A 55,350-nucleotide genomic window follows, 5' to 3' on the forward strand; every position below is an offset into this window, starting at 1 on the left:
ACCCGGCCGTCGCCGAGGTGCCCGGCCGGATCGTCACGACGTCGAGCGCGGACGTCCCGCTCAAGGGCCTGGTCCATCTGATCGAGGCGCTCGCCACGGTCCGTACGCGGCAGCCGGACGCCCACCTGGTCGTCGTCGGCAAGCGCGCCGAGGACGGGCCCGTGGCGGCGGCGATCCGGCGCCACGGCCTGGAGGGCGCCGTCGAGTTCGTCAAGGGCATCACGGACGAGGAGCTCGTCGACCTCGTCCGCTCGGCGCAGGTCGCGTGCGTTCCGTCCCTGTACGAGGGGTTCTCGCTGCCGGCCGCCGAGGCCATGGCCACGGGCACTCCGCTGGTGGCCACGACCGGGGGAGCGATCCCCGAGGTCGCCGGCCCCGACGGCGAGACCTGCCTCGCGGTGCCGCCCGGCGACGCGGGCGCCCTGGCCGCCGGCCTCTCCCGGCTCCTCGACGACGCGGACCTGCGGCGGCGCCTGGGGGCGGCGGGGCGGGAGCGCGTCCTGGCCAAATTCACCTGGCGCCAGGCGGCGATCGGCACGGCCGAGCACTACCGGGAGGCGATCGCGCGGGCCGGGGTGACCGCAGGCCGGCCGGGCACCGCCGGATGACGCCGGTCGGGGGCACCTCTCCCGCCGCAATGGTGCGCAACCACCGTCAACGTGCTCGGCGGTGCCTAACCCACGAGAAAGTGAACACCCCGTGCTGACCGTCGATTTCTCCCGCTTTCCGCTCGCCGCAGGCGACCGCGTCCTGGACCTCGGCTGCGGCGCCGGCCGCCACGCCTTCGAGTGCTACCGGCGCGGTGCCCGGGTCGTCGCCCTCGACCGCAACGGGGACGAGATCCGCGAGGTCAACAAGTGGTTCGCCGCCATGAAGGAGGCCGGGGAGGCTCCGGCGGGCGCCACCGCCATCGCCATGGAGGGCGACGCCCTCGCCCTGCCCTTCCCCGACGCGAGCTTCGACGTCGTCATCATCTCCGAGGTCATGGAGCACATCCCGGACGACAAGGGCGTGCTCGCCGAGATGGTGCGCGTCCTCAAGCCCGGCGGCCGGATAGCCGTCACCGTGCCCCGCTACGGCCCGGAGAAGGTCTGCTGGGCGCTCAGCGACGCGTACCACGAGGTCGAGGGCGGCCACATCCGCATCTACAAGGCCGACGAACTCCTCCGCAAGATGGCGGAGGCCGGCCTCAAGCCCTACGGCACCCACCACGCCCACGGCCTCCACAGCCCGTACTGGTGGCTCAAGTGCGCCTTCGGCGTCGACAACGACAAGGCGCTGCCCGTCCGCGCGTACCACAAGCTGCTGGTCTGGGACATCATGAAGAAGCCCGCCGCCACGCGCGTCGCCGAGCAGCTCCTCAACCCCGTCATCGGCAAGAGCTTCGTCGCCTACGCGACCAAGCCGCACCTGCCCGAGGACGCCGCCAAGTGACCGCCTTCAGCGGCCCCGGCCGCACCGAACGCCTCGTTCTGCCCGGCGTCCTCACCGTCGAGGAGGCGGCCCGCACCGTCGCCGGTATCGCCGCCGTCCAGCGCCCGGACGGCGCCATACCGTGGTTCACCGGCCACCACCTCGACCCCTGGGACCACGTCGAGGCCGCCATGGCCCTGGACGCCGCGGGCGAGCACTCCCGCGCCGAGGCCGCCTACCGCTGGCTCGCCGGCCACCAGAACCCCGACGGCTCCTGGTACGCCTCCTACGCCGACGGCGACGCCGCACGGCCCGTCGACCGCTCCCGCGAGACGAACTTCGTCGCCTACGTCGCCGTGGGCGTCTGGCACCACTACCTCTCCACCGGCGACGACGCCTTCCTCGACCGGATGTGGCCGACCGTCTTCGCCGCCGTCGAGTTCGTCCTCCGGCTCCAGCAGCCGGGCGGCCAGATCGGCTGGAAGGCCGAGGACGACGGCACGCCCGTCGCCGACGCCCTCCTCACCGGCAGCTCCTCCATCCACCAGGCGCTGCGCTGCGCGCTCGCCATCGCCGAGCACCGCGAGGAGCCGCAGCCGGACTGGGAGCTGGCCGCGGGCCTGCTGGCCCACGCCATACGCCACCACCCGGAGCGCTTCCTCGACAAGAGCCGCTACTCCATGGACTGGTACTACCCGGTCCTCGGCGGCGCCCTGACCGGCTCGGCGGCCAAGGAGCGCATCGAGGAGCGCTGGGACGAATTCGTCGTCCCCGGCCTGGGCGTCCGCTGCGTCGTCCCCAACCCCTGGGTCACCGGCGGCGAGAGCTGCGAACTGGCGCTGGCCCTGTGGGCGATGGGCGAGTCCGACCGCGCCGTCGACATCCTTCAGTGGATCCAGCACCTCCGCGCCGAGGACGGCATGTACTGGACGGGCTACGTCTTCGAGGACAAGGCGGTCTGGCCGGAGGAACGTACGACGTGGACGGCCGGCTCCCTGCTGCTCGCCGTCGCCGCCCTCGGCGGCGACGAGGCGACGACGGCGGTCTTCGGCGGCGAGCGACTGCCTTCGGGGCTGGAGCCCGACTGCTGCGACGGGTGACGGGGCGGCGGGTCCGGCACGCCCGCGCCGCCGCGACCGGCGGCGCGGCCACCCGATGCCCCGGCGGCGGACCGGCCGCCCCGGCCTCGCGACACCGCCCGCCGCGTCACGGCCGGCCCACCTCGGGTCGTCGGCTGACCACCCGTCTCCCGCGGTGCGGTGGCGGAACCGCACGCGCTGGGCGACCCTGGGGGCACTACCCCCGGGAGGTACCCGTGTCACAACGCGCCCGACGGGCGGCCGTCGCCCTGCTCCTGGCCTGCGGTCTGCTCCTCACCGGCACGGCCTGCGGCGGCGGAAAGAGCGAGAAGAGCGGGAAGAAGGCCACCGAGGAGGCCACCCCCACCGCCACCAGCTCGGCGGAACGCCAGAAGTTCGCCAAGACCCGCTTCGTCGCCAACGCGGGACTCGCCGCCGGCGCCACCTACCAGTGGATCGTCAAGCCCTTCCGGAACGGTTCCTTCAAGAAGGGCGCCGATGGTCGCACCGGCTCACTGATCAAGGCGGGCCTGGCCGGTACGTTCGCGTACAACCGCCTCAAGGCCGCCGTCAACAACGCCAAGGGCGACCCGACGCTCACCAAGGCCCTGGCCCCGGTGACCGCAGGCATCGAGTCCCTCAAGGGGATGGGGACCAAGCTCCGCAAGGGCGAGGCCGGGGACGCCGACATCAACGACTTCGACAACGTCATCAAGAGCGTCAAGGACGCGGGCAAGAGCGCGGACGCCCCGGTCACCGACAAGGTGCCGTCGTTCTCCGAGGTCCAGAAGGGCTGACGCCCAGGGGAGCGCGTGAGGCGCCCGAACGGACCGACGCACCCTGTGCGTTGTCGTACCCCCGCTCTAAGGTGACGTCATGACCCTTCTGAGCCATGACCGTTACTGTTCGGAGATCCTCGCCCAGACCGGGCTGGTGCGGGACACCCTGCGTGGCGTCGCCCTCGACACCGTCGTGCCGACGTGCCCCGACTGGACCGTCGCCCAGCTCGGGCGGCACCTCGGGAACGCCCATCGCCACGCGACGGGACTGGTGCGGGAGCGGATCGTCGACTACAAGCCGGATCTCTCCACCGACTCCACGGCCGGTGCCGAGACCCTCGACGCCGCCGGGCTCGACGCATGGCTGGCGGAGGGCGCCGAGGAGCTGGCCGCGACACTGCGGGAGGCTGGGCCCGAGACGCCGGTGTGGACGTTCGGGGTGGAGCAGAAGGCGTCGTTCTGGGCCCGTCGCATGACGCACGAGACGGTGATGCACCGGGCCGACGCCGCTTCCGCCGCCGGTGCCCCGTTCACGGTCGCCCAGGACGTCGCGGCGGACACCCTCGACGAGTGGCTGACCCTCATCTCGTCGCCGTTCGCGCAGTCCTTCAAGCCGGAGCTCAAGGAGCTGCTGGGGCAGGGCCGCACGCTGCACCTGCACGCCACGGACACCCCGTCCGAGCTGAACGCCGAATGGTTCGTCGACGCCCGCGGCGAGAGCATCGAGTGGCGCCGGGCGCACGAGAAGGCGGACGTCGCCGTGCGGGGCCCGCTGACCGAGATCCTGCGGGTCCTCTACCGGCGGATCCCGGCCGACAGCGGCCTGGTGGAGGTCGTCGGCGACCGCGCGGTGCTGGAGTACTGGCTGGAGCGGACCGCCTTCTGATGGGGCCCCGTCGATGAGTCCGAGGCGGCCATGGCGCCGCCGGGCGCTGCCCCGCGCGCGGCGCCCGCTCGCGTCGGCGAGTGCCGCGCGGCGGCCCGTCGTGTCCGCGCTGCTGGCGCTGCTGGCCGCCACCGCGTGCGTCGGCGGCGGTGGCGGCGGGCAGGGCCCCCGCCCCGGCGCGCCGGGTGTGGGCGACCCGCTCTTCCCCCGCCTCGGCAACGGCGGCTACCACGTCCGTCACTACGGACTCACCCTCGACTACGACCCCGCCGCCCACCGCCTCGCGGCCACCGCCGTCATCAACGCCCGCGCCACACAGGACCTCAGCTCCTTCAACCTCGACCTGACGGGCCTGACCGTCCGCGCCGCCCGCGTGGACGGAGAGCAGGCCCGGACGCGGCGCTCCGGCACCGAGCTGACGGTGCGCCCGTCCGCGCCACTGCGTAAGGACGCCGCCTTCGAGACGGTCGTCGAGTACGACGGCCGGCCGGAGGAGATCACGGACGCGGACGGCTCGATCGAGGGCTGGGTCCGTTCGGGGTCGGACGACGGCGTGGCCGGCCTCGGCGAGCCGGCGGGCTCGACGGCCTGGTTCCCCGGCAACCACCACCCCTCCGACAAGGCCGCCTACGACATCACCGTCACCGTCCCCGACGGCTACACGGCCGTCGCCAACGGCGAGCTCACCCGGACGGAGCGCAGGCCGGGCGCCCGGACCGCCTTCGTCTGGCACAGCGCGGAGCCCCTGGCGAGCTATCTGGCGACCGTCGCCGTCGGCCGGTTCAAGGTGACGACCGGCAGGACGCCGGGCGGGCTGCCCTACTACATCGCCGCCGCCCCCGAGGAGGCCGCGGCCGTGCCGGGCATGGTGAAACTGCTGCCCGAGGTCGTCGAGTGGGAGAGCGGGCTGTTCGGCCCGTTCCCCTTCTCCTCGACGGGCGGGGTCGTCGACCACAACGCCCGGGTGGGCTACGCCCTGGAGACCCAGACCAAGCCGTACTACCAGGGCGCCCCGAGCGACACCACGGTCGTGCACGAGCTGGCCCACCAGTGGTTCGGCGACGCGGTCACCCCGAGCACCTGGCGGGACATCTGGCTCAACGAGGGCTTCGCCACCTACGCCGAATGGCTGTGGGAGGAGAAACGGGGCGGCCGTACGACGCAGGAGATCTTCACCGACTACTACGACGGCGAGGACCCGAACAGCAAGGGGCCCGGCGGCAGGACCATCTGGGACTTCCCGCCGGACGCGCCCACCCCGCGGCACCTCACCGACCCGCCCGTCTACGGCCGGGGCGCGATGGTTCTCCAGAAGCTCCGGGAAGCGGTCGGGGACCGCGAGTTCTTCGGCATCCTCCGCGCCTGGGTCCGGGAGCACCGCTACGGGAACGCCGGCACGAAGGCCTTCGTCCGGCTCTGCGGGAGCAGGACGGGCAAGGACCTGAGCGGCCTCTTCGACACCTGGCTCCACCGGAGGGGCAAGCCCGCGCCCGACGCCGGGGAGGCCGAGGCCGCCGGTCTCAGGAGTTCAGCTCGGCGAGCAGGGTGAGGGCGTCCGGGTCCGGGGCCATGACCAGAAGGTCGGTGACCGGGCCCGTACGCCACAGCGCCAGCCGCTCGGCGATGCGTTCGCGCGGGCCGACCAGCGATATCTCGTCGGCGAAGGCGTCGGGCACGGCCCCGACCGCCTCCTCCCGCCGCCCGGCGAGGAACAGCCGCTGGACCCGGCGCGCCTCCTCCGCGTACCCCATCCGGCCCATCAGGGCGGCGTGGAAGTTGTGGGACGCGTGGCCCATGCCGCCGATGTAGAAGGCGAGCATGGTCTTCACCGGCCGCAGCCCCTCCGCGAGCTGCCCCGCCGCGCAGACGCGCACCTGGGCCATGGGGGCGACCATGAAGCCCTTCGGCGCCTCGGCGAGGGCGTCGGCGTACATCTCCACCCGGGACGGCGACCAGTACAGGGGGAGCCAGCCGTCCGCGATGCGCGCGGTCTGGGCGACGTTGCGGGGCCCCTCGGCGCCCAGCAGGACCGGCAGGTCCGGGCGGAGGGGGTGGGTGACGGACCGCAGCGGCTTGCCGAGCCCGGTCGCGCCGGGGCCCGGGTAGGGGAGAGGGTGGTAGCGCCCGTCGAGGACCACCGGCGCCTCACGGCGCAGCACCCGCCGGACGACCTCCACATACTCCCGGGTCGCGGTCAGCGGACTGTCCGGGAACGGGCGCCCGTACCAGCCCTCCACCACCTGTGGCCCCGACAGCCCCAGCCCTAGGAGCAGCCGGCCGCCGGAGAGGTGGTCGAGGGTCAGGGCGTGCATCGCGGTGGCGGCGGGGGAGCGGGCGGCCATCTGGGCGACGGCGGTGCCGAGCCGGATGCGCCGGGTATGGGCGGCGATCCACGTCAGTGGGGTGAAGGCGTCGGAGCCCCAGGATTCGGCGGTCCAGACGGAGTGGTAGCCGAGCCGCTCGGCGTGCCGGGCGAGCTCCACGTGCCGGGGGTCGGGGTGGCGGCCCCAGTAGCCGAGGGCGAGACCTAGCCGCATTCGGGTCCTCCTCTGACGCACCGTCAGGCGAAGGACTTTAGGCCCGCCCGGCCCCGGCGACAAGGCCGAACGCACAAGGCCGAACGCGCAAGCCCGAACGCGCGACGGCCCGCCGGGTGGAACCCGGCGGGCCGTGCACATCGAACTCAGGACTTCGGGAATCAGCCGCGCTGAATGCCCGTCGTGTCCTGGAGCAGGCCGCGACGGCCGTCCTGCGTCTGCGCGACGAGCGCGGGACCGCGCTGGTCGACCGCGAGGTACCAGGTGCCGGGCGCGAGCTCGCCGACCTGGTTCGAGGAGCCGTCCTCCGCGAACAGCGGGCGGTTCACCGGGACGGCGAACCAGAACGGGGCGAAGTCGGCGGCGGGCGCCGCCGGCTGCGCGGGGGCGGGCTGCGCGGCGGCCGGCTGGGCCTGCTGCGGCTGACCCTGCGCGGGCTGCCCCTGCTGCGGCTGGGCGGCCTGGCCGCCGAACGGCATGGTGGCCTGCGCGCCGTACGGGGACGGAGCGCCCTGCTGCGGCGCACCGGCCGCCGGGCCGGGGTAGCCGTAGCCCGCGTGCGGCGGCTGCGCGCCGTACGGGGCGGGCGCCGCGGCCTGCGGGGCGGGCATCAGCGGCGCCTTGAGGGCGGGGGTGCGCGGCGTCAGCACCGCGACGGCCGCGAGCAGGATGTTGGCGATCAGCGCCAGGATCTGGCCGGCACCGGGCGAGATCTGCTCCACGTCCGGGCCACCGAAGATCGTCCACAGCGAGGACCAGGCGGCGAACACGGCGAACGCGGTGCCCCACTGGTCGAGGCTGAGGCCGATGAGCTTGCGCCCCTCCGGCTGGAAGCGGGCGGCGACGATCAGAGCGGCGGCGATGATTCCGGCGAGGAAGATCGACGGCAGTACGGGGAAGAGTTCAGGCTTCCAGCCGATCGGCTCCTTGGGGCAGCCGACCGTCGCCTGCCCGCAGTCGTACGAACGGAAGCTGAGGAACGAGGCGATGAACAGCAACACCGCTGCTCCGATCACCCCGCCGTCGCCTCGAGTGAGGGAGCGGATGTTCACCTAAAATCCTTTGTCAGTGCTTGTCGGTGCTGTCGGAAATTGTTCGCTGTCGCCGGTGTCGCCGGTACGTGAGCAGCCGGGAGCGCGAGGGCGCGGGGGGTGGCGGCCACCCATCGTAAGGGGAACCTATCGCCTGGGCGGCCCGGGCGTCCTCTTCGTATCACCGTCGTGACACGCCCGTGGCCTGCTCGTACGAGCCCCGTACCGGTCCGTACCGACCCGGGCGCGCGCGGCGCGCGCCCCTCGTCCTCTTTACCCGCGCAGGAAGTCCGTAATGCCGTTCGCGATCCCCTGCGCCGCCTTTTCGCGCCAGTCCCCGTCGGTGAGCAGAGCGGCGTCCTGCGCGTCGCGCATATTGCCGCACTCGATGAACACCTTGGGAATCGTCGACAGATTGAGGCCGCCCAGATCCCCCCGGGTGTCGAGACCGGTGCCGTGGCCGATGTAATTGGACGGCGCGCTGCCGGTGACCTTGACGAAGTTCCCCGCGACGCGCGCCCCCAGCTCCTTCGACGGCTCCACGATGGGAGCGGTGTCCGCCGCGCCGCCGCGCACCTTCGCGGGCAGGATCACATGGAAGCCGCGCTGGCCGGGTTCCGCGCCGTCCGCGTGGATGGAGACGGCGGCATCCCCGTGCGCCTTGTTGCCGATCTCGGCGCGCTCGGTGACACACGGCCCGTACGGCCGGTCGCCGTCGTGCGTCAGCACGACCTTGGCGCCCCGCGACTGGAGGATCGCGCGCAGCCGGTGCGCGACGTCGAGGCTGAAGGTGGCTTCCGCGTAGCCGGAGTTGGTCTCGGTGCCGGTGGTGTCGCACTCCTTGCTGCCGGTGCCGATGTCGACCTGACGGTTGATCTCGGCGGAGTGCTCGGCGTTGTGGATGTTGTGGCCGGGGTCGACCACGACGACCTTGCCCCGCAGCGGCCCGTCGGCGGCGGGGGCGTCGGAAGGAGCGGGGGCGGGCGCGGAGCTCCTGGGCTCGACGGGCGACGCGCTCTGTGGAGCCGGCGGCGCGGCGCTCGCGGACGAGGACGGCGAGGACGGCGAGGACGACGAAGCGGCGGCCACGGGCTTCTTCCCGTCGTCACCGCCGCCCATGCCGACCGTACCGCCGCCGCACCCGGCCAGCCCGGCCGCCAGGAACACCACTGCCGGCCCGGCGGCAAAACGCCGGGCTATGGAGGAAACACTGCCGTGGGACACGCGGGCGATGCTAGCGCCGCCGCTCAGTTTCCGAGACCCGTACGGCGCAGTACGCGCAGCGAGCGCGTCACGGAGACCTCGGTGAACGCGCCGGACGCGAGCGCCCGGAGATACACGCGGTACGGGGCCTGACCGCCGTCGGCGGGGTCGGGGAACACGTCGTGGATGACGAGCAGCCCCTCGGGCGCGACATGCGGAGCCCACCCCTCGTAGTCGGCGTCGGCGTGCTCGTCCGTGTGCCCGCCGTCGATGAAGACCAGCCCGACCGGCGCCTGCCACACCTTCGCCACCTGCGGCGACCGCCCGACGACGGCGATGACGTGGTCCTCCAGGCCCGCCTTGTAGAGCGTCCTGCGGAACGTCGGCAGGGTGTCCATCCGCCCCACGCCCGGCTCGTGGTCCACGACGGACGCGTCGTGGTACTCCCAGCCGGGCTGCTGCTCCTCGCTGCCGCGATGGTGGTCGACGGTCACCGCGACGGTGCCGCCTTCGCGGGCCGCGTCGGCGAGGAGGATCGTCGAACGGCCGCAGTACGTCCCCACTTCCAGCAGCGGCAGCCCGAGCCGCGCCGCGTCCCGCGCGGCGGCGTACAGGGCGAGGCCCTCGTCCACCGGCATGAATCCCTTCGCGGCCTCGAAGGCGGCGAGTATGTCGGGCGTGGGTGGCATGGCGGGTCCTCACTGTGCGGGGCGGTTGTCCGGTGCCCCATGCTGCCGCACGGTGCTGTGCGCACCGCCGGAGCCCCCGGTCACAGCCACCCGTTCCGGCGTGCCGCCCGCACCGCCTCCATCCGGTTCCGCGTCTGTGTCTTCCCGATCGCCGCCGACAAATAGTTCCGCACCGTCGCCGGTGACAAATGCACCTTCGCCGCGATGTCCGCGACCGTCGCCCCGTCCACCGCCGCGGACAGAACGTCCCGCTCCCGCTGCGTCAGCGGATTCGGCCCCGCGCTGAGCGCGGCCGCCGCCAGGGCCGGGTCGATGACGCGCTCGCCCGCCAGCACGCGGCGGATCGCGGCCGCCAGGTCCTCCACCGGGCCGTCCTTGACCAGGAAGCCGGACGCGCCCGCCTCCATCGCCCGCCGCAGATAGCCGGGACGGCCGAACGTGGTGAGTATCAGCACCCGGCACCCCGGGAGCCGGGTGCGCAGGTCGGCGGCGGCGTCGAGGCCGCTGCGGCCGGGGAGTTCGATGTCCAGCAGCGCGATGTCGGGGCGCGCCTCAAGGGCCTTGGGGACGATGTCGTCACCGTTGCCGACCTGGGCGACGATCTCGATGTCGTCCTCCAGGCCGAGCAGCAGCGCCAGCGCGCCGCGCATCATCCCCTGGTCCTCCGCCAGAAGCACCCTGATCAGCTCGCTGCTCACGCGGCCCGCTCCTCTTCGTCTCCGTCGCTCTCGTCCACCGGAAGCTCCGCCGCCAGGCGGAAGCCACGCTTCCCGTCAGGGCCCGACGTCAGGGAGCCACCGCCGGCGGCAAGCCGCTCGGCCAGGCCCTTCAGGCCGTTGCCGCCCGACCCCGGGGCGGTCCCCGGCGACTCGCCCGGCTCCGACCCTACGCCGCGCCCGTCGTCGCTGATCTCCAGATGAACCCGGTCCTCCGCGCCCCGGACCTCGATCACGCACCGCTGCGCCCTGCTGTGCCGGACCACGTTGGTGACCCCCTCCCGGACGACCCAGCCCAGCAGCGCAGCCGTCTGCGGTGGCAGGGGCGGGCCCGACTGGCGTATGTCGGCCGTGATGCCGGAGGCGTCGAGCACCGAACGGGCGCGGTCGAGCTCGGTGGTGAGACTGCCCTCGCGGTAGCCGGTCACCGCCTCGCGGATCTCGGTGAGGGCCTGCCGGCCCACCGCCTCGATGTCGGCGGCCTGGCCCAGGGCGGCCTCCAGGTTCCGGGGGGCCAGCCGGCGCACCGCCTCCGCCTTGACCACGATCACGGACATGGTGTGGCCCAGCAGGTCGTGGAGATCGCGGGAGAAGCGCAGCCGCTCGCGCTCCACGGCCGAGCGGGCCAGCTCCTCGCGGGTCTCGCGGAGTTCGGCGACGGTCTCGAAGAGCCGCAGGACCGCCGAGGTCACCATGCCGGACATGACGGAGCCGTAGCCGGTGATCATCGCGTTCTCGGCGCCGCTGTGCCAGCCGGCGATCACCCCCGCCGAAGCGGCGATGCCCAGCACCGCGAAGGCCAGCGTCCGGTCGCCGCGCAGCACGATGCCGGCGGCCAGGGACAGCACGGGGAAGCACATCAGCCATTCGCCGCCGTATCCCAGCGACAGCGAGTAGGCGGTCACGGCCACGCCCAGGAGCAGCAGCCGGGGCGTCCGGGTGCCCAGCCGCGCCCGGTCCAGGCCGAGCACCACCGTGGTCGTGTACAGGACGGCGAACGCGGCGACGCCCAGGCCACCCAGCCAGGGATGCGGGAACGCCCCCTTGGCGAGGTCCTGCACATCACCGGAAATCATCAGCAGCCAGGGCAGAAAGGCGAACTTGCCCGGCGGTTTGTGCCGCGCCATGTCGTCGTCGAGCGGGGCCCCCGTGGTCTTTCTCATGACCGGAATCCTAGGGAAGCGCATAACGGACGGTCAGATGCGGATGTCCCCGCCCGCTCATGACATTTGCCCTCCCCCTGTCGTCGAGTGTCTTCCGGCGTCAACCGGAATCGGCTATACATGAGGGCCCGTTGAGTAGAACGCGTTCTAGTCGGTTCTGGTCGGTTCTGGTCAACGGCCCCACGCATTCCGGACGGCGAAGGAGCGCACACCTCCATGCCCATCGACCCGGTCAAGGCCACCACCGCCGCACCCCGGACCGCCTCGCTCGCCTGGGACCACAAGGACGTCCTGCTCTACCACCTCGGCATCGGCGCGGGCTCGCGCCAGGGCGGGCGGAGCCTCGCCACCGACCCCGGCGAACTGCGCTACACCCTGGAGAGCCGGCTCCACGTCCTCCCGAGCTTCGCGACGGTCGCCGGCGGCGGCCGCGCCGTGGCCGGCGCCCTCTCCATGCCCGGCATCGACGTCGACCTCGCCGCCGTCCTCCACGGCGGGCAGACCGTCACCCTCCACCGCCCCCTGCCCATCCGCGCCACCGGCGTCACCCAGACGTCACGCGTCGCCGCCGTTTACGACAAGGGCAAGGCGGCCGTCATCGTGCTGCGCTCGGACACCGAGGACGACGACGGGCCGCTGTGGACCGGCGTCAGCGAGATCTTCGTCAAGGGCGAGGGCGGCTTCGGCGGCGAACGCGGCGTCACCGAGCGCCTCCCCGCCCCCGACGCCGAGCCCGGCATCACCGTCGACCGGTACGTCCGCGAGGACCAGGCCCTCCTCTACCGCCTCTCCGGCGACTGGAACCCCCTCCACGCCGACCCCGAGTTCGCCCGGCTCGCCGGTTTCGACAGGCCGATCCTCCACGGCCTGTGCTCCTACGGCATCGTCCTCAAGGCCGTCGTGGACACCGTGCTCGGCGGCGACGTGACCCGGGTGCGCTCCTACGCCACCCGCTTCGCCGGCGTCGTCCACCCCGGCGAGACCCTGCGCGTACGGATCTGGCGCGACACCCCGGCACCCGGCCGCGTCCAGGTGACCGCCGGCGTCGTCGAGCGTGACGACGCGCCCGTGCTGACCGACACGCTCGTCGAGTACGCGTAACCGTCAACGCCCAGCAAGCGCGTCCGCACCCGCACCCGCACCGCCACCCGTGAAGGGAGCACCGCCATGCGCGCCGCCGTACAGCACAAGACCGGGCAGGAGACCCTCGACGTCCTCGACGGCGTCCAGACCGTCGGCTTCGGCCCCGGCAAGGTCAGAATCCGCGTCCGGGCCGCCGGACTGTGCCACTCCGACCTCTCCGCGATGTCCGGGGTCCTGCCCCAGCGCGCCCCCCTCGTCCCCGGCCACGAGGGCGCCGGGGACGTCGTCGAGGTGGGGGAGGGCGTCACCCACGTCCGCCCGGGCGACCGCGTCCTGATCTGCTGGCTGCCCCCCTGCGGCGACTGCGCCTCCTGCACCCGCGGTCAGACCCACCTCTGCCTCGCGGGCCTGACCAACGCCGCCGCCCCCAACTTCCGGCACCGCTCCGAGGACCTCTACGGCTTCGCCGGCACCGGCACCTTCGCAGAAGAGGTCGTCGTCGGCGCGGGCTGCGCCGTGCCCATCCCCGACGACGTGCCCTACGAGATCGCCGCCCTCCTCGGCTGCGGCGTCACCACCGGGCTCGGCGCGGTGCTCAACACCGCCAAGGTGGAGCCCGGCGCGTCCGTCGCCGTCATCGGCTGCGGCGGCGTGGGCATCTCCGCCATCCAGGGCGCGAAGGTCTGCGGCGCGGCCCGGATCGTGGCCGTCGACCCGGTGGCCTCCCGCCGCGAGGCGGCCCTGCGCTTCGGCGCCACCGAGGCCGTCGCCCCCGAGGGCCTGACCGACGCCTCGTCACGCGTCACCTCCGGCGAGGGCTTCGACTACGTCTTCGAGGTCGTCGGCACCTCCGCCACCACCCGCACCGCCTACGAGGCCACCCGGCGCGGCGGCACCCTCTGCGTCGTCGGCGCGGGCGCCCTCGACGACCACTTCCGCGTCAGCATGTTCGAGCTGTTCTTCGACGAGAAGCGGATCCTGCCCTCCCTGTACGGCGGAGGTGACGTCCGCCGCTCCTACGACCGCGCGATCGCCCTCTGGCGCGCGGGCCGCGTGGACCTCGAAGGCCTGATCACCCACCGGGTGCCGCTCGCCCGCGTCAACGACGCCATCGAGCAGATGCGCACGGGCGAGGCCCTGCGCACCTGGGTGATGCTGTGAGCGCCGGCCGGCCGCTGCGCACCCTCCGCGACCGGACGGCGATCGTCACCGGCGCCGGTCGCGGCCTCGGCCGGGCCGAGGCCCTGGAGCTCGCCCGGCACGGCGCCCGCGTCGTCGTCAACGACTACGGCCGCCCCGGCCGCGACGGCTCCGGCGAGGAGTCCGCAGGCCCGGCCGAGTCGGTCGTCGCGGAGATCCGGGCGGCGGGCGGTGAGGCCGTCGCCCACACCGGCGACGTATCCGACTTCGGGCAGGCCCGGGAACTGGTGGAGCTGGCGCTCGACACCTACGGCTCGCTGGACGTCCTGGTCAACAACGCGGGCATCCTCCGGGACCGGATGGTCTTCTCGATGACCGAGGACGAGTGGGACGCGGTCGTCCGAGTCCACCTCAAGGGCCACTTCAACACGATCCGCTTCGCGGCCGCGCACTGGCGCGACCGCTCCAAGGCGACGGGCGACGCCCCGGTCCACGGCCGGATCGTCACCACCTCCTCCGAGGCCTTCCTGGCCGGCTCGCCCGGCCAGCCGAACTACGCGGCGGCCAAGGGCGGCATCGTCGGCCTGACCCTCTCGACGGCCTCCGCCCTCCGGAAGTACGGCGTCACCGTGAACGCGATCTGTCCGCGCGCGCGGACCCGTATGACGGAGGACGTCTTCGCGGCGGTCGGCCCGTCCGGGGAGGGCGGCGTCGACCCGCTCGCCCCGGAGCACGTCGCCCCGCTGGTCTCCTACCTGGCGTCGCCGCCTGCGGCGGGCATCACGGGGCAGGTCTTCGTGGTCCACGGGGGGATGGTGGCGGTGATGGAACGGCCGAAGGTCGTGGCGCGCTTCGACACGAAGGGGGAGGTCTTCACGATCGAGGAGCTGGATCGGGTCCTGACCCCTTATTACGCGACGCGGGATGCGGGTGAGGGCTTCGCGGCGCTGCTCCCCTGACGGGCTGAATCTCAGCCCCTCCGGCGCTTGAGGAGCGGGGTCCGGGGGCGGAGCCCCGGGAAACTGGGGGCACCTCCCAGCGGTAGCCGGGGGAGAAAGGGCGGGACCGGGGCAGCGAAACGGCCGTCACCACGGCCCCCGCGAGCGCGGGCCCAGGTGACGGCCGTACGGGCCGGTCGGGCGAAACCGACGTCAGTCGGCCTCGCGCCGGTGCTTGCCGTGCGTGGCGGCACTGGCTGCCGCGTTGTCGTCCGGGGACACCGGACCACGGTGCCTGCCGGTGCCGGCGGCAGCGGCCTGTGCGGCGGACGCATCGATGAGCGGGCGCGCCTCGGTCGTGTCGGTTCGGGCATCGGGCATGAGGAAAAGTCACTCCGTCGGATGGGGAAGCGTACGCACGGGGGCCACGGCACCGCCTCACACGACGTAACACCACGTCAGACGCAACCGCCAACACGCCACCCAGCTACGGTCGTTGGAAAGACCGGCTACGGCCGCGCGACCCCCACCCGAAGTTTAACGGGGCCTTGATCACCGGGCCACCCGTCCCCTACGGTGTGTCCGCCTTGTGCCCCGTTACGGAGTACGTGCGCAGGGCACCCGCTAGAGCGGCGCCTGCTGGAGCGGCACAGGCCGGGGCGGCCGCGGCACGGGCACCGGCACCATGGACATGGCCGACGAGGCCGACGGGTCGGAGAAGTCCTCGGCCTCGTCCGACACCGACACCGGCACAGAAACCGGCACCGACGTCGGCACCGGCACCCGCGCCAGCCCGCACGGCACGCTCGTCGTCACGAACGGCAGCCGCAGCTCACCACCCGCCGTCCAGAGCCCGGCCCCCGCGAGCCAGCCCGTCGGGCCGGGGAAGCGCCGCAGCCGCTTGGTGGCCGCGCTCCACACGCCCACCCAGTCGTCGCCCGCCCCCTGGTCGACGCGGAACGCCACCGCGCACTCCTCGGGGGCCAGGCCCTGGCCCGGCCGGGCGGCGAAGGGGGTCAGCTCGGCGTCCGCCGGCAGCAGGCACTCGGGGAAGCGGACGGGCCGTGCCGAGCCCAGTACGCCCCAGCCCAGCCGGTCGACGCCGGGCGCGTCGGAGCGTACGAGCAGCAGACCGCTGTCGGGCTCGGCGAGCAGCAGCCGGTCGTTGCTCTTCTCGGTGATCTGGAGCAGCGGGCTGGTCTCGCCGCCCCGGCCCAGGTCGACGACGACGGCCTTGGTCAGCCCGTCCAGCTCCCGGTCCAGGGCGAGCAGCCGCCCGGAGCGGTCCAGCCAGGCGCCGCCCTCGCACCGTCCCGGCACCGTGGCCAGCAGCTGGGGGCCGCCGCTGCCGCCGTACACCCGCCAGAGGGTGGTCTGTTCCTCGCCGTGGACGAGGGCGTAGGCGGAGGCGCCGTCGGGCGCGGGGGGCAGCAGGCACAGATACGGGCACTCGATGGCGCCGAGCGGCAGTTCGCCGGTGCCGGGCCCGGTGGGGTAGAGGAGCGACAGCGCGTACCGCTCGGCGACGCGGCGGCGGATGACGACCCGGCCGTCGGTCAGGGGGAGCAGCTGGCTGTCCGGCTCCTCGGGCTGGGTGCCGGGCAGGGACACCGCGTAGGGCTCGGGGCCGTCGAGGGTCCAGCGCTCGGGGAACCAGCCGTCCGTGCCGCGGCCGAGAGCGAGCCAGGCCGCGTACGAGCCGTCCACCGTAACGGTGAACGCCGGGCGTCTCAGGTCCTCCGGCGGCGCGCTCCGCGGAAGGCTCTGCGGAGTGCTCTGGGGGCCGTGGGGAGCACAGACCGTCATGGGAAACGTCACCTCCGGCACAGAACGTAGTTATCCGGATTCCCGTGGAGGCCTACGACCCAGGGTGGTTCACCCGTATGGGTGGTTAGTTGTCCGGTTCGCCTGAGAAAGGGGGGTGGGTGTGCTTCCGGGAAGGCGTGGGATTAAGGTAAGGCGATCCTAAGTACCTAGCCAGGAGTCCCCATGTCCCTCCGCCGCCGCGGCACCGCAGTCGCAGCCCTGTCCATAGCCGCCGCGCTCTCCCTCACCGCCTGCGGCGGCTCGTCCGGCGGCTCCTCGGAATCGGGCAAGGACGGTGGCGCCGGTTCGAAGGCGGTGTCCGAGAAGGGCAAGGACTTCGGCAAGGCCGCCGAGCAGACCGCGAAGATGGGCACGGACGCGGCCCCCGGCCAGTTCCCGCGCACCGTCACCCACGCCCTGGGCAAGACGGAGATCAAGCAGCGCCCCCAGCGCGTCGTCGTCCTCGACGTCGGCGAGCTCGACAACGTCGTCTCGCTCGGCCTCAAGCCCGTCGGCTGGGCCCCCAGCGAGGGCAGCATGGACATCCCCGGCTACCTCAAGAAGGACGTCGGCGAGCCCAAGAGCGTCGGCACGATCAACAACCTCAACCTCGAAGCGATCAACGAGCTCAAGCCCGATCTGATCCTCGGCAGCAAGCTCCGCGCCGAGAAGCACTACAAGGACCTCTCGAAGATCGCCCCGACCGTGTTCTCCGTCCGCCCGGGCTTCACCTGGAAGGAGAACTACCTCCTCAACGCCGCCGCCCTCGACAGGACCGCCGAGGCCAAGAAGCAGCTGGCGGACTACGAGGCCAAGGCGAAGAAGCTCGGCGCCGACCTCGGCGACAAGAAGCCGACGGTCACCATGCTGCGCTACCTGCCGCAGTTCACCCGTCTGTACGCGCAGCAGTCCTTCATCGGCACCGTCCTGAAGGACGCCGGCCTGCCCCGGCCCAAGAACCAGCAGGCCGACAAGCTCGCCGTGGAGATCAGCCCCGAGAACATCGACAAGGCCGACGCCGACTGGATCTTCACCGGCGTCTACGGCGACCCGGACAAGACCAAGCGCGACACCGCCGAGGACAACCCGCTCTGGAAGAGCCTGAAGGCGGTCAAGGACGGTCGGGCGAAGAACGTCTCCGACGAGACCTGGTACCTCGGCCTCGGTGTCACGGCGGCCGACAGCGTTCTCGACGATCTCCGAGGCTTCCTGGTGAAGAAGTAGGACCCGGTGAAGAAGTAGGGAAAGAAGTAGGACGGAGCGGCGCAGCCCCACGCGTCAGCGAAGGGTGGGCACGGAGGAAGGTAGCCTTTCCTCCGTGCCCGTACTGTCTGAAGTCATCGCCGCCCTCGAAGCCCTCTGGCCTCCGGAGCGAGCCGAGCAGTGGGACGCCGTCGGTACGGTCTGCGGCGACCCCGGCGCCGAGGTCACCCGGGTCCTGTTCGCCGTCGACCCCGTCCAGGAAGTCGTCGACGAGGCCGTGGAGCTCGGCGCCGATCTGATCGTCGCCCACCACCCCCTCTATCTGCGGGGGACGACGACGGTCTCGGCCGGCACCTTCAAGGGCCGCGCCGTGCACACCCTGATCAAGAACGACATCGCGCTGCACGTCGCGCACACCAACGCCGACCGCGCCGACCCGGGTGTCTCCGACGCCCTCGCCGGCGCCCTCGACCTGCGCGTCGTCGCCCCGCTCGTGCCCGACCCGAGCGACCCCGCCGGCCGCCGCGGCCTCGGCCGGGTCTGCGAGCTCGACCCGCCGCTGACCCTGGCCGCCTTCGCCGAGCGCGCCGCCAAGCGGCTGCCCGCCACCGCCCAGGGCATCCGCGCCGCGGGCGACCCCGAGCGCCTCATCCGCACGGTCGCCGTCTGCGGCGGCTCCGGCGACTCCCTCTTCGACGAGGTGCGGGCCGCCGGCGTCGACGCCTACGTCACCGCCGACCTGCGCCACCACCCGGCGTCCGACGCGCGGGCGCAGAGCCCGCTCGCCCTGATCGACGCCGCCCACTGGGCCACCGAATGGCCCTGGACCGAGCAGGCCGCCGCCCAGCTCGACGAGATCTCCGACCGCCACGGCTGGGGCCTGCGCACCCATGTCTCCCGTACGGTCACCGACCCCTGGACCGCCCACGCGGCGTCGTCCTCCCATCACCAGTAATCAGGAGCCCCCAAATCAACGCCGCGCCCGCCGACCAGATCCGTCTCCTCGACCTCCAGGCCCTGGACGTCCGCCTCACCCAGCTCGCCCACAAGCGCAAGAGTCTCCCCGAGCACGCCGAGATCACCGCCCTCGAAGGTGACCTCGCCCAGCACCGCGACCTCCTCGTCGCCGCGCAGACCGAGGAGAGCGACTGCGCCCGCGAGCAGGCCAAGGCCGAGCAGGACGTCGACCAGGTCCGCCAGCGCGCCGCCCGCGACCAGCAGCGCCTGGACTCCGGCGCCGGCATGTCCCCCAAGGACCTGGAGAAGCTCCAGCACGAGATCGCCTCCCTCGCCAAGCGCCAGGGCGACCTGGAGGACGTCGTCCTGGAGGTCATGGAGCGCCGTGAGGCCGCCGCCGAGCGGGGCACCGAGCTGACCGGCCGCGTCGCCTCCGTCCAGGCCAAGGTCGACGACGCCGTCGCCCGCCGCGACGCCGCCACCGCGACCATCGACGCCGAGGTCGCCACCGTCACCAAGGAGCGCGAGGTCGTCGCCGGCTCCGTCCCGGCCGACCTGATCAAGCTCTACGACAAGGTCCGCGCCCGGTCCGGCGGCGTCGGCGCCGCCCGCCTCAACCAGCGCCGTTGCGAGGGCTGCCGTCTGGAGCTCGACATCACCGAGCTCAACGAGGTCCGCAAGGCCGCCGCCGACGAGATCGTCCGCTGCGAGAACTGCAGCCGCATCCTGGTCCGCACGTCCGAGTCGGGCCTGTAAGCCGGCCATGCCCAACCGCTTCATCGTCGAGGCCGACGGCGGCTCCCGGGGCAACCCGGGCCCCGCCGGCTACGGCGCGGTCGTCCTCGACGCCGTCACCGGCGAGGCGCTCGCCGAGGCCGCCGAGTACATCGGCACGGCCACGAACAACGTCGCCGAGTACAAGGGCCTGATCGCCGGCCTGGAGGCCGCCCGCGCCCTCGACCCCGACGCCGAGATCCAGGTCCGCATGGACTCCAAGCTCGTCGTCGAGCAGATGTCCGGCCGCTGGAAGATCAAGCACCCGGACATGAAGCCGCTCGCCGCCCGGGCCCAGCGCCTCTACCCGGCGGGCCAGGTCTCCTACCAGTGGATCCCGCGCGAGAAGAACAAGCACGCGGACCGGCTGGCCAACGAGGCCATGGACGCGGGCAAGGCGGGCCGCCAGTGGGAGCCGGGCCTCTCGTCGGCGGACCGGGGCGACCGGGGCACGTCCGGAGTCGCGGCCGCCCTGGAGGTCCCCGCCGCCGAACCCCTGGCCGAGCCCAAGGCCGCCCCCATCGGCTGGGCCGCCCCCGCCGACCTCGGCGCCCCCACCACGTTCGTCCTGCTCCGCCACGGCGAGACCGCCCTCACTCCGGAGAAGCGATTCTCCGGCAGCGGCGGCACCGACCCGGAGCTGTCCGCCGCCGGCCGCCGCCAGGCCGAGGCGGCCGCCGCCGCGCTCGCCGCGCGCGGCACCATCCAGGCGATCGTCAGCTCGCCGATGCGCCGGTGCCGGGAAACGGCCGGCGCCATCGCCGACCGGCTCGGCCTGGACGTCCGCGTCGAGGAGGGCCTCCGCGAGGCCGACTTCGGCAGCTGGGAGGGCCTGACCTTCGCCGAGGCCCGCGAGCGCTTCCCCGAGGACCTCGACGCCTGGCTCGCCTCGACCAAGGCCGCCCCGACGGGCGGCGGCGAGAGCTTCGCGACGGTCGCCCGCCGCGTCTCCCTCTCCCGCGACAAGCTCATCACCCGCTACGCCGGCCGCACGGTGCTGCTGGTCACGCACGTGACGCCGATCAAGACCCTGGTACGGCTCGCCCTGGGCGCCCCGCCCGAGTCCCTGTTCCGCATGGAACTCTCGGCGGCGTCGCTGTCGGCGGTGGCGTACTACGGGGACGGCAACGCGTCGCTGAGGCTGCTGAACGACACGTCGCACCTGCGGTAGGCACACCTCCGGCAGGAGGGGTGGGGTCCTACAACCACCCCTCCTCCCAAGCCAGCTCCGCCGCTTCATGACGCGTACGCGCGTTGACTTTGTGCATGGCCGAAGACAGGTAGTTGCGCACGGTCCCCGGCGACAGACTGATCCCTTCCGCGATCGTCGTCACCGCCGCCCCCCGCAGCGTGTACCGCAGCACATCGAGCTCCCGCGCGGTCAGCGGACACCCCGGCCGGGTCAGGGCCAGCACCGCGACCTGCGGATCCACATACGGCTCCCCGGCGCACACCCCCCGCAGGATCCCCGCCAGCTTCGACGCCTCGGTGCTCTTCGGCACATACCCGTGCACCCCCGCCGCGAGGGCCCGGCGCAGCGCCCCGGGCCGGGTGCACCGGGTGAGCAGGACGATCGGCACGTCCCCGGCCCGGCGGATGGTCCGTGCCGCCTCCGCCGCGTCCCGCGCGGGCGGTTCCAGGTCCAGGACGACCAGATCCGGTCGCTGTTCGGTCACCACGCCGACGGCGGTGAGGCAGTCATCGGTCTGTGCGACGACACGGAAGTCCGCTTCGAGCTCCAGCAGCGCGGCCAACGCTCCCCGGGAGAGGAGTTCGTCACCGGTGAGCACGACACGGATCACGGATGCGCGTGACATGTGTCAGTCCCTCCCCGTGCGAACTCCCGGCCAACCGGTGATTTCTCGCACTACTGAGCCAATTCCTCGACGTTCAAGCTGTGTTCGAACGAAACAGCAGCGAACGGGTTCGACAGGGAGGCATCAGTGAGGTCCATGTTCAAGGGCAAGAAGTCCGCGCTGGCCGCAGGGGCCGCTGTGATCACCGCGGCGCTCACCGCGTTCGCACCGGCCGCCGGCGCGAGCGCGTCGTCGGCGCTGGACGGCCCCTTCCAGTTCCAGAACGTGGCGACGGGCAAGTGCCTGGACACCAACGGCTCGTCGATCTACCCCCACGACTGCAACGGCGGCAACTACCAGCGCTGGACGAGAAACGCCGGCGGCAGCGGCTACCAGCTGCAGAACGTCGCGACGGGCAAGTGTCTCGACACCAACGGCTCGTCCATGTACCCGCACGACTGCAACGGCGGCAACTACCAACGCTGGACCTTCAACGGCTACCCGTACCAGCTCCAGAACGTGGCGACGGGCAAGTGCCTGGACACCAACGGCTCGTCCATGTACCCGCACGACTGCAATGGCGGCAACTACCAGCGCTGGACCATCTGACCATCAAGGCCGAGCCCGCGCCCCGCGATCGGTTTCGCGGGGCGCGGCTTTGTCATGACGAGGCGAGAGTCGATCCGACCCGGTCGCAAGTGGGGCACTCCCAGTGGTCGGGCGCGCCCATACGTGGCGGCTTCATATCGACATCGCACTCCGGACACCGCATGGTGATCGGCTCCACGTGCCCGCACGTGCCGCACACCCACAGCGGCCCCTCGGAGTCGTGCTGCCGCCAGGCCGTCCGCAGACACCGGGAACAGCCGGTCGTGACGATCCCGGCCCCCCTGCTTATCACCGGGGGCTCGGGGGTCGTATCGGCGTACTCGATGATCTGTGCCCGCATCCGGTCATCGGTCGTATTGGCCATCCGGAGCAGATGTGCGACTCGCGAGCGTGCTTCGTCAACGAAATCGTTCATGGCGGCAGCAGGTTAGCGCGCCGCCGGTCATGTGTAGGCCATATGTTGTCAGTGAACCGCCCGTTGGTGTCGCCCCATGGCCGCGGCAGCGGCGGCCGCCGTGGTCATGTCCTTGTCCCTGATCGCCTGGGCGCGTCGCTTCTTGATCGCCGCGCATTCGGCACAACGGTTGGTGAGCAGCCGCCGCAGCCCGGCGATGATCTCCTGCGCCACATCCACACGAAGCGGCGGGAACTGCACATACGCGCTGCCGCTCGCGGGTTCGCCGGCGGTGATGTGCAGGGCCCAGCCGTGATCGCGACAGACGGTCTGTAGCTCACGCGCGGTCTGCGCGGAGAGCCGGCGCAGGTCCGCGTCGGAGGGGCGTGGGGAGGTGGAGTAGCTGAGAGGAACCATCGGTTTCCTTGATTTCGGCCGTTGAAACACGCTCGTGTGGGTGACCAACTACTTGTTGTAAGGACAGAGTTGCGGATCGCTGCCTACGCTCTCAACGTTTTGCACGTGCCATGGGCAACCTGGAACAGGGGGAGGACGGTGCGGCGATGCGGCGTGACGGGAGTGGCGGAGCGGGAGCCACGACGGCGGCGGTGTTCGGGGAGGTGCTGCGGCACCACCGGGAGGTGGCGGGGCTGACGCAGGGGGATCTGGCGGTGAAGATCCCATGCGATCGGTCGCTGGTGGCGAGGGTGGAGACGGGGACGCGGGTTCCGCAGCGGCGGTTTGTGCTGGCGTGCGATCGGGAGCTGGGTACGGGGGAGATGTTCGCCAAGCTGTGGCGGAAGATCGACTGGTACCCGGAGGTCAGTCATCCGGACTGGTTCAAACGGCGAGTGGAGATGGAGGAGAAGGCGGTAGCGCTTCGCGAGTACCAGATCGACGTGGTGCCGGGCCTGTTGCAGACCGAGGAATATGCGCGAGCACTGCTCTCGCAATTCTCCTCGGGCCGCGAACTGGACGAGCGGGTGACGGCCCGAATGAGCCGACAGCAGCGCTTCCTGGAGTTCGACGGCCCGCTTCTGGTCGTGGTCCTGGACGAGAGCACCATTCGCAACGTCGTCGGGAACGCGGCGGTGATGCGCGACCAGTGCGCGCAGCTTCTGCTCGCGGGCGAGCGGACGAACATGGGGGTCCAGGTAGTGCCCTTCAACGCGCAGCTGGCCAGGCCAAAGGGCTCAATGTCGCTGATCAGCCTGCCCGACGGGCAGGACTGGGTGTACTCGGAATCCTTGGAGGCGGGCCATTTCATCAACGATCCGGCAATTATCGCGCGCTACACCAAGCTCTACGATGTGCTCAGGGCTGACTGCCTCTCAGGTCCCGACTCCGCCGCCTTGATCAGAGATGCAATGGAAGGGTATGAGCGCAATGGCAACGTGGCGCAAAAGCAGCTACAGCGGCAACGACGCCGGCAACTGCATAGAAATAGCCCCCGGTATCCCCGACTTCGTCCCCGTAAGGGACAGTAAGTTCGCTCCCCAGGGCCCCGCCCTGGTCTTCCGGCCCGCCGCGTGGGCGGCCTTCGTGGACGGGCTGAAGCGGGGCGCCGTCTAGGACACGTTCCGGAACGGCGTTCCAGGAGAGGGCATCACCGCAGGTCAGGGACTATGGAACCGTTCCAGCGTCCCTAACCGCGGCCGGACCGTAGCGCCTGGGACGGGATGCGACGCACGGTTGAGGCGTTCGAACCGATCGCATCGAAAGGCCCCACCGTGTCCATGAAGACCGCTTCCGCCCTCCTCCTCGGCGCCGTCGCGCTGACCGTTCTCCCGTCCGCGACCGCCTCCGCAGCAACCAACCCCGACAACAGCGACAGCTACGCCTACTCCCACCCGTGCTCCACGGAGCAGCTGTCGGTGCAGGTGTCCGGCTGGAACGCGGCGCCCAGCCAGCGGTTGATCGAGGTGCGCAACCTGGGCGCGAATTCCTGCGGTCTGAGCTATTTTCCGCTGGTCCACCTGGGCGACTCGCACTCCGCCGACCAGAGCCGCAATGTAAAGCCCCTCGTCCCCGGTGGGCTCGGCGGCCCGCCCGCCTACGCGCTGCACGCCGGGCAGACCGCGTACGCGGTCGTCGACCTCAACCCCACCGGTGCGACCACCGGCACCGTGCCCGGCATCGACGAGATGAACGTCCTGGCCGACGGCGACCACATGCCCAACGCCGACACGCTCAACTTCCCCCTCGAAGCCGGCACGCGCGTGCTCAACCCGAAGCTCGGCCTGTACCGGGACAACATCGGCGACGCGATCGACTCCGTGAAGGACGCGGACACGCCGCAGTCCTGACCCCGGTGACCGCCAGGCGGCGGCTAAGCGGCGGCGGCGCCCCGCAGCGCCGCCGCCTGCGCGGCGAGCTCACGCACCCGCTCCCAGTCGTGGGTGCGTACCGCGTCGGCCGGCAGCATCCACGTACCACCCACGCACCCCACATTCGGCAGGGCCAGGTACTCGCGGGCGGACTCGGGCCCGATCCCGCCCGTAGGGCAGAAACGAGCCGTCGGCAGCGGCGCGGACAACGACCGCAAGTAGTCGACCCCACCCGCTGCTTCCGCCGGGAAGAACTTCATCTCGCGCACCCCGCGTTCCAGCAGCGCCAGCACCTCCGACGCCGTGGCGACGCCCGGCAGGAACGGCATGCCGGTCGCCCGGAGGCCGTCGAGGAGCCGGTCGGTCCAGCCGGGGCTGACCAGGAAGCGGGCTCCCGCCTCGACGGCGGCCTCGGCCTGCGCGGGGCGCAGAACCGTTCCGGCGCCGACGATCGCCTCCGGTACCTCAGCGGAAATCGCGCGTATCGCGTCCAGGGCGGTGTGGGTCCGCAGGGTGACCTCGATCACCGGCAGTCCTCCCGCCACCAACGCCCGCGCGAGCGGTATCGCGTCGGCGATGTCGTGGAGGACGACGACGGGGATGACGGGCGAGAGATCAAGGAGATCGGTCACGCCCGTCATCCTGCCGAGACGGATCGCTCACCACAATGGACGTTGCACCATGTGCAACGCGAGGGTCAGAGCTCGGTCACGATCACGTCGAGCGCCTGCGGCTTGCCGCGCTTGACGGGGGCGTCGTCGCCTTCGACGACATAGCCCAGCTCCCGCAGCGTGCCGGTGAGTTCGGCGGGGTCGGCCGGGTCGAAGCCGGCGGTCAGCAGGTCGCGGACGAGACGGCCCTTCGTGGCCTTGTTGAAGTGGCTGACGACCGACCGCTTCTCCACCCCTCCCACGACCTTGGAGTGGAGCACCCGCACGGTCGCCGTCCGCTCGGCGAGCTCGCCCTTGGGCTTCCAGGCGGTGGCGTAGGCGGCGGAGCGCAGGTCCAGGACGAGGCCGTCGCCCGCCGCCTCGGGCATGACGTCGGCCATGGGGCCGCGCCAGTACGCGCCGAGGGCGCCGAGGCCCGGGAGCTTGACGCCCATCGAGCAGCGGTAGGAGGGGATGGGGTCGGTGATCCGGACCGCGCCCCAGAGGCCGGAGAAGACGAGGAGGGAACGTTCGGCGGCGCGGCGGGCGGGGCCGTCGAGGGTGGCGAGGCCGAGGGCGTCGTAGAGGACGCCGGTGTAGATCTCCCCGGCGGGGCGGGTGCCGGCTGTCCGCAGGGTGGCGTTCTTGGCGATCTCGCCGCGGAGGCCGGGGGAGAGGCCGAGGACGTCGGCGGCCTTGTCCTCGTCGCCCGCGCAGAGATCCACCAGCTCGGCGAGCACGGCCTCCCGGGCGACCGCGAGGCCGGGCAGCGAGAGCGCCCCGGCGTCCAGCGCGGGCCCGGTGCCACCCGTGGCCTTCCCCTCGGACGGCGGCAACAGCACGAGCACGGTCGATCTCCTTCGGCGAGCGTCTTGCGCATACGTATGCGTATCCGTTTGCGTATCCGTGTCGCACCCTAACGCGGCCGGGTGATCGCCCCGGCGTCAACGGGCCTGGTGGTGGGCCGGTAGCATGGGGGCACGGCGGACGAGCCGGCCGGGCGGCCGCGTGGGACCCTTCAGGGGGTCTCCCGAGGAACGTCCGGGCTCCACACGGCAGGGTGGTGGGTAACGCCCACCCGGGGTGACCCGCGGGACAGTGCCACAGAAAACAGACCGCCGGGGATCTTCGGATTCCCGGTAAGGGTGAAACGGTGGTGTAAGAGACCACCAGCGCCTGGGGTGACCCAGGCGGCTAGGTAAACCCCACCCGGAGCAAGGTCAAGAGGGGCGGTCGCTTCACGGCGGCGGCCCTGCGCGGACGATCGAGGGCAGCCTGCCCGAGTCCGCGGGTAGACCGCACGAGCCTGTCGGCAACGGCAGGCCTAGATGGATGGCCGCCGCCGCGGCTCCCGCAAGGGACCGCGCGCACAGAACCCGGCGTACAGGCCGACTCGTCCGCCTCTAACCCCCTCTGACCTGCGAAAACAGGCTCGGAGGGGGCTTCTTTTTGGGCCCTGGGGAGAATCTGGGGAGAATCCGCCGGAGCGCTCTGCATCCCGGCCTGCGTCTGCACCGCCGCGCGGACGGCGAACGCCAGCAGCGAGCCGAGGGCAGCCATGCCCCGTGCCCCGGACTTCGGCATGAAGTGCACGTAGGTCCGCAGCGTGAACGCCGGGTCGCTGTGACCGAGCCAAGCCGCGAGCTGGACGATCGTCTCGCCGGCCGCCAGGACGATCGACGCGAAGGTGTGGCGGAGACCGTGGAAGCCGTCCTCGCGCGGCATGGACCACTTCACGCGCCTCAGTGGCGGACGACCGGGCCGCGGGACGATGGTGATCTCCGGCTCCGGAATCACACCGGCCGCGACGAGGGCCGGCTTCCAGTGCTTCGCGTCGAACGTGGACCGGTTGATCGCGCCCCCGCTCTTCCCGCCGGTCCGTGTGGTGGTGACCAGCAGGCGCACCGTGACCAGCGGTCGTTTGTCCCACGGCAGGTTCGGCCGGTCCGGGTCGACCCACGGCAGCGTGACCTCCACCGTGCCGAACTCGGCGACGTGCGCGTTGACGGCCTTGGTGAGTTCGGGCGGACAGGGCGCCTCACGGGTCTTGTTGCCCTTCGGCGGGGCGAACGCGAGCTTGCCCTCGATCTTGACGATCTGCCGCGTCACTTGGATCACCTCGCCGTCCATGTCGTCCGGGGAGAAGCCGAACGCTTCGCCCTGCCGGAGCCCTGAGCCGACGGAGAGGTCCACGAGCACGCGGTACCTGCCGGCAAGGGCTTTCCGCACCGCCGTGACCGTTTCGAGCGGCCACGCCTTTGTCTTGCTCTCCGGCTCCTTCGGTGGCTTCAGGTCCGGGTCACGAAAGGGGTTCGCGCCGATGCGCTTCGCCTTGTGTGCGGCCTGCATGATGCTGGAGAAGTGGCGCCACGTCGTCCGCAGCGTGTTGACGTCGATGTCCTCCTCGGCTCGGGTCTGCCACTCCTTGACCTCGTCGAAACCAATCTGGTTCAGCATCAAGTGGCCGACGTGCGGGAGTATGTGCTTGAAGACGCGGGGCCGCATCGACTCCTTTGTCCCCGGCGGCACGCGAAGGGTCGGCCACCACTTCTCCTCGACGTACCACCGGAGCGCGACATTTCCGTCGCGCGGGTCGATGAAGGTGCCGCGGGTGCTGTCGGTCTGCGAAGTGGAAAGCCAAGTCTTGGCGTCTTCAAGGAGGTTGAAGGAGCAGTCCGCGACGCCGGGTATACCGGCCACCTTGTAACGCTTTCCTGTGCCGTAGCGGGCAGTCCGTTTGCGCTTTCCGGTGGCCGGGTCCTTCTTCTTGGTCAGCCAGCGATCCTCAATGTATCCAGGCATTCAAGTTCGTTTCTGTAAAGGCGGAGCCGCACACGAAGCATGTGCTCGGTGACTTGCAGCTCCTGCGCTGCTTCCTCATAGGAGTGCGCCCAGCGCATCGCCGCCTCAAGGGCAGCGGTAGAGATCAGCCGACGGGCCGCGGCCTCATCGGCGCGGCGCTCCTGTCGACGACCCCACGTCCGGGCGGAGGGGTGCTCAATCCCGCGACAGTCGACGTCACCGCGCTGCGCGTGCTCCAGCTCGTGAGCGAGCGCGCAACGCTCCTGGGCGGTCGTAAGGCGGTTGGCGACGATGATCAGGCGACGGGACGGCACCCACCATGCCCACGAGTCGGAAAGCTCAGCGTGCCGAATGTGCAAGCCGAGTTCTTCGGCCCGCTCCCAAGGAGAGTAGGGCTCGCCGCCGGTCTCCGGCACACGGGCACACACGGGGCCGACCAGTGAAAGCCGCGCGAAGCGGCCTTTCCGATCGAAGGCATGGGTCATCGTTCGTCCCCCATTTCAAGCGAGAAGTAGCTATCTGATCATGAATGGCTACACAGATACGTGCAAGTGGCATTCATGGTGGTAGCTGCTTGAAGCGGGGTATGTCTGGAACGGGGTTGTTACAGGTTTTCGTCGTCAAACCGGCGGATGGCTTCTTCCACCGCGTGACGGTCGCTCTCGGGTCCGCCGTCGCCCTTGGGCGAGTGGGCGACCGCTTCGAAGTGTTCTTGCGTCAACCTGGGGCGCTCCGACTGCGCCCGGATGGTGGCAGCGAACAGCCTCTGAGTGGCCGCCTCGAAATCCGCAATCGCCTGCGGCGGGGCCCCGTGCTGTTGGCACGCCATTTGGAACTTCAGTGCGCCGTACATGGCTTGGGACACCTGGTCCAGGTTCGGCTGCACCTCTACGACCGGGACGGTCGGCGCGGGGGCAGGGTTGCCCGACAGGATGTCGTCGATGCAGCTGGGCGCCCAGTCCAGGGCGCCTGCGATGGATGTCAGGGTGTACGGTCGCCGGCCTTTCGGGGCCACGCCCTTCTCGGCGTTCTTCACGCTGCCTGCGGATACGCCCGCCCGGTCGGCGAGCTGCTGCTGGCTCAGGCCCTGACGTTCCCGTTCCTGCCGCAGGGCGGTGCCGAGTCGCTGCCAGCGCTCGTTTGACTCGTTCACGATCCTTGCCCCGTCGTTGGCCCGTGGTTTCCCTGGTCATAGTCAAGGTACGTCCCCTCTATCTGGATCTGCAACGCATGGGAACGCGCTGCAACGCCATGGAACGCCAACGAGCCAACGATGTCAATCGAATGACTTTGATCGCTTGTTTCGTTGCACTTCGTTGTCTAAGTTGATGACGCGGGGAGCAACAAGGTCCCCCGCTAAACCCAGGGGGGTTTTGTGATCACTGGTGCCGTCATCGGCTCATCCGCGGCCCGGGGGGACGTCATCCGGCCCGCCGTGCTGCGCACCGCGCAGGCTGCCGCGTACCTCGGCGTTGCCGTCCCCACCCTGCGCACCTGGCGCCACCGCCGCCGCGGCCCCAAGTCCTTCCGCATGGAGGGTCACGTCGTCTACCGGCTCGCCGAGCTTGATGCCTACCTGGACGCGTGCGAGGCGGCCGACTCCCGATCCAACCCCGAGTTGAATCCGCTCAACCGGGCGCCGCGACCGAAGCGCGACCGGTCCGGTCGCAGGGCAGATGACCGGTGCGCGGCATGAGTGCCTGGATCATCATCGGATTCCTGCTCGTAGGCGGCGCGACCGTGGCATGGCTGCTCCACGTCGAAGGTGTACCGGGCCGCCGGAGGGGCCGGCACCGCGGCGGTGACGTCCGATGACCGCACCATCGGCGGCCGTTCACGTTGCAGAGTTCCGTGCCGAGCGCCGAGCGAACCGACTCTTGCAGCGCATCCGCGCCGCGGCTAGCCGTGACCAACTCCGGTTGGTGCAGGCGCTGATCCTCGACCACGGCCTGACGCAGCCAGAGTTCTCCGCGAACGACTTCCGCGACCTGCTCCCGGACCTGCAGCACGGGCTGCTCGGCGCCGCGGTGCGCGGCCTGGCCGCGTCCGGCGCGATCACCGCCACCGGCCGGACGGCGCCGAGCACGTCGCCGGCGACGCACGGCCACCGCATCAGCGTCTACCGCATCACCGCGGCGCCGGAGGAGACGGCACCCGCGGCGTGAACGCGCCCGCCCGGCGACCAGGGTCGGCGGGCCGCGTGCAGTCAGTCAGTACCAGGGGAGGGAATAGAAACATGTGGGCGCGGCTGGACGATGGCTTCCACTCACACCCGAAGATCATCAGGGCGGGCAATGCCGCCGCCGGTCTGCTCGTGCGAGTGATCTCGTATGCGGGGCAGCACCTGACGGACGGCGTCGTCCCGGGCGCGGTCGTGCGTGAGTACGGGACCGCCCCGCAGATCCGCAAGCTGTCCGCCGTCGGACTGCTGCACGTCGCCGGGCACGAGTGCGCGCGCTGCCCGCAGCCGGACCCGGGCGACTACCTCGTCCACGACTTCCTCGACACCAACCCCTCCCGGGCCCGCGTCAACGCCGACCGCGAGCGCGCCGCGGAGCGCCAACGGGAAGCACGAGCGGCGAAATCCGCCGCCGCTTCGGGCACGAAGCGCACGCGATCCACATCCGATTCACGCCCGAAGCGCACGCGAAACGACGCTGAATCGACCCCGGGTTTTCCGGCGGCGCCGCAGGTCAAGGGGGCGCGTCACACCGGACGCCTCGCGGGCGCGCACGCTGACCCGACCCGTCCCGACCCGAGTTCTATCCCTGACGGGATAGAACAGTCCCCCCTTCACCCCCCACAGCGCACAGCGACCGGGCCGGAGGCGGCCGGCGTCCCCGCCTTCGCGCAGACCCTTGCCGATCAGCTCACCGCGGCCGGATGTCACGTGGGATGGCGGACCGACAGCGGCGACCGAGATGCACTCCGCCGACACCTCGACCGCATCCCCGCCGACCGGCTCGTGGACGCCGCACGCCGCGCATGGAACCCCGCCAACCCGCCAAGGACCATCCGCTACCTGCTGAAGGTCTGGGACGCCCTGCCCGACACCCCCGCCGACGCGCCCGCCGCACCCACCCCCGGCCCCGTCGTGGAACGGCACCAAGCCGCCGCGGACGACCAGTTCGCCCGAGCCATGGAACGCGCCCGCGCCCGCATGGCCGCCGAAGACGCAGCCGAGACCGACGCACAGAAAGCCCTGATCGCGTGACCCCTGAAGAAACGGTTGCCCTGACCCGCTACGTCCGCGCCATCTGCCCCGGCCAGCGCTTCGACGAGTACACCCCCGACGCCTGGCACGACGTCCTCGCCCCCTACAGCCTCGCCGACGCCCGCGCCGCCGTCGTCGCCCTCGTGGACAGTGGCAAAGCCTTCGTGGCCGTCGGCGAGATCACGGCCAAGGTGCGCGAGCTACGCGCCGGCCGCTCCCGCCACATCCACGGACCCGGGCAGCCACCGGAGATCCCCGACGCCGACCCCGACGACATCCCCGCCTACCTCGCCGCCGTCCGGGCGCAGCGCATCCGCGCGGCCGACCCCACCGCCCGCCGCCGTCCCCTGGCCGAACTCCTCGCCGCCACCGGCCGCCACATCCCGAAGGAATCCCGCCTTGCTCCCCTTCAAAATCAGTCCACCGCCCTACGTCCCCCGCAGCGATGACTACCGCGTGCCCTGCACGACCGCCCCTGAGCTGTTCTTTTCCCCCGACCAGCAGGAACGGCCCGATGAGCACGCCGAACGCATAGCCGCGGCAAAGCGCATCTGCTCCGGCTGCACGATCCGTGCCACGTGCGGCGCTTGGGCCCTTGAGAACCGGGAGTGGGGCATCTGGGGCGGCCACACCGAGGCAGAACACGGATACCGCCCCACCACCCGCCGTCTGATCACTCACACGAAGGCCGCCGCCGCATGACACGGGACACCGCGAGCACCATCACGGACGCCCGCCTGGACGACCTGTACGACCGCCTCGCCACCGCCGCCCACATCGCCGACACCCTCCTCAGCACCACTCGTCGGCACACGGAGATCGTCGCCGCCCTCCGCGCCCTGTGCGCCGGCGAGATCACCCCCGACGACGCCATAGCCCAGGCCGCTGCCTGACGGGCCACGACAAGGAGACGCACCCCATGACGGAGACCAACCGCCCTGCGTGCACCATCTGTCACCGCCCCCTGTGGGCCGACGAATGGCACCGATATGCCTGCCGCCCCTGCGAGCGACGCATATCGGAACACCTTGACCAGCTTCCGGACCTGATGCACGACATGCACGGCCTGCTGGCCCCCGGGTCCGGCCACGCACCCGACGGGCCGCGCATCCGCTCCAGCACCGAACCCCCGGCCCCGATCCGCCTCGACATCCTCGACCGCATCACCGCCGCCACAGCCACGCTGGACAGCTGGCTCGCCGACTGGCACGACCACCTCGAATGGGCAGCCCCCACGTACCGTGCAGACCCGCTCACCGAGGCCGCCGCCGCACTGCGTGCCAACCTCCCCTGGGCCGTCGAAAAGCACGCTGCCGTGGGCGACTTCGCTCGGGACATCGCCGAGTTGCACAGCGACGCAACGGGCCTCCTCGACCCCGCCCGTCGCGCCCGTCGCATCGGCCACTGCCCCGCCCCCGCGACCGATGACCCCACGCAGGCGTGCGGTGCCGTCCTGCGCTACGTCCCCGGGGCAACCACGGTCACGTGCCGGTGGTGCGGAACGGTCTGGGACGCCATCGACCTGGGTGCCGCCCTGGCCCTAGCTGTCTGACCAGCACGGGTGTTTGGGGTTTCCCTCCGACCGTGTCACACTCAATCGCAGCACCCCCCGTATGTCCGCATACCGGTGCGAAAGCCAGAAAGCCCCTTCGGCCCCTCCCCCCGGGCCGGAGGGGCTTTCGCGTATCGAGGCGGTGGCAGACGCACGTGTCCCCAACTACCCCCGTCATCTGCGACACCGTCGCCGCCGCCGCTTACGTCAAGGTCACGCCCGCAACGGTCCGTCAGTGGATACGCCGCGGCCACGTCCAACGGACCGGATACGACACCGCCGGCCGGGCCCTGGTCGACCTTCGCGAAGTCCGCTCCTACCTAACCCAGCGGAACGCCACGGCAGCGTGAGCGCCCGGACGAAAGGTCGCGTCGTGTCCCAACTGGCCCTGATCGACGCTGCCTCCGTAATCACCGGGCGTGGCCTGCCGGGCATACAGCCCTTCTCCGTCCTCCGGACAGACCTAGGCAGTGTCCGACGGGTCTGGTGACGGAGCGGTGTCCCAGTCGTTGCGACTCCTGTGGGGCGGGGTGATCTATCCGACGCGGAGTGGGCCCGGCTGAAGCCGCACCTGCCTCGGAACGTTGGGCGGGGCGGGCGGTGGAAGAGCCACCGCAAGGTGATCAACGGCATCCTCTTCCGCCAGCGGACCGGCGTCCCGTGGCGTGATCTGCCACCACGGTTCGGGAAGTGGAAAACGGTGTACGACCGGCATCGACGCTGGTCAGCGGACGGCACCTGGGACAGGCTCCTGCGAGCCGTCCAGGCCGACGCTGACGCAGAGGGCCGGATCGACTGGACCATGGTCGGTGTTGACTCGACTGTCGTGCGTGTCCACCAGCACGCGGCCGGCGCCCGCAAGCACACCCCGAGACTCCAGGGCAAGCGAACCCACCCAGAGCGGCACCAGCCGGACGAAGCCCTGGGGCGCTCCCGGGGTGGTCTGACGACGAAGATCCACCTGGCCAGTGAGGGCGGGCGACGCCCGCTCGCCTTGCTGCTCCCCCCGAGACAGTGGGGTGACGGGCCGCAGATGACCGATGTCCTCGACCGCATCCGCGTGCCCCGCCCAGGCGGAGGCCACCCCCGCACCCGCCCCGAATGCTTGAGCGCCGACAAAGCGTATTCGTCCCGCCGCAACCGCCGCTACCTGCGCCGACGCCGGATCCGGCACGTCATTCCCGAGCGCCGCGACCAGCGGGCCCACCGCCGCAACCGCGGCAGCACGGGCGGCAGACCCACCGGCTTCAACCGGGACCAGTACGCACGCAGGAACGAAGTCGAACGCACCGTCAACGCCCTCAAAGGGAACCGGGCCGTAGCCACCAGGTTCGACAAGCGCGCCTACGTCTTCCAGGGCACGATCACGCTCGCCGCGATCCGGCTCTGGCTACGCCCCTGACCTGCCTGACGTCCCGGCTGCTCAGCACACCACGTCGGGATCAGCGGCTGCGGAGCAAGTCCTTGGAGCTGGCGCCGGCCTTTACGAGGAGGACACTGAGGCCTTCGCTGGCTTTGCTGAGGAGGCCGGTGACGCCGTCGTCTGCGGCCTGAGCGGGAGTAGCCAGCGCGATGCTGGCCAGCGCGAGAAGGGCAATTGCCGCAGTAGCGGCGACCATCCGGCGAACACGGGTCATGACATGCCTCCCAAGGACTGTGTGCGTTGGCGCATGGGCTAGTCGACTAGCAGCATTCCCCGCCCATGCCCGTGCACAGGGCATCATAGAGGCGCACGGAAGCCCCCAGGAGCGCATGAGAACCACCACGGGCCTGCATTCGACGCCGTAACAGACCCGTCAGACAGGCCCTAGGCCCGTGGCGTGACCGCCGCCGCGCCTGGGAAGACCTCGGGCTCCACAGCCGACGAGGGCGGGAGCACGTCACCACCTACAACACGGCCGACCCGTTCGGCCGGCAGATGGCCGCGGTCAACGCTGGCCTCTCTACCTTCGACCCGGTCCTCGACGAAGCCTCGTACTCGTGGTACTGCCCGGAAGGCGGGGCGATCCTCGACCCCTTCGCCGGCGGCTCCGTGCGCGGTCTCGTCGCGGCCAACGGCGGTTACCAGTACACCGGCGTCGACCTGTCCCCCGTGCAGGTCGACGCCAATGAGGAAGCCGCTGCCGACTGGCGAGCCCGTGACCTACTTGCCGCCGAACCCCGATGGATTCACGGCGATGCGCTCGAAGAACTCCCCGAACTGCCGACGGCACACGCGGACTATGTCTTCACCTGCCCGCCGTATCACGACCTGGAGCGGTACAGCGATCACCCGGCTGACCTGTCCACCATGAGATGGCACGAGTTCGCCACGGCGTACAGCGCGATCATCGCGGAGACCGTCCGCTGCCTGGCGCCAAACCGATTCGCCACCTGGGTTGTGGGTGAAGTGCGCGGCAGCACCGGACACCTGCGCGGTTTGGTCCCGCTGACCATCGCCGCCCACGAAGCCGCAGGCGCCCGCCTGCACAACGACGCCATCCTCGTCAACGCGCTCGGCACCGTCCCCATGCGGCTCGGCGCCCAGTGGCGCGCGTCCCGCAAGCACGGCCGCCACCACCAATACGTCCTGACCTTCGTCAAGGGTGACCCCCGGAAGGCCACGGCCGCACTCCCATCCCTGTGACCCCACCGTCCCGCCCGCACGCGGGGACGGTCAGGTCCCGCCACGGAGGCCCCCTGCCGGGGGTAAGCCGGTTCGACTCCGGCCGGGACCACCGGGGAGTCCGCACCGCCCACTAGTAACCGGTCCTCGCTCCCGCTGCCGAGGACGAGCCGAACGGGGTTGCAAGCCCGTGCGGACTCCCCATGCCCGCCTGACCCAAGGGAGAGGTGCGCAGCTACTGCGCTGCGGTTATGCCGCAGAGATCCCGGTTCGAACCCGGGGGCGGGCACCACCTTCACCGTTACTGACCTGCCCGGAGGTGACGCCCTCTGCCCTGGCACACCAGCAACCGGGCCGCCCGCCTGCCGGGGAACTGGTCGTTGATCCGCACCCGCGTCCTCACCCGCGACCCGGTGTGCCGCATCTGCGGCGTTCGCCCGTCGACGCAGGTCGACCACATCAAAGCCATGACCGACGACCACCGCGACCGGGCCCTACAGGGCGTATGCGGCCCCTGCCACGCCCAGAAGAGCGCGGCAGAGGGCGCCGCCGGCCGTGCCCGCCGCCCCGGCCGTCGCCGCCCCGACGACCCTCACCCCGGCAGCCTCGATCACCCTGAGTGACGGTCCCGCCGTCAGGCCCTGGGGGGTGTCCCCCTCCCCGGCTCCGACCCAGGGCGATGGGCAATGCACCTCCATTCCTGTACGGGTTTCCGAGCCCGTGAACGGTGGCCCTTGACCACGTTGCCCGTGCATCACGCATCCTGCCGCTACTCAGGGTGGCCTGCCGAGGTCGTGAGGCAACGTGCGGGAACCGCCTGCCACGACGAGTAGCCCGTCCTCCCTGGACGGCCGACCGGGGAGTCAGCAGGCGGTCTCCCGCCCCCTTCTTTGTCCGAGCACACGAGTAGCCGGAGGTGATCGCGTGGGCGCCCGAGGGCCCGTACCGAAACGGTCGACCGAACGACGTCGCCGCAACAAGGACGGTGGCGAGCCGGTACGCGCAGCGCTGGCACCGGGCACGGCCGAGTGGCCGGAGCCGGACGCCGGTTGGCACGCCATCGCTCGTGACTGGTACTGCTCCCTGGCCGCCTCAGGACAGGCGCAGTTCTACGAGCCGTCCGACGTGGCCACGGCCCGGTACGTCGCCGAAGCCATGAGCCGCAACCTCGCCGCCGGACGGTTCTCCGCCCAGCTCTTCGCCGCCGTCTCCTCCGCCATGACGGAACTCCTCACCACCGAGGGTGCCCGCCGTCGAGTCCGTATCGAACTGGAGCGGGAGCCGGCCGGGCAGGAGGCCCCCGCCGGCGTTACCGCGATCGCCCACTACCGGGCGGCGCTCGGCGCCTGACCTCCGCGCCTTCGGGGGGTGGTCACCGCGACTGCCTCCGTTGCTGAGGAAGACCTTCCGCCGGACGTCATCGAGCCCGTGGCCCTCGGGCCGACATGGAAGCGCGACGAGTCCGGGCGGTTCGTGCTGCCGGAGCTCTCGTTGGGCTGGCACGTCCTGTCGTGGACGGCCCAGTACCTCCAGCACTCCGCAGGCCAGCCGTGGCGGTACACACCGGAGCAGGCCCGGTTCACGCTCTGGTACTACGCGATCGACCCGGTGACGGGCCGCTTCCTGTACCGGGACGCGGTCTTCCAGCGGCTGAAGGGCCACGGTAAGGACCCCCTTGCCGCGACCTACGCCGCTACCGAGTTCGTCGGGCCGTGTCGCCTGTCGGGACAGCTAGCTGGCCCCGGTCATCCGTCAGGCGTACCGGAGGGGCAGCCGCTCGGGCAGCCCCACCCGGAAGCCTGGGTGCAGCTGGCCGCGGTCACTCAGTCGCAGACGCGCAACACCATGACGATCTTCCCCTCGCTCTTCAGCCTGAGGGCCGTCGAAGAGTTCTCAATCGACCTTGGCAAAGAGGTCATTTACGCGCACAAGGGCCGGGCGCGGATCGAGGCAGTCACCTCTTCACCGCGCGCCTTGGAAGGGGCCAGGGCATCCTGGAGCTTGATCAACGAACCGCATCACTGGCTCGCCACGAACTCGGGCCATGAGATGGCGGCCGTCATCGAGCGCAACGCCACCAAATCCGCAGACGGCAGCGCCCGCACGCTTGCGATCACCAACAGCTATGAACCGGGCGAGGACAGCGTCGCCGAGCGGACGCGGGAGGCGTGGGAGGCCGCGCAGGCCGGCCGCGCCGTCGACACCGGCCTCCTCTACGACTCCCTGGAGGCACCGCCCGGCGCGAAGCTGAACGCCGCGTGGGCGCCGAAGGTGATCGAGGCCGTGCGCGGCGACGCCACCTGGTTGGACATCGACCGCATCGTGGCCTCGATCCTGGACGTCCGGAACCCGGCCAGCCGGTCCCGGCGGTTTTGGTACAACCAAGTCGTGGCCGCCGAGGACGCGTGGCTGGCCCCGTATGAATGGGACGCCTGCGCCCGCCCCGACCTGGCCCTGTCCGACGGGGACGAGATCGTCGTGTTCCTCGACTGCTCCAAGAGCGACGACGCCACCGGCCTGGTGGCCTGCCGTATGTCCGACGGCCACGTGGGCACGCTCGGAGTCTGGCAGCGCCCGCCGCAGGTCGACGTGTGGAACGTGCCGCGCGAGGAGGTCGACGGCATCGTGGACGCCACGTTCGCCCGCTTCCGGGTGCTGGCGTTCTTCGCCGACCCCGGCACCGGAGAAGACCAGGACGACGGGCGCCGCTACTGGGACCGCTTCATCGACGCGTGGGCGGAACGTTACGGCGCCCGCCTCCTGGTCCACGCCACGACGACCGGCACCCGCCGGCACGCCGTCGAATGGGACATGGGCGGCGACCGGCGCCGCCAGGAGGAATTCACCGCCGCCGTAGAGCGCACCCACGTGGACATCCTGGAACGCCAGCTGACGCACGACGGCCACAAGGTCGCACGCACCCACGTCCGCAACGCACGCCGCCGCGTGAACGCCTTCGGGGTCACGATCGGCAAGGAACACCGCGCATCCTCCCGGAAGATCGACCTCGCCGTGTGCATGGTCGGTGCCCGCATGCTCCGCCGCCTGGTCATCAACAGCCCGAAGTACGGAAAGCGCCCCCGGGCGCGCGGTAAGGGACGCGTGATCGTCCTCGGATAGAGCAAGGGAGGTCCGCCTCCCTTGTCCACGCCTGCCCTGCCCTCCCTGTCCCTCACGGAGTCCGAGGACATCACGCTCTCCCGGCTGTGCGCCGCGGTCGCCGAGGACACGTGGCGCCTCCACACGCTGGACACGTACTTCACGGGCCTGTCCCGCATGGCGAATCTCGGTATCGCCGTACCGCCGGCGCTCCAGGCCATCCGCACCGTCACGGGCTGGCCCCGCATCATCGTGGACGCCCTGGACGAGCGCCTGGACATCGACGCCGTCCGGTGCCCGCAGGACCCCGGGGCAGAGGAGATGGCGGGCGCCATCTGGGCGGCCAACGACCTGGCCGTGGAATCGCAGCTCGCGCACCAGGACGCGCTGGTCTACGGCCGCTCGTACCTCGCGGTCGGGGTGGACGACTTCGGCGATCCGCTGGTGTCGGTGGAGTCGCCGCAGCACATGACCGTGGACTACGACGCCAGGACCCGCACCATCCGCGCCGCCCTGCGCCTGATCACCGCCGGCTCGCAGCGCTCCGCCACCCTCTACCTCCCCGACCAGACCGTCTACCTGGAAGGTTCCGGGACCGGCTGGACCGTGGCTGACCGGCAGCCTCACAGCCTCGGCGTGGTCCCCGTGATCCGCCTCGCCAACCGGCAGCGCATCGCCGACCGGCGCGGTTCCTCGGAGATCACCGAGGAAGTGCGCGCCCTGACCGACGCCGCGTGCCGAACTCTCCTCGGCCAAGAGGTCGCTCGAGAATTTTTCGCTGCCCCGCAACGGTACGTACTGGGCGCGTCGGAGGGCTCGTTCCAGGGCCCGGACGGCACGCAGCGGAGCGCGTGGGAGACCTACATCGGCCGGTACCTCGCGCTGGAGCGCGACGAGGATGGCGCCGTTCCCGAAGTGGGGCAGTTCCCCGCCTACGACCCGGCCGTCTACGGCCGCATTGTCGACACTTACGCGCGGCTGGTCGCCGGCGTGACCGCCCTACCCGCCCACATGCTGGGGTACACCACCGACAACCCCGCGTCCGCCGAGGCCATCCGCAGCGCCGAGGCCCGCCTGATCAAAAAGGCCGAACGCCGTCAGCGGTCGTTCGCCGGGCCCTGGTCGCGCGCCATGCGCCTCGCCCTCCAGCTCACCGGGACTACCGGTTCCGTGCCCGTGGTCGAGATGCAGTGGCGGGATGCGGCCACCCCGACCGTGGCAGCCCAGGCCGACGCGACCACCAAGTTGGTGGCCGCCGGGGTGCTGCCCGCGGATTCGGAGGTCACCCTGGAGCGGGCCGGTATCGACCGGGCGCAGCGTGAGCGCATCGCCGTCGAGCGCCTCCGCAGCGCGGGCCGTGACGTCCTCGACAACCTCGCCGACACCCTCGGCGCGGCCCCGGAGGGCGCCAGCCTCCGGGATGCGGCATGACGTCCCTCCGGGCGCTGGCCCTGGTCCACCGGCGCCGCCAAGCCGCGCTGCTGCGGCTGATGAACGCTGAGTTCGAGTCCGGGTGGCGCCGGTACGAAGCGGGCTCCGCCGGACCTGAGACCGAAAAGGCGTGGACGGCCGTCGTCGCCCGCCTGGTCCGTAAGTACGGGACGGCGTCGGCGACGCTGGCCGCGGACTACTACGACCACGCCCGCCGCACCGCCGGCCACCACACTCCTTTCACCGTCCCGGTTGCCGAGCCCCCGCCCCTGGACCAGATCACAGCCTCCCGCCGCTGGTCGGCCAATCAGACCCGGAAGGCCGCCGACCGCGCCGCAGCCAAAGCCCTTGCCGACGGCGGGAGCGAGGCCGACGCCGAACATGCCCGCCAGGACCCCGAACTCCGGCGTCAGGCCCGGGACCGGGAAGCCGCCTCCGCCCAGCGTCTCGCCGCTCTTCCCGGCCGCCGTACCATCGAACGCGCTGCCCGGAAAGACCCGGCCGCCCTCGGCTGGGCCCGCGTCACCGAAGGACCGTGCTGCGCTTTCTGCGCGGTCCTGATCATTCGCGGGCCCGTCTACGCCGACCAGCGCACCGCCGAGACCAAGAACGGCGGCGACCCGTACCACGACCGGTGCGACTGCCACGCCGAACCCGTATTCAAGGGGCGGACGTGGGAGCCGACACCCGAGGCCGTCGAGTGGGAAGCGCTCTACAACAGCGCCACCCGCGGCACTTACAGCGAAGAGACGATGCGGGCCTTCCGGCGCGCGTTCAACGAGGCACCAGGCCCGGCCCGGCCCCGCCGCCCATAACGGCCGAAGCGAGAATACCGACCGGTGCTGGTGGGCGACGTACTGCCGCGCCAACCTCCCAGTGCGGCAACGCGCCCCGCTGACCGGGAATCGCCCTGGTGCGGGCGGGAAAATATCCGGCTCGGCTGACCGATTCCCGCAACAGAGTGCGCAGTCACCTACCAGTCTTTAGAAGTACTTCCAGGCGCCACACGACCAGATTTCACCGTTGGCGTAGTTACAGATCCGGGCCTTCTTGACGTTGGAGTCGAACCGACCCTCATTGACCCCTGGGCCCTCGACCGTGACCCACGGGTGCGAGCCGTTGTACAAGTAGATGTCGAGTGCGGCTCCTACGCCGTCCGCGCTGTCGTCCTGGACCTTTGCCCAGTTGCCATTGACCTCGCCGTAGTCGCACATGCGGTTGGAGCAGCTCTGCCATCTCTCATAGGCGCTGGCCGGGACGGCGGTCAGGACCACGGTCGCCGCGAGGACGGGTAATACCGCCCCCACCACTCGAAGTTTGATCATTTGATCCTCCTGTGGTTGCTTCTGGTGCGAGGACCCTAGCGGTCACGGCCTTTCGAAGGGCGCACGTGAATCAGTCAACTGGCATGTGACGCGTACCGATCCATGCGCTGTCGAAAACTATCCACCTTCGGCGACTTGTTTCCGCAACACGGGCCCGAATGCCATCCTGGCCACCTCCTCGTCCTGAACCGTTAACCGCCAACCCCGTCACGCACCGTGGCGGGGTTTTGTATTGTCTGGAGACACTCCGCATGTCCCACCCGGACCACATCCCCGCGCCGGACGGCACTGCCTTGCAGGACGGCGAGGCCCGGCCGTGGGAGAACGCTGCCGCCGCCCGCGCGGAGATCGAACGCCTTGCCGCCGAGCTGGCCGGCCATGCTGCCCGCGTCGCCGAGCTGGAGCCCGCCGCCGCCGAACTGCATCAGCTCCAGGAAGCCGGCAAGACCGAGGCCCAGCGGCTCACGGAGCGCGCGGAGGCCGCCGAGCGGCTGGCCGAGCAGACGCGCGCCGACCTCGTCCGCGCTCAGGTCGCCCACTCGCGCGGACTCACCGAACGGCAGGCCGCACGCCTGGTCGGCGCCACCCGGGAGGAGCTGGAGGCCGACGCAGACGAGCTGCTTGCCGACATCACCCCCTCACCGGCCGCCCACCGCCTGATGCGGCCGGACCCGTCGCAGGGCTCATCCGGCCAGGACGCCGCTGCCGACCCGGCCGCCATGTTCGCCGGTCTCCTCCACAACTCCCTCCACCGCTAAGGACGCTCCACCATCGCTACCGTCACCCCGATACAGACCCGCGGCGTCCCCTCGACACTGCTCCCGCCGGAGATCACCGGGCCGATCTTCGATCAGGCCGTGGAGTCCTCCGCCGTCATGCAGCTCGCGCGCCGTGTCCCTCTCTCCCTGACCGCCGAGACCGTTATCCCCGTATCCGGTGACGTGCCGCTGGCCGACTGGGTCGACGAGGCCGGCGCGAAGCCGCTAGGTTCCAGCTCCCTGTCCGTGCGGACGATGCGCGGTAAGAAGGTCGCCGTCCTGGTCCCCGTCAGCGCCGAGGTGGCGATGACCAACCCGGCCGGTGTGTACGCGCAGCTTCAGCGCGACCTGCCCACTGCTCTCGGCCGCGCCTTCGACTATGCGGCCATCCACGGCAAGACGATGGGCGGCACCAAGGGGCCGTTTGAAGATCACCTGACCGCCACCCCCAACACCCAGGTGCTCGGCGCGACCGCGCAGGCCAAGGGCGGTATCTACGCCGATGTGGTCACCGGTCTGAAGTTCGTTGCCGAGGCGGGATATGACACCACCGGGTTCGTTGCCGACCCGCTCCTGAAGCCCGAACTCCTTCTTTCCACTGACACCACCGGGCGCCCGATCTTCGTGCCCGACCCGGCCGGGCAGGGCACCGTCTCCCGTGGCTCCTTGATCGGCTACCCGATCGCCTACAACAGGGGCGTCGGCGGCAAGCTGAACCGGCAGTCCATCACCGCCGACACCGGCCTACGAGCGGTCGCCGGCGACTGGGACCAGGCCGTCTACGGCGTCGGCATGGACATCACGATCAAGACCACCGACGTCGGCACCTACGTCGACTCGGACGGCCACGTTCACAGTGCCTTCCAGGAGAACCTGATCTTGATGCTGTGTGAGGCCCACTACGGGTTCGCGGTCGGCGACAAGGCCGCATTCGTGACGTACACGACGCCGCCCGTCGCGCCGAAGAGCAAGCCGACGAAGGACCAGTTCACCCTGACCGCGTAACCCCTGCCCGCTGGGGCCTTGAGATCCGGGGGGTGAAATATCGCCCCCCGGATCACCGCACAGCACCTCGCCGACTTCCTCGGCCAGGACGTCCAGGAAGAGCGGGCGGCCCTGATCATCACGCAGGCCGAGGCCCTGTGCCTGGCCGTCGTGAGCCCCCTTCCCGAGGGCGCCGGCGCCGTCGTGCTCTCCGTGGCCGCCCGCGCCTACGCCAACCCGCAAGGCATCGTGGCCGAGACCGTCGGTCCGTACAGCGTCCAGCGGCCCCAGTCGCAGGCTGGCCTTTACATGACCCGCGACGAGCGCCGGTCCTTGAAGCTGATGGCTGGCCGCGGCGGCGCCTTCTCGATCAACCCCACCTCCGCAACAGCGGGACCGCCCCCGGGGCGCCCAGCGTCGTGGGATCTGCCCTGGTGGTACGGACAGTGATCAGTGCGCCCACCCCCGGGTTCGGCGAGATGGTCACCGTCCTGCGGCCCGGCACCCCCGTGCGGGACGTGTACGGCAATGACGTGCACGGGCCCGATGAAGAGCGCCCGGTGCCCGGGTGCTCTGTCGCCCCGCGGTCCGGAAGTGAAACGGTCGGTGGTCAGGACACCGTGGTCGAGCACCTGGTCGTCTTTGCCCCGCCGGCGGCGGACATCCGCCCCACCGACCGCCTCCGCATTCGCGGCCTGACCTACACCGTCCACGGACCGGTGGAGGTCTACCGGTCCCCCCTCACCGGCACCACCGCCGGTGTGCAGATCACCGCCCGCCGCGCCACGGGATAGCCCCTGCACCAGTTCCAGGAAGGGGGCCGTCGTCGTGCCACCGCAGGTGAAGATCAACCGGGCCGGGCTCCGCCAGCTCCTCAACTCCTCCATGATCACAGCGGCGTTGGTGTTGCACGCGGAGGAGATCAAGGCGGTGGCCGAAGCTACCGCCCCGGTGGACTCCGGCACCTACAAGGCGTCGTTCGAGGTGTGGGCCCGGCGCCGGATGGGCGTGCGCAAAGACCGCACGGGCGCCGTGGTACTGAACACCGCGCGTCATGCGCGGTTCGTGGAGTACGGCGGTGACGGCGCCCCGGCGCACCACACCCTTCTGCGTGCCGCGACCAGCGGCCGGGGCACGTGATGTGGCCGGACACTGAAGCGGCACTGGTCGCCTGGCTCACCCCCCGCCTGGGCGTGCGGGTGTGCACCGATGCCCCCGCCGACCTGGACCACGCCGTCCCCCTCCTGCGCCTCCAGCGGATCGGGGGCGGCGATGACGGGTTCCGCCTCGACCTGGCCGTGGTCGACATCGACGCCTTCGCCGCCACCCGGGCCCAGGCTGCCGACGTGGCCGCCCGTACCCGTGCCGCGCTCCTGGGCAACCTGCCCGGGGCCATCGTGCCGACGGCCGCCGCGGTCTTCACCGCCGCCTCTACCGTCTCCGCCCCGGCGTGGCGGCCGTGGGAGGACCCGGCCGTGACGCGGATCGGCGCCACCTACGCGATCCGCCTGCACCGGCACCCCTGAACCACCGCTGTGCCCCGCCCCCACCTTGGCGGCGGCCTGCCCTTTCGAAGGAAGCCCCTCTTGATTCAGATCACCCGTGCGGCCGACCTGGCCATGGTCGGTGCGAACGGCGGCGGTTGGGTCGCGCCGGAAGGCACCGCCGGCCCGATCGCCCTCGGCGTCCCTCCGGCTCCCTGGGCGGGCCTGGGCGCCATCTCCGACGACGGACTGAAGTACGGCATCGACGAGGAGTCGAAGGAGTTCACCCCGTGGGGTGTGACCTCCGCCTTCCGTACCCAGGTCACCAAGTCGGTGCGGACTTTCGGCATGACGATGTGGGAGACGAAGAGCCCCGTCGTCAAGAGCCTGATGTTCCGCATCCCCGCCGCCGACCTCGTCCCCGGCCCTGACGGCGTGGCCAAGTTCGCGGAGACCGCATCGCCATCGCCGGACCGCCGGTCGTTCTACTTCATCGTGGCCGACGGCGACTCGCTCGAAGGCTTCTACGTGCCGTCGGGCGAGATCACCGACAGGACGGACGTCCAGTACAAGGGCGAGGACATGGTGGGCTACGAGGTGAAGATCACCGCCTACCCGGACGCGGCGAACAACACCGTGTACCACCAGTTCACGGCGAAGGCCCCGGTCGTGCCGAAGGACCTGCCGGCCACCAAGAGCTGACCCGCCCCGGCCGTCCGCGCCCGCTCCCCTTTCTCACACCACCCCGGCTCGGCCGGCTGAACTTCTAAGGACCCATGACCGTGACCACGACCGCCCCGTCCACGACTGACCGCGCCACGGCGGGGCAGGAGACCGATGCCACCACCGGCTACGTGCCGGTGGAGCTGGCTGGCTACCCCGTGCGCGCCCTGCCCTCGCAGCGCTGGCGCGCCTCCCACCTGCGCGCCCTGAACGCCGGTGACCTCGACCGCTTCGCCGAAGGCGTGCTCCACCCCGACGACGTCGACGCCTGGTACGAGGGCGACCCGACGCAGGACGAGATCGGCGCGTGGGTCGCGCAGGTCGCCGAGGCCGGCGGCGAGGCGCTGGGAAAGTCCAGTGGACGCACCGGGTCCTCGAAGAGCACGCGGAAGCGGTAGAAGCCGACCTCCGGCGGTACTACCCCGGTACGGACCTGCTGGACCTGCACCGGGGCCGTCTCACCTGGCGGCAGGTACGCGTGATGATCGAGCACCTGCCACCCGAGGCAGCGACCATGACCGCCCTGCGCAACAACGCGCCGCCGGCCGACCTCGACGCGCAGGCCGAGGGCGCCGACCCGTCCCGGGGCCGCTGGTCACAAACTGACCTGCTCCTCGCGCAGACCATCGACGCGGTCAACCGCCTCACGCACTACTACGCCCTGGTCAACACCAGCGGCGGCAAGCGGCCGGACCCGCCCTCACCGGTCCCGCGCCCCGGCGTTCCCCGCACCCGCGACCACCGCCCGCGCATGAGCGATGCGGCGGCGCAGACGCTGTTGCAGATCATCAACGGCACCCCCGGCCCGCCCGCGTAACGCCCGCCTGATCGGCGGCCACTCCCGAACGTAAGGAGGGCCGCCGTGGCGATCGTCGTCGGCTCCGTCGAGGTCCAGGTCATCCCCAACACCCGGGGAATCGGCCAGCGTTTGCGGACCGCGCTTGCCGAACCGGCCACGAGTGCCGGGCAGGAGGCCGGGCGCCTGGCCGGGCAGGCGTTCACGCAGGCCATGACCGCAGGTGTCGGCGGCGGTGCGCAGATCGGCACCACCCTCGGCCGTGACATCGCCGTCGCCCTAGCCCCCGCGATCCGCCGCGCCATCCCCGACGCCGTCCGCGCCGGCGGCACCCGGGCCCGCCAGCAGGCCACCCGCGAGGGCGAGCAGACCGGCGGCGCCTTCGCCCGCAGCCTGAAGACCAGGCTGGAGGCCGCGTTCCGGACGCTGCCGAAGATCACCATCGGCGCGGACACGAACGATGCCGACGCCGACCTTCAGGCCCTGCGCGTGCGCATGGAGGCCCTGGCCGGCAAGACGGTCGGGGTCGACATCGACGCGGAAGCCGCCCGCGCGGAAGCAGAGGCCCTCGAAGCCGAGCTTCTGCGCCTGGGGGCCGCCCACCCGGACGTCACGATTCGCGCGGACACCGCCGCTGCCCGCGCCCACCTCGCCGCGGTCCGCGAGGAGATCGACCGCATCACCGCCCGCCCCGGCGTCATCCGCCTGGAGACCGACGGCAGTTTCGGCGGCCGTCTGCGGGCCCAGGTCCAGGCCGCGCAGGCCGCCCTGCCCGAGATCAACATCGACGCGGACACCGCCCCCGCCCGCGCTCAGCTCGCCGCGCTGCGCGCCCAGCTCACCAGCCTTGCCACCGCCCGGATCGGCATCGATGTCGACGCCGGCGCGGCCATGGCGCAGATCGACGCCGTCCAGGCCCGCCTGGCCGCCCTGGCTGCCTCGGACGCGGATATCGACGTCCGGGTGGATGCCGCGCAAGCATCCGCTGCCCTGGCCGCCGTCCGCGCACAGGCCGACGCCCTCAACGGCACGCCGGTCAATTTCGACTTTTCCCAGGCCCTGCTGGGGACCATGGGCCTCACCCTTGCCCTGGCCGGACTCGCCACCGTCCCGGGCGCCGAGGTCCTCGCCGGCCAGGTGGCCGGCCTCGCCGCCGCAACCGTCGTCGCCGCCTCCGGGTTCGCCGTCCTCGGTGCCGTCGCCGCTCCGGCGATCATCGGTATCGCCCAGGCCCTCCAGGCCAGGAAGGCCGCGGAGGACGCTGCCACGCAGGCCACCGACGACGGCGCCCGAGCCGCTATCGCGGCCACGCAGCGCGCGGCACAGCAGGAAGGCGCCGTTCGCGCACTGGCCACCGCCCAGCGCAACGCCGCCGACCAGATCGCCGCGGCCCACCGGCAGGTCACCCAGGCCGAAGACGGCGTCCGCCGCGCCGAACAGCAGCTTGCCCGCGCCCAGGACGACGAGCGGCGCGCGCAGCAGGAGCTGACCCGGGCCCGCGCGGACGCTGTCCGCCAGCTCGAAGACCTCAACAACCAGCTCGCCGACTCCGCCCTGAACGAGCGGGCGGCCACCCTGCGCCTGACGCAGGCCAAACAGGACCTCGCCAAGGTCCGAGCCGACCCGGCCGCCAGCCAGCTGGAGCGGGACCAGGCCCAGCTGACCTACGACCAGGCCGTCCAGGGCCTGAAGGAACAGTTCCTTGCGCACAAGCGCCTTGAGGCTGACACCCGACGGGCGAACGCGGCCGGCATCGACGGCGCGGAAGGGGTCCGGCGCGCGCAGGACGCCGCAGCCCAGGCCCACGAGCGGGTCGCAGACCAGGCCCGCGCCGTCGCCGACGCGCAGGCCCGGGTAGGCGACGCCGTCCGCGGTGTCGCGCGGGCGCAGGCCGCGGCGGCGGACGCCATCGCCAACGCCGAGCGGCAGGTGGCCGCCGCGCAGATGCAGACGGCCGACGCCACCTCGGCAGCCGACACCGCCGCGCAGAAGTACCAACGCGCGCTCGACGCCCTCACGCCCTCGGCCCGCGCCACCTTCGACGCCTTCGTGGCCCTCAAGGGCGCTTTCAAGGAGTGGTCCGCCTCCCTTCAGCCGGAGGTGATGCCGCTTTTCACCCGCGGCCTCGACGGCGCCAGGGCATCCCTGCCCGCGTTCACGCCACTGGTGCGCGCTGCCGCGGCCGGTACGCGGGAGCTGATGGACGCCACGTCGGCGGACTTCAAAACCCCGTTCTGGTCGCGCTTTCGCGACGACCTGACGAAGGCCATCCAGCCCGCAATCCGCAATACCGGCACAGCGGTTGGGTATTTCTTCAAGGGCTTTGCCGGCGCTCTGGACGCCGCGCTTCCCCACACGGAGGCATTCACTCAGCGCCTGGTCGATGAGGCGAAACGATTCGCCGACTGGGGTGAGCGCCTTCGGGACTCGCCCGGCTTCGCCGCCTTCCTCGCCCGCATCCGCGAAAACGGCCCGGTAGTCGGCGGAATCCTCCGCGATATCGGCACCATCCTGGGCAACCTGTGGACGGCCCTTCAGCCGATGTCCGGGGTCACCCTCCTTTTCGTCGGCGACCTCGCCCGCCTGATCGCCCTGGTTCCCCCGGGTGTCCTGGAGGCCATTGGCGTTGCGCTGATCACCATCAGCCTCGGCCTGCGGGCCGTCGCCCTGGCGGAATGGCTGGTCAACACGGCCACCGGCGCCATGGCCGTCCTCCTCCAGGCGACGCCCATCGGCTGGACGATGGACCTGGTCCTGCTGGTCATCGGCGCCCTCGTCGCCCTCGGCCTGGCCGTCGTCTACCTCTGGAACCGCTTCGACTGGTTCCGCACGGGCGTACTGGCCTGCTGGGACGCCATCAAGGCCGCCTGCCTCCTTGCGTGGCTGACGGTGATCAAGCCGGTCTTCGACTGGATCGCCGGCATCGTCATGGGGCAGGTCGTCCCGGCCTTCCTGTGGCTGTGGAACTCCACGCTCTCCCCCTTTTTTGCCTGGTTATCGGTTCAGTTTTCAACCATCTGGGCGGCGTGCGTCAAGCCCGCGTTCTCCTGGCTCGCCGACTTCATCATGACGCGGGCCGCCCCGGCGGTCCTGTGGCTCTGGCAAAACGCCTTCGCCCCGGCTTTCCAGTTCATCGCGCAGGTGGTTTCGGCCGTCTGGACCGGCGTCCTTCAGCCGGTCTTCTCGGCCCTGTGGTCGGTCATCGCGAACACGTTGTTCCCCGTCATCCGGGACTTCGCGATGACGTGCGTCCTGCCGATGTTCCAGTTCATCGGTCAGGTCATCAAGACCGTCTGGGAGACGGTGATTTGGCCGACGCTTCAGCTGTTCTGGTCCTTCATCAAGAACATCCTGTGGCCGGTCATCGTCCTTCTCTACGACAACGTGGTGAAGCCGGTCTTCGGCCTCATCGGCGCCGCGATCGCCGCCGCCTGGGCCTATGTCATCCAGCCTGCGGTCGACGCGTTCGCGTTCTTCCTGAAGAACATCCTCGGCCCCGCTGTCTCGTGGCTCTACTACAACACCGTCAAGCCGGTGTGGCGCGCGATTGCCGAGGTGATCTCGTGGGCCTGGGAGAACGGCATCAGTCCCGCGTTCGGCGCCCTGAAGGACGGCATCAACAGCGTCTCCAGCGCCTTCGCCCATGCCAAGGACGCCATTGCGATTGCCTGGAAAAAGATCGAGGGCGCCACGAAGGACCCGGTCAATTTCGTGATCGGGACCGTCTGGAATAACGGCGTCCTTGACGTCTGGAATACCCTGACGGGCTGGATTCCCGGCATCGGCGACAAGCTGAAGATGGAGAAACTTCCTCTCCTTGCTTCCGGCGGCCCGCTCCCGGTCCGTCCCGGCGTCTTCAACAGGCCCACGGCCATCGTTGGTGAGGGGAATCCCCGGTACCCGGAATACGTCATCCCGACCGACCCCAAGTACCGGGCGCGCGCCCTCGGCCTCCTCCAGGCCGCTGGCACGCAGATGCTCGCCAAGGGCGGCATCCTCGGCTCGGCCCTCGACTGGGGCAAGGAAAGCGCCGGTAAGGCGTGGGACTGGACCAGCGACAAGGCCACCAAGACGTGGCGCGGCGTCAAGGGCGCCGCGGACATGCTCGCCAACCCGGCCACGGCCATGGACGCCCTGCTGAAGCCGGTCCTCGGCGACCTGGACAGCCTGGACGCGGCCAAGTGGTCGCAGATGATCGGGCAGGTCTTCCGTGCCCCGGTCACCGGCCTGAAGGACACGGTCGTCGACTTCGTGAAGGGCTTCTTCTCCGCCGGCGGAACCCCCCAGATGGGCGGCGACACCGGCGGCAGCGGAGTCGCCCGGTGGACTCCGCAGGTCCTCCAGGCCCTCAGCATGCTCGGGCAACCGGCCTCCTGGCTCGACACCGTCCTACGCCGCATGAATGACGAATCCGGCGGAAATCCCGGCATCGTCAACACGTGGGATATCAACTGGCTCGACGGCACCCCGTCAGTCGGCCTCATGCAGGTAATCGGGCCTACCTTTGACGCCTACGCGGGCCCATTTCGAAACACGGGCCCCTTCGTCTACGGCACGTCAATTGACCCGCTATCGAATATCTATTCCGGGCTCAATTACGCGATCCATAGATACGGCTCGCTGTCCGCACTCGACAGGCCCGGCGGATACGACAGCGGCGGATACCTGCCCCCGGGGCTGAGCCTTGTCTACAACGGCCTAGGGAAGCCCGAGCCGGTTTTCACCCCGGCACAGTGGGACCTGATCGCCGGCTCCAAGGGCGTCAACTCCACTCCGCAGACCGGTGGTTCGCAGGGAAGTGCTCCGGTGATCCACCTGCACGCCGTTCCCGGTGTCCCCACCGAGCAGCAAATCGTCTCCGCGCTGCGATTCGCGGACGCCTTGTACGCCTGACCTCGGGCGTGTCCGACGAGGCGAGTGACGGATTCGCATCGTTGGCAGCACGAGGTCTTCCTGAGCGCCGAACGGCGCCCTGCGCGGGCTTCCGAACAAGCTGTCGGGGGATCGATACAGCAGCACCCACACAGGTGGCACGCAGCATGTGTGTCAGCGACTGGGGCAGGTCACCCATGCTCAAGACACCCGAGGCAGGGGGGCGCTCAGCGTCCCCTCAACTCACCGGCCGCCGGAAGGCCGACGAACAGTTGATTGTGTCGGGGTGGATGACAGGCGGAGGAGTAGATGACGCGATGAAGCGCACGAGGACGATGGCCAGGATGGGCATGGTGTTCGCCGCCGCGCTCGCCCTGCTGGTTCCCGCAGGAACGGCACACGCTGCCGCGAGAAGTGTCCAGGTCGCCTTGCGGAATGACACCGGCTGCACCTTGAACTTTCACAGCAAGTACGCCAACGGCGGCAAATGGGTGGGGAATCCGCCGGACGTCATCACCAAGGACGGCCTCGGCGACTACGTGGACTACGGGCAGGGGATCGCAACCGAGTCGAACGGGTTGTTCACCGGCACGGAGGGACGCATCGTCTACACAACCTCCAACTGCACGAAGGCAAACCTGTTCATCGCCTTCCACTGGATCAATCCCTACGCCGGCTCCAACAGCTACGACGCCAAGGGCACCTCACGCGCCTTCGGCTGCTGGCGCGACGAGGGCCGTAACGACAACGTCCAGGTCCTGGCAGTCTTCGCCCTGAATTCAAAGGCGACCGCCCAGCCCGGCACAACCACCCGTTGCACCCAATAACTGGCCCCGGACCGCGCTTTGTGCAGCACTGGCGCCACCTCGGTTCCACTCACATCCAGTAGAAGCGTAATCGCGGGTCACGGTAAATGAGCCACGGCCATCTGCTGGGCCAACCACCAAGGAGTCCATGTGAAGCTCGTACGCCGTCTCCTGATGACGTTCGCCGCAACGGGATTGCTCTGCCTGGCGGGTGCTGCCGTGGCGGTGCCCGCTCAGGCAGACCCCAACCTCGGTATTCCGCTCGGCGACCTGGTCAAAAATCCGGGCAACGCGGTAGACGTCACGGGCGTTGTGGACACCGTGGCCGACATGCTCAATAAGTGAGCACTCTCAGAGGCGCACTACCGCCCGGCACGGAGTGAGGACCTGGTTCCTCCGGCTGACGGCAGTGCCCGAAGCTCCAGGAACCAAGCGCACCGGGCAGGCCGCTAAGCCTCCCTGGCGAGTCGGCGCCGATTCGTCGCACATGCCTTAATGGCACACGCGCCAACCACCCGGCTACGAAAGGGGGTTGGTGCGTGCGCTTACTGGCCACGCTGAATTCCCCGTCGGCCGTCGTCTCGGCCGGCATCCTGCCGGAGCGGGAGTACGCGGCTCCCGACACCCCGCCCCGTGTCACCCTCACGGCCGGCGGACGGGACTTCCTGCTCACCGCGGACCTGTCCCACAAGGGGGCGTGCATCGCGATCCTCCCCGGGCCCACCGGCCTGGACGCGCCGCCGGTGCAGGCCACGGTCACGGAGTACGCGGGAATGGACGGGGGCCGCCTGGCCAAGGTCCGTGCCGCCTCCCGCCGGATCACGCTGCCGCTGCTGCTGTGGGCGCCCACCCGTCCGGAGCTGCTGGCCATGAAGCGTTCCTTCGTCGCCGCCCTCGTCGCCGGGCGCGGGCCGTGCACGCTGCGGGTGGCGGAGGCCGACGGCACCGCCCGCAGCATCCGCGTGCACTACACCGGCGGCATGGAAGGCGACGAGGGAACCGATGCCGCCGGCCTCGCCTACATCCGCTACGGACTCCAGCTCACCGCACCAGACCCCTACCTCTACGGCGACGAACGCACCGAGACCTTCCGGGTCCACGGGGCACCCGCCTTCCTCTCCCACCCCGCCGGGTCCTGGACGGCGCTGCTGTCCGACACCATGGACAACCCCTCCGCCTGGACCACGGCCGGGACGGTGCTCAACGACCGCCGGGTCACCGACGGCCAGTACACCCGCCTTGCGGCCGGGCGGACGGAGGCGACGACCGCGGTTCCTTACGACGGGACCAGCCTGTACCGCCTGACGGCCCGGGTGCGCCGCAGCGGTAAGGCACCCGCCGACGTCCCCACCTCGGCCTCCGTCGGCCTGGCAGGCGGGAGCCCCGGCGGGGCACCTCTTCCTGACGGGGCCCGCTTCATCACCGCCGCGCGGCTTCCGCTCACGGACGCCGACGGGTGGGTGGAGGTCACCGGCTACGTCCGGGGCTGGGACCGCGAAGCCGCCCCCGCGGCCGGAGACGAGGCCCACCCGGTGGAGGCCGTCCCCGGGAACATGCCCGTCGGCACGGTGACCGTGCGGCCGGTGATCCAGGCCGACGCCACCCCGCTGGACGTCGACCACCTCACGCTCTCCCGCCTCGACCCCACCACCACCGGCGAAGTGCACACCACCCCCTTCTTCCCCCTGCGGATCGCCCCGAGCGTGATCGGTGACGAGGGCCTGCCGGTGCAGGTCACCTCAGACGTGGACGCATGGCCGGTCTGGCGGATCACCGGCCCCCTCGGCCAGCAGGACGCCGGGCAACCCGTCGTCCCCCTCCACCTGGCCAACCGCACCACCGGCCAGCAGCTCACCTTGTCCTACGGCATCCCCGCCGGCCGGACGGTCGTGATCGACACCCGCCCCGGCATCAAGGCCGTCTACCTGGAGAACCCCGACGGCACCCGCGGCGAAAACCTCTGGCCCCACCTCGCCGGCCCGGCCTCCCTGTGGCAGCTCGTCCCCGGGGAGAACGTCATCTCCCTCACCGCCACCGGCGCGTCGGAAGAATCCGCAGTCACCCTGACCTATCAGCCACGACACCTCGGAGCCTGACCCTGCGGCGCTACCGCGTCGACGTCCGCGACGCGGCCCTACGCCGTGTCGGACAGATCGACTCCTACACCTCCCTGGACGTCATCGTCCGCCACCTCGACGTAGGCGCCTGGACCCTCGTCCTCCCCGCCGACCACCCCCACGCCCACCTCCTCGCCACCGGCGGCCACGGGGTGATGATCTGGTCCGACGACACCACCGAACCCCTGCTGACCGGACCCCTGACCAGCATCCGTGACAACTGGTCGGCCAACGGCGGGACACTGACCTTCTCCGGCGTCTGCGACAACGCCGCACTCGCCGCCCGCCTCGCCTTCCCCGACCCCACCCGCGCCCCCGACACCGGCAACGGCCGCTACGGCATCGACTACTGGACGTCCGCGGGCCCGGCCAGCGACATCATCACCCGACTCGTTGCCGCCAACGCCGGGCCGACCGCGTTGCCGGGCCGACGCGTCCTGGGCCTGGACCCCGGCCCGACCACTGGTCTCGGCGCCCCCACGAAGGTCTCGCTGCGCTTCGACACCCTTCTGTCCGCGACACAGACCCTCGCGTCCACGGCCGGCCTGTCCGTGCGGATCACCCAGCCCGATCCCACCACGCCCCGCCTCGCCCTCCAGACCGGCACCACCCGCGACCTGCGTGGCCTGATCCGCTTCTCACCCGAGCTCGGGAACCTGTCCTCCTACTCGTACCAGCTCACCGCGCCCCGCACGACGCGCGCCGTTGTCGCCGCCCAAGGGCAGGGCAAGGACCGGTTCTTCTGGCAATGGGCCACCCCCGACGCCGAAGCCGAGTGGGCTCGGGTGGGGGAAACGTTCGTGGACCAGCGCGACACCGCCATTCCGGGGCGACTGGACGACAGCGATGAGCAGTTCCGGTCCCTGCGCACCTCGGCCACCAACGCCCTCCAGCAGGGCGGAGCGCAAGCCGAACTGTCCCTCACGCCGATCGATACCGAGCAGTGCCAGTACGGCCGCGACTACCGCACGGGCGACACGGTCACCGTCACCACCACCGCCGGCACCGACCTCGTCCACCCCGTCCGCGAGGTGCACCTGACGGACACCGCGGACGCCAGCTCCGTACAGGCCACCGTCGGCACCGAGGCCGCCACCCAAACCCCGGCCCTCTACACCCAAGTACGGCGACTGTGGCAGGCCGTGCACCAGCTCAACACCCGCTACTGAACTGATCATGGAGTCCGCTTGGCCGAGTACTACTTCCCCTTCGACAGTGGCGCCGGCACGACCGTCACGAGCGAGCAGTGGTCACAGATGACGTCCATGTGGCAGACCGACGGCATCCGCGCACCGCGCATCAGCGACCCCGCCGACCCCCTCGCCACCACGGCCACCGGCCAGGACATGACCGTCAACATCGCCCCCGGTCACGCCACGGTCCAGGGCTTCCACTACTACTCCGACGCCGAACGCCACGTGGTTGTCGCCGCCAACACCGGCACCCAGCCGCGCGTCGACCGGATCACCATCCGCCTGACCCGCACCGGGCAGCGCATCTCCGTCGCCTACCTCCAGGGCACCCCGGCAGCCCAGCCCCAGCCCCCCGCGCTCAGCCAGGGGCAGGACGGCGTCTTCGACGTCCCCCTGTGCCGGGTGGCCGTGGCCCC

The 55,350-nt window shown here is 71.0% G+C and carries 64 protein-coding genes, 1 tRNA gene and 1 other RNA gene (2 of these 66 running past the window's edge); 50 read left to right on the forward strand and 16 right to left on the reverse strand.

Annotated features, from left to right (window positions below):
• The 6 genes from AB0E98_RS00990 to AB0E98_RS01015 all read left to right on the forward strand — a co-directional run.
• Window positions 1-608 carry the 3' end of a glycosyltransferase family 4 protein gene (locus AB0E98_RS00990; RefSeq protein ID WP_361698102.1) on the forward strand. 652 nt of this gene lie to the left of the window's left edge, so only the last 608 of its 1,260 coding nucleotides appear in the window; its start codon lies off the left edge, out of view; the stop codon is at window positions 606-608.
• Between the two features lie 91 nt (window positions 609-699).
• Complete coding sequence (locus AB0E98_RS00995; RefSeq protein ID WP_361697180.1) at window positions 700-1,434, forward strand: class I SAM-dependent methyltransferase; 735 nt, start codon at window positions 700-702, stop codon at window positions 1,432-1,434.
• Window positions 1,431-2,513, forward strand: a complete 1,083-nt coding sequence (locus AB0E98_RS01000) for a prenyltransferase (protein WP_361697182.1) — start codon at window positions 1,431-1,433, stop codon at window positions 2,511-2,513. Before AB0E98_RS00995 ends, AB0E98_RS01000 begins: the two co-directional genes overlap by 4 nt.
• 215 nt (window positions 2,514-2,728) lie before the next feature.
• Window positions 2,729-3,289, forward strand: coding sequence for a hypothetical protein (locus AB0E98_RS01005; RefSeq protein WP_361697184.1), 561 nt, complete (start codon window positions 2,729-2,731; stop codon window positions 3,287-3,289).
• A 79-nt stretch (window positions 3,290-3,368) separates the two neighbouring features.
• Complete coding sequence (locus AB0E98_RS01010; RefSeq protein WP_361697186.1) at window positions 3,369-4,157, forward strand: maleylpyruvate isomerase family mycothiol-dependent enzyme; 789 nt, start codon at window positions 3,369-3,371, stop codon at window positions 4,155-4,157.
• Window positions 4,158-4,170: 13 nt separating this feature from the next.
• Complete coding sequence (locus tag AB0E98_RS01015) at window positions 4,171-5,706, forward strand: M1 family metallopeptidase (protein ID WP_361697188.1); 1,536 nt, start codon at window positions 4,171-4,173, stop codon at window positions 5,704-5,706.
• On the opposite strand, the gene AB0E98_RS01020 is transcribed toward AB0E98_RS01015, so the two are convergent.
• The 6 genes from AB0E98_RS01020 to AB0E98_RS01045 all read right to left on the reverse strand — a co-directional run bounded on the left by AB0E98_RS01020 (window position 5,678) and on the right by AB0E98_RS01045 (window position 11,496).
• A complete protein-coding gene (locus AB0E98_RS01020; RefSeq protein ID WP_361697190.1) occupies window positions 5,678-6,694 on the reverse strand; it encodes an LLM class F420-dependent oxidoreductase in 1,017 nt (338 codons plus the stop codon). The genes AB0E98_RS01015 and AB0E98_RS01020 overlap by 29 nt on opposite strands.
• A gap of 161 nt (window positions 6,695-6,855) precedes the next feature.
• The gene (locus tag AB0E98_RS01025) at window positions 6,856-7,746 is read right to left on the reverse strand and encodes a hypothetical protein (protein WP_361697192.1); all 891 of its coding nucleotides are present in this window, start codon (window positions 7,744-7,746) and stop codon (window positions 6,856-6,858) included.
• 252 nt (window positions 7,747-7,998) lie between these two features.
• Window positions 7,999-8,949 (reverse strand): N-acetylmuramoyl-L-alanine amidase, encoded by a 951-nt coding sequence (locus AB0E98_RS01030; protein WP_361697194.1) that lies wholly within the window; start codon window positions 8,947-8,949, stop codon window positions 7,999-8,001.
• Between the two features lie 23 nt (window positions 8,950-8,972).
• Window positions 8,973-9,617, reverse strand: coding sequence for a class I SAM-dependent methyltransferase (locus AB0E98_RS01035; protein WP_361697196.1), 645 nt, complete (start codon window positions 9,615-9,617; stop codon window positions 8,973-8,975).
• An 80-nt stretch (window positions 9,618-9,697) separates the two neighbouring features.
• The gene (locus tag AB0E98_RS01040) at window positions 9,698-10,303 is read right to left on the reverse strand and encodes a response regulator transcription factor (RefSeq protein ID WP_361698104.1); all 606 of its coding nucleotides are present in this window, start codon (window positions 10,301-10,303) and stop codon (window positions 9,698-9,700) included.
• Window positions 10,304-10,311: 8 nt separating this feature from the next.
• The gene (locus AB0E98_RS01045) at window positions 10,312-11,496 is read right to left on the reverse strand and encodes a histidine kinase (protein WP_361697198.1); all 1,185 of its coding nucleotides are present in this window, start codon (window positions 11,494-11,496) and stop codon (window positions 10,312-10,314) included.
• 216 nt (window positions 11,497-11,712) lie between these two features.
• Between AB0E98_RS01045 and AB0E98_RS01050 the strand changes: the two genes are divergently transcribed.
• The 3 genes from AB0E98_RS01050 (at window position 11,713) to AB0E98_RS01060 (ending at window position 14,678) form a co-directional block, all read left to right on the forward strand.
• On the forward strand, window positions 11,713-12,597 hold the full coding sequence (locus tag AB0E98_RS01050; protein WP_361697200.1) for a MaoC/PaaZ C-terminal domain-containing protein: 885 nt from the start codon (window positions 11,713-11,715) through the stop codon (window positions 12,595-12,597).
• A gap of 66 nt (window positions 12,598-12,663) precedes the next feature.
• On the forward strand, window positions 12,664-13,740 hold the full coding sequence (locus tag AB0E98_RS01055) for a Zn-dependent alcohol dehydrogenase (protein WP_361697202.1): 1,077 nt from the start codon (window positions 12,664-12,666) through the stop codon (window positions 13,738-13,740).
• On the forward strand, window positions 13,737-14,678 hold the full coding sequence (locus AB0E98_RS01060) for a 3-oxoacyl-ACP reductase (RefSeq protein ID WP_361697204.1): 942 nt from the start codon (window positions 13,737-13,739) through the stop codon (window positions 14,676-14,678). The genes AB0E98_RS01055 and AB0E98_RS01060 overlap by 4 nt, the downstream gene beginning before the upstream one ends.
• Before the next feature lie 192 nt (window positions 14,679-14,870).
• Here AB0E98_RS01060 and AB0E98_RS01065 read toward each other — a convergent pair whose 3' ends face one another.
• Both AB0E98_RS01065 and AB0E98_RS01070 read right to left on the reverse strand, forming a co-directional pair.
• The gene (locus AB0E98_RS01065) at window positions 14,871-15,038 is read right to left on the reverse strand and encodes a hypothetical protein (protein ID WP_361697206.1); all 168 of its coding nucleotides are present in this window, start codon (window positions 15,036-15,038) and stop codon (window positions 14,871-14,873) included.
• A 243-nt stretch (window positions 15,039-15,281) separates the two neighbouring features.
• Window positions 15,282-16,463, reverse strand: coding sequence for a hypothetical protein (locus tag AB0E98_RS01070; RefSeq protein WP_361697208.1), 1,182 nt, complete (start codon window positions 16,461-16,463; stop codon window positions 15,282-15,284).
• Between the two features lie 183 nt (window positions 16,464-16,646).
• Here AB0E98_RS01070 and AB0E98_RS01075 point away from each other — a divergent pair, with 183 nt between their 5' ends.
• From AB0E98_RS01075 to AB0E98_RS01090, 4 genes are all read left to right on the forward strand, one after another.
• Window positions 16,647-17,687: an iron-siderophore ABC transporter substrate-binding protein gene (locus AB0E98_RS01075; RefSeq protein ID WP_361697210.1), complete on the forward strand. Its 1,041-nt coding sequence runs from the start codon at window positions 16,647-16,649 to the stop codon at window positions 17,685-17,687.
• Window positions 17,688-17,781: 94 nt separating this feature from the next.
• Window positions 17,782-18,621: a Nif3-like dinuclear metal center hexameric protein gene (locus AB0E98_RS01080; RefSeq protein WP_361697212.1), complete on the forward strand. Its 840-nt coding sequence runs from the start codon at window positions 17,782-17,784 to the stop codon at window positions 18,619-18,621.
• 14 nt (window positions 18,622-18,635) lie between these two features.
• Complete coding sequence (locus AB0E98_RS01085) at window positions 18,636-19,379, forward strand: C4-type zinc ribbon domain-containing protein (protein ID WP_361698106.1); 744 nt, start codon at window positions 18,636-18,638, stop codon at window positions 19,377-19,379.
• Window positions 19,380-19,386: 7 nt separating this feature from the next.
• Window positions 19,387-20,568, forward strand: a complete 1,182-nt coding sequence (locus AB0E98_RS01090) for a bifunctional RNase H/acid phosphatase (RefSeq protein WP_361697214.1) — start codon at window positions 19,387-19,389, stop codon at window positions 20,566-20,568.
• 28 nt (window positions 20,569-20,596) lie between these two features.
• Here the strand turns inward: AB0E98_RS01090 and AB0E98_RS01095 are convergent, their stop codons facing one another.
• Complete coding sequence (locus AB0E98_RS01095; protein ID WP_361697216.1) at window positions 20,597-21,214, reverse strand: response regulator transcription factor; 618 nt, start codon at window positions 21,212-21,214, stop codon at window positions 20,597-20,599.
• A gap of 135 nt (window positions 21,215-21,349) precedes the next feature.
• Between AB0E98_RS01095 and AB0E98_RS01100 the strand changes: the two genes are divergently transcribed.
• Window positions 21,350-21,802, forward strand: coding sequence for an RICIN domain-containing protein (locus AB0E98_RS01100; protein WP_361698107.1), 453 nt, complete (start codon window positions 21,350-21,352; stop codon window positions 21,800-21,802).
• Window positions 21,803-22,265: 463 nt separating this feature from the next.
• Here AB0E98_RS01100 and AB0E98_RS01105 read toward each other — a convergent pair whose 3' ends face one another.
• Window positions 22,266-22,613 carry a hypothetical protein gene (locus tag AB0E98_RS01105; protein ID WP_361697218.1) on the reverse strand — a complete coding sequence of 116 codons (348 nt, stop codon included), beginning with the start codon at window positions 22,611-22,613 and terminating at the stop codon, window positions 22,266-22,268.
• A gap of 110 nt (window positions 22,614-22,723) precedes the next feature.
• On the opposite strand from AB0E98_RS01105, the gene AB0E98_RS01110 reads away from it, so the two are divergent.
• The 3 genes from AB0E98_RS01110 to AB0E98_RS01120 all read left to right on the forward strand — a co-directional run bounded on the left by AB0E98_RS01110 (window position 22,724) and on the right by AB0E98_RS01120 (window position 24,502).
• Window positions 22,724-23,683, forward strand: coding sequence for a helix-turn-helix transcriptional regulator (locus AB0E98_RS01110; protein ID WP_361697220.1), 960 nt, complete (start codon window positions 22,724-22,726; stop codon window positions 23,681-23,683).
• Window positions 23,640-23,768: a DUF397 domain-containing protein gene (locus AB0E98_RS01115; protein ID WP_361698109.1), complete on the forward strand. Its 129-nt coding sequence runs from the start codon at window positions 23,640-23,642 to the stop codon at window positions 23,766-23,768. Before AB0E98_RS01110 ends, AB0E98_RS01115 begins: the two co-directional genes overlap by 44 nt.
• A gap of 164 nt (window positions 23,769-23,932) precedes the next feature.
• Window positions 23,933-24,502: a DUF4232 domain-containing protein gene (locus AB0E98_RS01120; RefSeq protein ID WP_361697222.1), complete on the forward strand. Its 570-nt coding sequence runs from the start codon at window positions 23,933-23,935 to the stop codon at window positions 24,500-24,502.
• Between the two features lie 23 nt (window positions 24,503-24,525).
• On the opposite strand, the gene AB0E98_RS01125 is transcribed toward AB0E98_RS01120, so the two are convergent.
• Together AB0E98_RS01125 and yaaA are read right to left on the reverse strand one after the other, a co-directional pair.
• Window positions 24,526-25,164, reverse strand: a complete 639-nt coding sequence (locus AB0E98_RS01125) for a bifunctional 4-hydroxy-2-oxoglutarate aldolase/2-dehydro-3-deoxy-phosphogluconate aldolase (RefSeq protein ID WP_361697224.1) — start codon at window positions 25,162-25,164, stop codon at window positions 24,526-24,528.
• Window positions 25,165-25,220: 56 nt separating this feature from the next.
• Window positions 25,221-26,021 (reverse strand): peroxide stress protein YaaA, encoded by an 801-nt coding sequence (gene yaaA / locus AB0E98_RS01130; protein ID WP_361697226.1) that lies wholly within the window; start codon window positions 26,019-26,021, stop codon window positions 25,221-25,223.
• A gap of 140 nt (window positions 26,022-26,161) precedes the next feature.
• Here yaaA and rnpB point away from each other — a divergent pair.
• An RNA gene (rnpB, locus tag AB0E98_RS01135) (RNase P RNA component class A) lies at window positions 26,162-26,573 on the forward strand.
• Between the two features lie 566 nt (window positions 26,574-27,139).
• Complete coding sequence (locus AB0E98_RS01140; RefSeq protein WP_361697228.1) at window positions 27,140-27,880, forward strand: hypothetical protein; 741 nt, start codon at window positions 27,140-27,142, stop codon at window positions 27,878-27,880.
• 64 nt (window positions 27,881-27,944) lie between these two features.
• On the opposite strand, the gene AB0E98_RS01145 is transcribed toward AB0E98_RS01140, so the two are convergent.
• Complete coding sequence (locus AB0E98_RS01145) at window positions 27,945-28,460, reverse strand: ImmA/IrrE family metallo-endopeptidase (RefSeq protein ID WP_361697230.1); 516 nt, start codon at window positions 28,458-28,460, stop codon at window positions 27,945-27,947.
• Between the two features lie 119 nt (window positions 28,461-28,579).
• Window positions 28,580-29,128 (reverse strand): helix-turn-helix transcriptional regulator, encoded by a 549-nt coding sequence (locus tag AB0E98_RS01150; protein WP_361697232.1) that lies wholly within the window; start codon window positions 29,126-29,128, stop codon window positions 28,580-28,582.
• Window positions 29,129-29,350: 222 nt separating this feature from the next.
• On the opposite strand from AB0E98_RS01150, the gene AB0E98_RS01155 reads away from it, so the two are divergent.
• The 9 genes from AB0E98_RS01155 (at window position 29,351) to AB0E98_RS01195 (ending at window position 34,143) form a co-directional block, all read left to right on the forward strand.
• The gene (locus tag AB0E98_RS01155) at window positions 29,351-29,671 is read left to right on the forward strand and encodes a helix-turn-helix domain-containing protein (RefSeq protein ID WP_361697234.1); all 321 of its coding nucleotides are present in this window, start codon (window positions 29,351-29,353) and stop codon (window positions 29,669-29,671) included.
• Between the two features lie 115 nt (window positions 29,672-29,786).
• A complete protein-coding gene (locus tag AB0E98_RS01160; protein ID WP_361697236.1) occupies window positions 29,787-30,140 on the forward strand; it encodes a hypothetical protein in 354 nt (117 codons plus the stop codon).
• Window positions 30,141-30,211: 71 nt separating this feature from the next.
• Window positions 30,212-31,189, forward strand: a complete 978-nt coding sequence (locus AB0E98_RS01165; protein WP_361697238.1) for a mucin-2 — start codon at window positions 30,212-30,214, stop codon at window positions 31,187-31,189.
• Entirely contained in the window at window positions 31,186-31,638 is a 453-nt protein-coding gene (locus tag AB0E98_RS01170) for a hypothetical protein (RefSeq protein ID WP_361697240.1), read from the forward strand. The genes AB0E98_RS01165 and AB0E98_RS01170 overlap by 4 nt, the downstream gene beginning before the upstream one ends.
• A gap of 7 nt (window positions 31,639-31,645) precedes the next feature.
• Complete coding sequence (locus tag AB0E98_RS01175; protein WP_361697242.1) at window positions 31,646-31,891, forward strand: WhiB family transcriptional regulator; 246 nt, start codon at window positions 31,646-31,648, stop codon at window positions 31,889-31,891.
• On the forward strand, window positions 31,888-32,082 hold the full coding sequence (locus AB0E98_RS01180; protein ID WP_361697244.1) for a hypothetical protein: 195 nt from the start codon (window positions 31,888-31,890) through the stop codon (window positions 32,080-32,082). The genes AB0E98_RS01175 and AB0E98_RS01180 overlap by 4 nt, the downstream gene beginning before the upstream one ends.
• 26 nt (window positions 32,083-32,108) lie before the next feature.
• The gene (locus AB0E98_RS01185; protein WP_361697246.1) at window positions 32,109-32,741 is read left to right on the forward strand and encodes a hypothetical protein; all 633 of its coding nucleotides are present in this window, start codon (window positions 32,109-32,111) and stop codon (window positions 32,739-32,741) included.
• Between the two features lie 155 nt (window positions 32,742-32,896).
• Complete coding sequence (locus AB0E98_RS01190) at window positions 32,897-33,091, forward strand: hypothetical protein (protein WP_361697248.1); 195 nt, start codon at window positions 32,897-32,899, stop codon at window positions 33,089-33,091.
• Window positions 33,092-33,261: 170 nt separating this feature from the next.
• Window positions 33,262-34,143 (forward strand): IS5 family transposase, encoded by an 882-nt coding sequence (locus AB0E98_RS01195; RefSeq protein WP_361697250.1) that lies wholly within the window; start codon window positions 33,262-33,264, stop codon window positions 34,141-34,143.
• 40 nt (window positions 34,144-34,183) lie between these two features.
• On the opposite strand, the gene AB0E98_RS01200 is transcribed toward AB0E98_RS01195, so the two are convergent.
• Window positions 34,184-34,378 (reverse strand): hypothetical protein, encoded by a 195-nt coding sequence (locus AB0E98_RS01200; RefSeq protein WP_361697252.1) that lies wholly within the window; start codon window positions 34,376-34,378, stop codon window positions 34,184-34,186.
• Between the two features lie 281 nt (window positions 34,379-34,659).
• Here AB0E98_RS01200 and AB0E98_RS01205 point away from each other — a divergent pair, with 281 nt between their 5' ends.
• The 7 genes from AB0E98_RS01205 (at window position 34,660) to AB0E98_RS01235 (ending at window position 40,691) form a co-directional block, all read left to right on the forward strand.
• Complete coding sequence (locus AB0E98_RS01205) at window positions 34,660-35,367, forward strand: class I SAM-dependent methyltransferase (protein ID WP_361697254.1); 708 nt, start codon at window positions 34,660-34,662, stop codon at window positions 35,365-35,367.
• Window positions 35,368-35,551: 184 nt separating this feature from the next.
• Window positions 35,552-35,638 (forward strand) — tRNA-OTHER (locus AB0E98_RS01210).
• Between the two features lie 88 nt (window positions 35,639-35,726).
• On the forward strand, window positions 35,727-35,969 hold the full coding sequence (locus tag AB0E98_RS01215) for an HNH endonuclease signature motif containing protein (protein WP_361697256.1): 243 nt from the start codon (window positions 35,727-35,729) through the stop codon (window positions 35,967-35,969).
• Window positions 35,970-36,270: 301 nt separating this feature from the next.
• Window positions 36,271-36,696 (forward strand): hypothetical protein, encoded by a 426-nt coding sequence (locus AB0E98_RS01220; RefSeq protein ID WP_361697258.1) that lies wholly within the window; start codon window positions 36,271-36,273, stop codon window positions 36,694-36,696.
• An 18-nt stretch (window positions 36,697-36,714) separates the two neighbouring features.
• Window positions 36,715-38,466, forward strand: coding sequence for a terminase (locus AB0E98_RS01225; RefSeq protein ID WP_361697260.1), 1,752 nt, complete (start codon window positions 36,715-36,717; stop codon window positions 38,464-38,466).
• A 21-nt stretch (window positions 38,467-38,487) separates the two neighbouring features.
• Entirely contained in the window at window positions 38,488-39,876 is a 1,389-nt protein-coding gene (locus tag AB0E98_RS01230; RefSeq protein WP_361697263.1) for a phage portal protein, read from the forward strand.
• Window positions 39,873-40,691, forward strand: a complete 819-nt coding sequence (locus AB0E98_RS01235; protein ID WP_361697266.1) for a hypothetical protein — start codon at window positions 39,873-39,875, stop codon at window positions 40,689-40,691. Before AB0E98_RS01230 ends, AB0E98_RS01235 begins: the two co-directional genes overlap by 4 nt.
• Window positions 40,692-40,859: 168 nt before the next feature.
• Here the strand turns inward: AB0E98_RS01235 and AB0E98_RS01240 are convergent, their stop codons facing one another.
• Complete coding sequence (locus tag AB0E98_RS01240) at window positions 40,860-41,201, reverse strand: hypothetical protein (RefSeq protein ID WP_361697268.1); 342 nt, start codon at window positions 41,199-41,201, stop codon at window positions 40,860-40,862.
• 251 nt (window positions 41,202-41,452) lie between these two features.
• On the opposite strand from AB0E98_RS01240, the gene AB0E98_RS01245 reads away from it, so the two are divergent.
• From AB0E98_RS01245 to AB0E98_RS01315, 15 genes are all read left to right on the forward strand, one after another.
• Complete coding sequence (locus tag AB0E98_RS01245) at window positions 41,453-41,959, forward strand: hypothetical protein (protein ID WP_361697270.1); 507 nt, start codon at window positions 41,453-41,455, stop codon at window positions 41,957-41,959.
• Between the two features lie 57 nt (window positions 41,960-42,016).
• Complete coding sequence (locus AB0E98_RS01250) at window positions 42,017-42,964, forward strand: phage major capsid protein (RefSeq protein WP_361698111.1); 948 nt, start codon at window positions 42,017-42,019, stop codon at window positions 42,962-42,964.
• A 150-nt stretch (window positions 42,965-43,114) separates the two neighbouring features.
• Window positions 43,115-43,393, forward strand: a complete 279-nt coding sequence (locus tag AB0E98_RS01255) for a hypothetical protein (protein WP_361697272.1) — start codon at window positions 43,115-43,117, stop codon at window positions 43,391-43,393.
• Window positions 43,390-43,737 (forward strand): hypothetical protein, encoded by a 348-nt coding sequence (locus AB0E98_RS01260; RefSeq protein WP_361697274.1) that lies wholly within the window; start codon window positions 43,390-43,392, stop codon window positions 43,735-43,737. The genes AB0E98_RS01255 and AB0E98_RS01260 overlap by 4 nt, the downstream gene beginning before the upstream one ends.
• A 34-nt stretch (window positions 43,738-43,771) precedes the next feature.
• Window positions 43,772-44,083 (forward strand): HK97 gp10 family phage protein, encoded by a 312-nt coding sequence (locus tag AB0E98_RS01265; RefSeq protein ID WP_361697276.1) that lies wholly within the window; start codon window positions 43,772-43,774, stop codon window positions 44,081-44,083.
• Window positions 44,083-44,469, forward strand: coding sequence for a hypothetical protein (locus AB0E98_RS01270; protein WP_361697278.1), 387 nt, complete (start codon window positions 44,083-44,085; stop codon window positions 44,467-44,469). The genes AB0E98_RS01265 and AB0E98_RS01270 overlap by 1 nt, the downstream gene beginning before the upstream one ends.
• A gap of 60 nt (window positions 44,470-44,529) precedes the next feature.
• Entirely contained in the window at window positions 44,530-45,129 is a 600-nt protein-coding gene (locus tag AB0E98_RS01275; protein ID WP_361697280.1) for a phage tail protein, read from the forward strand.
• Between the two features lie 74 nt (window positions 45,130-45,203).
• The gene (locus AB0E98_RS01280) at window positions 45,204-45,548 is read left to right on the forward strand and encodes a hypothetical protein (RefSeq protein ID WP_361697282.1); all 345 of its coding nucleotides are present in this window, start codon (window positions 45,204-45,206) and stop codon (window positions 45,546-45,548) included.
• Between the two features lie 83 nt (window positions 45,549-45,631).
• Complete coding sequence (locus tag AB0E98_RS01285; protein ID WP_361697284.1) at window positions 45,632-45,967, forward strand: hypothetical protein; 336 nt, start codon at window positions 45,632-45,634, stop codon at window positions 45,965-45,967.
• A gap of 468 nt (window positions 45,968-46,435) precedes the next feature.
• The gene (locus AB0E98_RS01290) at window positions 46,436-50,839 is read left to right on the forward strand and encodes a hypothetical protein (protein WP_361697286.1); all 4,404 of its coding nucleotides are present in this window, start codon (window positions 46,436-46,438) and stop codon (window positions 50,837-50,839) included.
• Window positions 50,840-51,135: 296 nt separating this feature from the next.
• Complete coding sequence (locus tag AB0E98_RS01295; RefSeq protein WP_361697288.1) at window positions 51,136-51,645, forward strand: hypothetical protein; 510 nt, start codon at window positions 51,136-51,138, stop codon at window positions 51,643-51,645.
• Between the two features lie 129 nt (window positions 51,646-51,774).
• Window positions 51,775-51,969, forward strand: a complete 195-nt coding sequence (locus tag AB0E98_RS01300; protein ID WP_361697290.1) for a hypothetical protein — start codon at window positions 51,775-51,777, stop codon at window positions 51,967-51,969.
• A gap of 194 nt (window positions 51,970-52,163) precedes the next feature.
• A complete protein-coding gene (locus AB0E98_RS01305) occupies window positions 52,164-53,720 on the forward strand; it encodes a hypothetical protein (protein WP_361697292.1) in 1,557 nt (518 codons plus the stop codon).
• The gene (locus tag AB0E98_RS01310) at window positions 53,615-54,910 is read left to right on the forward strand and encodes a siphovirus ReqiPepy6 Gp37-like family protein (RefSeq protein ID WP_361697294.1); all 1,296 of its coding nucleotides are present in this window, start codon (window positions 53,615-53,617) and stop codon (window positions 54,908-54,910) included. The genes AB0E98_RS01305 and AB0E98_RS01310 overlap by 106 nt, the downstream gene beginning before the upstream one ends.
• Window positions 54,911-54,928: 18 nt before the next feature.
• Window positions 54,929-55,350, forward strand: the beginning of a protein-coding gene (locus AB0E98_RS01315) for a hypothetical protein (protein WP_361697296.1). Its footprint extends 541 nt past the window's final position; 422 of the gene's 963 nt are visible here — the first part of the coding sequence; it begins with the start codon at window positions 54,929-54,931; the stop codon falls past the right edge of the window.

This window comes from Streptomyces sp. NPDC037389 (assembly GCF_040636475.1).
GTDB lineage: Bacteria > Actinomycetota > Actinomycetes > Streptomycetales > Streptomycetaceae > Streptomyces > Streptomyces hesseae.

What these genes read in the sequence shown, in the direction of transcription:
- AB0E98_RS01180 (WP_361697244.1), top strand. Translation starts at nt 31,888, where the DNA reads ATGACACGGGACACCGCGAGCACCATCACGGACGCCCGCCTGGACGAC.
- AB0E98_RS01200 (WP_361697252.1), bottom strand. Translation starts at nt 34,378, where the DNA reads ATGACCCGTGTTCGCCGGATGGTCGCCGCTACTGCGGCAATTGCCCTT.
- AB0E98_RS01065 (WP_361697206.1), bottom strand. Translation starts at nt 15,038, where the DNA reads ATGCCCGATGCCCGAACCGACACGACCGAGGCGCGCCCGCTCATCGAT.
- AB0E98_RS01285 (WP_361697284.1), top strand. Translation starts at nt 45,632, where the DNA reads ATGATCGAGCACCTGCCACCCGAGGCAGCGACCATGACCGCCCTGCGC.
- AB0E98_RS01075 (WP_361697210.1), top strand. Translation starts at nt 16,647, where the DNA reads ATGTCCCTCCGCCGCCGCGGCACCGCAGTCGCAGCCCTGTCCATAGCC.
- AB0E98_RS01070 (WP_361697208.1), bottom strand. Translation starts at nt 16,463, where the DNA reads ATGACGGTCTGTGCTCCCCACGGCCCCCAGAGCACTCCGCAGAGCCTT.
- AB0E98_RS01045 (WP_361697198.1), bottom strand. Translation starts at nt 11,496, where the DNA reads ATGAGAAAGACCACGGGGGCCCCGCTCGACGACGACATGGCGCGGCAC.
- AB0E98_RS01055 (WP_361697202.1), top strand. Translation starts at nt 12,664, where the DNA reads ATGCGCGCCGCCGTACAGCACAAGACCGGGCAGGAGACCCTCGACGTC.
- AB0E98_RS01120 (WP_361697222.1), top strand. Translation starts at nt 23,933, where the DNA reads ATGAAGACCGCTTCCGCCCTCCTCCTCGGCGCCGTCGCGCTGACCGTT.
- AB0E98_RS01160 (WP_361697236.1), top strand. Translation starts at nt 29,787, where the DNA reads ATGACCGCACCATCGGCGGCCGTTCACGTTGCAGAGTTCCGTGCCGAG.
- AB0E98_RS01095 (WP_361697216.1), bottom strand. Translation starts at nt 21,214, where the DNA reads ATGTCACGCGCATCCGTGATCCGTGTCGTGCTCACCGGTGACGAACTC.
- AB0E98_RS01125 (WP_361697224.1), bottom strand. Translation starts at nt 25,164, where the DNA reads ATGACGGGCGTGACCGATCTCCTTGATCTCTCGCCCGTCATCCCCGTC.
- AB0E98_RS01110 (WP_361697220.1), top strand. Translation starts at nt 22,724, where the DNA reads ATGGGCAACCTGGAACAGGGGGAGGACGGTGCGGCGATGCGGCGTGAC.
- AB0E98_RS01090 (WP_361697214.1), top strand. Translation starts at nt 19,387, where the DNA reads ATGCCCAACCGCTTCATCGTCGAGGCCGACGGCGGCTCCCGGGGCAAC.
- AB0E98_RS01105 (WP_361697218.1), bottom strand. Translation starts at nt 22,613, where the DNA reads ATGGTTCCTCTCAGCTACTCCACCTCCCCACGCCCCTCCGACGCGGAC.
- AB0E98_RS01145 (WP_361697230.1), bottom strand. Translation starts at nt 28,460, where the DNA reads ATGACCCATGCCTTCGATCGGAAAGGCCGCTTCGCGCGGCTTTCACTG.
- AB0E98_RS01050 (WP_361697200.1), top strand. Translation starts at nt 11,713, where the DNA reads ATGCCCATCGACCCGGTCAAGGCCACCACCGCCGCACCCCGGACCGCC.
- AB0E98_RS01165 (WP_361697238.1), top strand. Translation starts at nt 30,212, where the DNA reads ATGTGGGCGCGGCTGGACGATGGCTTCCACTCACACCCGAAGATCATC.
- AB0E98_RS01270 (WP_361697278.1), top strand. Translation starts at nt 44,083, where the DNA reads ATGTGGCCGGACACTGAAGCGGCACTGGTCGCCTGGCTCACCCCCCGC.
- AB0E98_RS01235 (WP_361697266.1), top strand. Translation starts at nt 39,873, where the DNA reads ATGACGTCCCTCCGGGCGCTGGCCCTGGTCCACCGGCGCCGCCAAGCC.
- AB0E98_RS01295 (WP_361697288.1), top strand. Translation starts at nt 51,136, where the DNA reads ATGAAGCGCACGAGGACGATGGCCAGGATGGGCATGGTGTTCGCCGCC.
- AB0E98_RS01010 (WP_361697186.1), top strand. Translation starts at nt 3,369, where the DNA reads ATGACCCTTCTGAGCCATGACCGTTACTGTTCGGAGATCCTCGCCCAG.
- AB0E98_RS01100 (WP_361698107.1), top strand. Translation starts at nt 21,350, where the DNA reads ATGTTCAAGGGCAAGAAGTCCGCGCTGGCCGCAGGGGCCGCTGTGATC.
- AB0E98_RS01185 (WP_361697246.1), top strand. Translation starts at nt 32,109, where the DNA reads ATGACGGAGACCAACCGCCCTGCGTGCACCATCTGTCACCGCCCCCTG.
- AB0E98_RS01020 (WP_361697190.1), bottom strand. Translation starts at nt 6,694, where the DNA reads ATGCGGCTAGGTCTCGCCCTCGGCTACTGGGGCCGCCACCCCGACCCC.
- AB0E98_RS01015 (WP_361697188.1), top strand. Translation starts at nt 4,171, where the DNA reads ATGAGTCCGAGGCGGCCATGGCGCCGCCGGGCGCTGCCCCGCGCGCGG.
- AB0E98_RS01280 (WP_361697282.1), top strand. Translation starts at nt 45,204, where the DNA reads ATGACCGTGACCACGACCGCCCCGTCCACGACTGACCGCGCCACGGCG.
- AB0E98_RS01205 (WP_361697254.1), top strand. Translation starts at nt 34,660, where the DNA reads ATGGCCGCGGTCAACGCTGGCCTCTCTACCTTCGACCCGGTCCTCGAC.
- AB0E98_RS01035 (WP_361697196.1), bottom strand. Translation starts at nt 9,617, where the DNA reads ATGCCACCCACGCCCGACATACTCGCCGCCTTCGAGGCCGCGAAGGGA.
- AB0E98_RS01240 (WP_361697268.1), bottom strand. Translation starts at nt 41,201, where the DNA reads ATGATCAAACTTCGAGTGGTGGGGGCGGTATTACCCGTCCTCGCGGCG.
- AB0E98_RS01245 (WP_361697270.1), top strand. Translation starts at nt 41,453, where the DNA reads ATGTCCCACCCGGACCACATCCCCGCGCCGGACGGCACTGCCTTGCAG.